Origin of the sequence: Streptomyces sp. NPDC091416 (genome assembly GCF_044756845.1) — a bacterium.
Lineage (GTDB): Bacteria > Actinomycetota > Actinomycetes > Streptomycetales > Streptomycetaceae > Streptomyces.
Window position 1 is genome coordinate 1 of the sequence record NZ_JBIVTU010000001.1, and the last position, 57671, is coordinate 57671.

General features: G+C 72.1%; 11 protein-coding genes and 1 pseudogene (1 of these 12 running past the window's edge). 4 read left to right on the forward strand and 8 right to left on the reverse strand.

Annotated features, from left to right (window positions below):
• The 4 genes from ACIQMX_RS00005 to ACIQMX_RS00020 form a co-directional block, all read right to left on the reverse strand.
• A partial coding sequence (locus ACIQMX_RS00005) for a beta-ketoacyl synthase N-terminal-like domain-containing protein (RefSeq protein WP_402473992.1) occupies window positions 1–4306 on the reverse strand: 4306 nt, incomplete at its 3' end.
• On the reverse strand, window positions 4303–15102 hold the full coding sequence (locus ACIQMX_RS00010) for an SDR family NAD(P)-dependent oxidoreductase (RefSeq protein WP_402473994.1): 10800 nt from the start codon (window positions 15100–15102) through the stop codon (window positions 4303–4305). The genes ACIQMX_RS00010 and ACIQMX_RS00005, both read right to left, overlap by 4 nt.
• Before the next feature lie 64 nt (window positions 15103–15166).
• Window positions 15167–20044, reverse strand: a complete 4878-nt coding sequence (locus ACIQMX_RS00015; protein WP_402473996.1) for a type I polyketide synthase — start codon at window positions 20042–20044, stop codon at window positions 15167–15169.
• A gap of 124 nt (window positions 20045–20168) precedes the next feature.
• On the reverse strand, window positions 20169–30734 hold the full coding sequence (locus tag ACIQMX_RS00020) for an SDR family NAD(P)-dependent oxidoreductase (RefSeq protein WP_402473998.1): 10566 nt from the start codon (window positions 30732–30734) through the stop codon (window positions 20169–20171).
• A 585-nt stretch (window positions 30735–31319) separates the two neighbouring features.
• Here ACIQMX_RS00020 and ACIQMX_RS00025 point away from each other — a divergent pair.
• The 4 genes from ACIQMX_RS00025 to ACIQMX_RS00040 all read left to right on the forward strand — a co-directional run bounded on the left by ACIQMX_RS00025 (window position 31320) and on the right by ACIQMX_RS00040 (window position 35739).
• Window positions 31320–31556: an acyl carrier protein gene (locus ACIQMX_RS00025; RefSeq protein WP_363078918.1), complete on the forward strand. Its 237-nt coding sequence runs from the start codon at window positions 31320–31322 to the stop codon at window positions 31554–31556.
• Between the two features lie 11 nt (window positions 31557–31567).
• Entirely contained in the window at window positions 31568–32470 is a 903-nt protein-coding gene (locus ACIQMX_RS00030; RefSeq protein ID WP_363078917.1) for a helix-turn-helix domain-containing protein, read from the forward strand.
• Window positions 32439–33989, forward strand: coding sequence for an AMP-binding protein (locus ACIQMX_RS00035; RefSeq protein ID WP_363078916.1), 1551 nt, complete (start codon window positions 32439–32441; stop codon window positions 33987–33989). The genes ACIQMX_RS00030 and ACIQMX_RS00035 overlap by 32 nt, the downstream gene beginning before the upstream one ends.
• Window positions 33990–34143: 154 nt before the next feature.
• Window positions 34144–35739 carry an MFS transporter gene (locus tag ACIQMX_RS00040; RefSeq protein ID WP_363078915.1) on the forward strand — a complete coding sequence of 532 codons (1596 nt, stop codon included), beginning with the start codon at window positions 34144–34146 and terminating at the stop codon, window positions 35737–35739.
• Between the two features lie 89 nt (window positions 35740–35828).
• On the opposite strand, the gene ACIQMX_RS00045 is transcribed toward ACIQMX_RS00040, so the two are convergent.
• The 4 genes and pseudogenes from ACIQMX_RS00045 to ACIQMX_RS00060 form a co-directional block, all read right to left on the reverse strand.
• Window positions 35829–36590, reverse strand: coding sequence for a TetR/AcrR family transcriptional regulator (locus tag ACIQMX_RS00045; protein ID WP_363078914.1), 762 nt, complete (start codon window positions 36588–36590; stop codon window positions 35829–35831).
• Window positions 36591–36763: 173 nt separating this feature from the next.
• Window positions 36764–37966: an FAD-dependent oxidoreductase gene (locus tag ACIQMX_RS00050; protein ID WP_363078913.1), complete on the reverse strand. Its 1203-nt coding sequence runs from the start codon at window positions 37964–37966 to the stop codon at window positions 36764–36766.
• A 75-nt stretch (window positions 37967–38041) separates the two neighbouring features.
• A pseudogene (locus ACIQMX_RS00055) lies at window positions 38042–43240 on the reverse strand (beta-ketoacyl synthase N-terminal-like domain-containing protein); the annotation flags it as partial.
• A gap of 25 nt (window positions 43241–43265) precedes the next feature.
• Window positions 43266–57671: the 3' portion of an SDR family NAD(P)-dependent oxidoreductase gene (locus tag ACIQMX_RS00060; RefSeq protein WP_402474003.1), read on the reverse strand. Its footprint extends 1935 nt past the window's final position; 14406 of the gene's 16341 nt are visible here — the last part of the coding sequence; its start codon lies off the right edge, out of view; the stop codon is at window positions 43266–43268.

The window sequence follows — 57671 nt, forward strand, 5'->3', positions numbered from 1 at the left end:
CAGCACCCACACCCGCCACCAGATCCGCCACCGCAGCACGATCCGACACATCACACGCCACCACCGACACCTCAGCACCCAAACCACGCAGTTCATCGCACAGCTCAACAGCCCCCGGAGCCTCCACACCACGACGCCCCACCAACACCAAACTCCGCACCCCACGCGCCACCACCAGATGCCGAGCCACCAAACCACCCAAACCCCCAGTACCACCCGTCACCAACACCGTCCCCTCCACCACGCCCGGGACCACGCCCGACACCGTGTCCGAAACGGACTCGCCGGCCGCAACCTCCACCAGACGCGGGACCAGCACCTCACCCCCACGCACCGCCACCTCCGGCTCACCCGAGCCAAGCACCACACCCGCAACATCAGCGAACGAACCACCCGCAGGGTCCACATCCACCAACACGAACCGACCCGGATTCTCCGCCTGCGCCGCCCGCACCAAACCCCACACCGGCGCCACACACACATCCACACCCACATCACCACCCACCGCAACCGCACCACGCGTCACCACCACCAACGGACCAGCCTTGCCCTCCTCATCCGACAGCCACTCCTGAACCGCCTCCAACACCCCACCCAACACCGACCGCACACCCACCACCGGATCCACACCCACCGACACCGGCACCTCAAACACCCCACCAACACCAGCCCCAGCCTCAACCACCCCAGCAGCCACCAACGGCCGCCACACCACCTCATGCAACCCACCACCCTCACCCGACCCAGCCAACTGCTCCACCGACACCGGACGCGAGACCAACGCGCCGACTGTGAGGACAGGTTGCCCGGAGCCATCGGCCACCAGAACCGACACGCTGTCCTGTCCCGCCGGCGCAATCCGAACGCGGAGGGCCGATGCCCCTGCCGCATGCAGAGCGACGTCGGTCCAGGCGAAGGGCAGGACGGTCGATTCGTCGGTCCGTGAACCGTCATCGATGAGGGCCACGTGCATCGCCGCGTCGAGCAGAGCGGGATGCAGGCCGAAGCGCTGGGCCTCGTCGTGCTCCGAGTCGGGAAGTGCGACCTCCGCGTACAGCTCCTCCCCGGATGTCCAGGCAGCCTTGAGCCCCTGGAACACCGGCCCGTAGCCGTAGCCACGCTCGGAAAGGAGCTCGTAGGCTCCGTCGACGCTGATCGCCTCAGCGCCCTTCGGCGGCCACGCAGTCAGGTCTGCCACTGGGACTCTGCCGCCCACGGCAAGGACGCCTTCGGCGTGACGCGTCCAAGGGCCGTGTTCGGCACCGTCACCTCGTGAATACACGCCGACCGTACGACGCCCCGCCGGATCGGCGGCGCCGATCGCCACCTGAATCGCGACTCCGCCCTGCTCGGGGATCACGAGCGGCGCCTGCAGCGTCAGCTCTTCCAGCAGGTCGCAACCGACCTCGTCGCCTGCTCTGACGGCCAGTTCCACGAAGGCCGTGCCGGGAAGGAGCACGCTCCCCAGCACGCCGTGGTCGGCGATCCAGGCGTGATCGGCCAGAGACAGCCTTCCGGTGAGGACCATCTCGTCGGCCTGCGCCAGAGTGACGGCCGCCCCCAGGAGCGGATGATCGGTGGTTCCCAGCCCGAGCGAGCCGGGGTCGTTGCCGCCGAGTTCCGCCTCCATCCAGTACCGCTCACGCTGGAAGGCGTACGTGGGCAGATCGACGCGGCGGGCACCCGTGCCCTCGTAGAAACGGGACCAGTCGACCGGCACACCGCTCACGTGGAGCTGGCCCAGCCCGGTGACCGCCGAGGCCACCTCCGGGCGACCCTTGCGCACCAACGGAACGAAGACCGCCGCCCGCTCCGCGTCGACCGACTGCTGCGCCATCCCACACAGCACACCATCAGGACCGACCTCGACGAACGACGTCACACCACGCGACACCACGAACGACACCGCGTCCGCGAACCGCACCGCCTCCCGCACATGCCGCACCCAATACCCCGACGAACCCCAGTCCGCCGCCACATCCCCCGACACACCCGACACCACCGGAACCGACGGCACGCCGAACGACAGCCCAGCCACCACCGACCCGAACTCCGCCAACATCGGCTCCATCAACGGCGAATGGAACGCATGCGACACCCGCAGCGTGCTCGTACGACGCCCCTCACCCGCAAACTTCCCCACCAGATCAGCAACCGCCGCCTCAGCACCCGACACCACCACAGAACGCGGACCGTTGACCGCGGCGATACCTACCTCGGCATTCAGCAGCGGAAGGACTTCAGCCTCCGTCGCCTCCACCGCGACCATCGACCCACCAGCAGGCAACGCCTGCATCAACCGACCCCGGGTCACCACCAGCTCAGCCGCGTCGCCCAGGGTCAAGGCACCGGACACGTGAGCGGCCGCGATCTCGCCGACCGAATGGCCCACCAGGAAGTCCGGGCGAACCCCCCACGACTCCACCAGCCTGAACAGAGCCGTCTCCACCGCGAACAGGCCCGCCTGGGCGAACATCGTCTGGTTCAGCAGACCGGCGTCCTCGCCCCACACCACCTCACGCAGCGAACGCCCCAACCGGGCATCCAACTCCCCCACGACCTCATCGAACGCCGCTGCGAACACCGGATACGCCTCATACAGCTCCCGGCCCATCCCGAGACGCTGCGCGCCCTGGCCCGTGAACAGGAACGCGACCTTGCCCGCCGGCCGCACCGACCCCCGCACCACCGACGCCGAGACACCACCCTCGGCCAACGCCGTCAGACCCCGCACCAACTCCTCGCGGTCCGACGCCGCCACCACCGCACGATGCTCCAACACCGCACGCGACACCACCGACGAAAAACCCACATCCAACAACGACGATGGCTCGGAGATCCCCAACAGCTTCGCCGCCTGCGCACACAGCCCAGCCTCACTCCGCGCCGACAACACCACCGGAACCACCGGCAGCTCAACCGTCGCCAAAACCTCCGGCTCCTCGACCACCGGAGCCTGCTCCACGATCACATGCGCATTCGTCCCACTCAGGCCGAACGACGACACACCCGCACGCCGCGGCCGATCCCGCTCCGGCCACGCCCGCGACTCCGTCAACAGCTCCACGTCGCCCGCATCCCAGTCCACCTGCGGCGTCGGCACATCCACATGCAACGTCCTCGGCAACACACCGTGCCGAATCGCCTGCACCGCCTTGATCACACCACCCACACCCGCAGCCGCCTGCGTGTGGCCAAGGTTCGACTTCAACGACCCCAGCCACAACGGATCGCCCTCCGAGCGGCCCTGCCCATACGTCGCCAACAACGCCTGCGCCTCGATCGGATCACCCAACCGGGTCCCCGTCCCATGCGCCTCCACCAGATCCACCTGATCCGACGAAATCTGCGCATCAGCCAACGCCGCACGGATCACCCGCTGTTGCGACGGACCATTCGGAGCCGTCAGCCCATTACTCGCACCATCCTGATTCACCGCACTGCCCCGCAGCACGGCCAGGACCGGATGTCCATTACTCCGAGCGTCGGAGAGCTTCTCCAGGAGCAGGATGCCGGCCCCCTCCGACCAGCTGGTGCCGTCGGTGGCGCCCGCAAACGACTTGCAGCGACCGTCCTTGGACAGGCCGCCCTGCCGACTGAACTCGACGAAGACCTCAGGCGTCGACATGACCGCCACGCCTCCGGCCAGTGCCATCGAGCACTCGCCCGAACGCAGCGCCTGAGCCGCCAGGTGCAGCGCCACCAGCGACGACGAGCAGGCGGTGTCCAGCGTCATCGACGGGCCCTCGAAGCCGAAGACGTACGAGACGCGGCCTGACGCGATGGAGCCGGTAGCACTGTTGTGGGCGTAGTCGTGGTACATCATTCCGGCGAATACACCGGTCTTACTGCCCTTCAGTGTGGCGGGGTCGATTCCGGCCCGCTCGAACACCTCCCATGAGCATTCCAGCAGCAGCCGCTGCTGCGGGTCCATGATCAGGGCCTCGTTCGGGCTGATCCCGAAGGGAACCGGGTCGAACGTGTCTGCCGAGTAAAGGAATCCGCCCTTGTTGACGTAGCTGGTGTTCGGCCGCTCACCGTCCGGATCGTAAAGAGATCCGACATTCCAGCCGCGATTTTCCGGGAAATCGGATATCGCGTCCACACCGTCGTTCACCATGTTCCACAGAGCCTCCGGTGATTCGACTCCGCCCGGAAAGCGGCAGCTCATCGCGACGATGGCGATGGGCTCGCGGGCTGCGGACGACAGTTTCCTGTTGTGGGCCCGCAGACGGTCGTTCTCCTTGAGCGACGCGCGCAGTGCGGCGACCAGCTTCTCGTCAGAATTACTCATCGGGGCGCTCACATTCCCTGGATCGCGTCGTCAAGGCCGGAACCATCGAGTGCCATGCTGATCAGGCTCTCGGCATCCATCGAGTCGATGGATTCGGTCGAGTTCTCGTCGGTGCCCTCGGCCGGGTTCACCGGCTCGTCGTGCGCACCGGCCAACTCGAAGAGGACTTCCATCAGTCCCGCGTCCCTGAGCCGGCTCAGGGGAATTCCTTGCAGAATGCGTCGGACCCGCTCTTCTCCCACAGCCTGGGCGTCCGTCGCCGAGTCGGGACGCAGTTCCTCGGCGAGGTACTGCGCGAGCACGCGGGAGTTCGGGTAGTCGAAGACCAGCGTCGCCGGTGGCCGCAGCCCCGTGGCCTGGGCCAGGCCGTTACGGAACTCCACCGCAGCCAGCGAGTCGAACCCGAGCTCCTTGAACGCCCGGTCCGGCTCGATGGCCGAGGCACCGGCGTACCCGAGAATGGCGGCCGCGTGGGCCCGTACGAGGTCGAGCACCTGGTCCGTGCGCTCTTCGTCGGTCAGCGCGTTCATCCGCCGGCGGAACGCCGCCGCGCCGGACGCCGACGTGTCGGTGGCTCGGTGGCCACTGGACCGTACGAGCCCTCGGAACAGGTCAGGAAGGTCGTCCGGCTCCGGGGCGCCCGTTCCTGTGAGATCGACCCGCATGGTGACAAGTGCTGCTCCACCAGCAGTCTCGGCCGCGTCGAAGAGGGCAGTTCCCTCTTCGGCCGTCAGGGTGGCGATGCCGGTCCGGCGCATGCGCTGGGAGTCAGCGCTGTCCAGGCTGTCCGCCATGCCCCCGTCCGCCCACGGCCCCCAGGCGAGGGACTGAGCAGGGAGACCTTCCGTTCTGCGGTACGTGGCCAGCGCGTCCAGGAACGCGTTGGCCGCCGCGTAGTTGCCCTGGCCCGGGTTACCGATCACCCCGGCGGCGGAGGAGAAGAGCACGAAGGCCGTGAGGTCCATCCCGCGCGTCAGCTCGTGCAGGTTGAGCGCCGCGTCCACCTTCGGACGCAACACCGCCCCCACCCGCTCCGCCGTCAGCGAACCGATCACCCCGTCATCCAGCACCCCCGCCAGATGCACCACACCCACCAACGGCCGATCCGCCGGAACCGCACCCAGCACCCGCTCCAGAGACCCACGATCAGCCGCATCACACGCCTCCACCACCACCTCCGCACCCCAACCCGCCAACTCCTCGACCAACTCCCCCACACCCTCAACCGCACCACCACGACGACTCGTCAACACCAACCGCCGCACCCCACGCTCCACCACCAGATGACGCGCGAACACCCGCCCCAACGTCCCCGTACCACCCGTCAGCAACACCGTCCCCGCGGAATCGAACTCCACGACCGAACTGTCTCCGCCGGACGGCACGACACGTTGCAGTCGGCCCACATGCGCACGGCCTTCGCGCACCACCACCTGCGACTCGCCCAGCGCCACCACCCGGGCCATATCGGGCAGCGTGCCCAGCTCACCGTCCAGCAGCACCAGACGTCCCGGGTTCTCCGACTGCGCCGAGCGCACCAGCCCCCACACCGCAGCACCCGTCACGTCCAGCGGGCCGGCGCCCGGCAACGCGACCGCACCCACCGTCCGCACCACCAATCGGGCCTCGGCGAAGCGCTCATCGCTCAGCCACTCCTGCACCACATCCAGCGCCTCACACACCGCAGCCCGCACACCGTCCGCAGTGCCTTCCCCCACCCCACCGGCGCGCAGCGATTCGTACACCACCACGTCCGGCACGGCGTCCGAAGTCCCCGTCACGTCGTTCCAACGCCCCACCGTCAGCCCAGCCGCCTCGTCAGGACCGGGCAGCGTCACCTCCGGCCACTCCACCCCGAACAGGGAACCCCGCGCACCGGACTCCGCCGCCGCGCGCCTTTCGCCCTCCACCGAGCGCAGCACCAGCGAGTCCACCGACGCCACCACCCCGCCACCGGCCTCCGCCAGCACCACCGACACCCGGCCCTCACCCACCACCGACACCCGGACCCGCGCCACCGAAGCCCCCACCACACCCAACGACACACCCGACCACGCGAACGGCAACGCCGCCCCCTCACCCACCGCACCCGACAACGCCACACCGTGCAACGCCGCATCGAACAGCGCAGGATGCAAGGCGTAGGAGCCGGGCTCGATTCCTTCGGGGAGACCCACCTCGGCGAAGACGTGCTCGTCGGTCCGCCAGGCCTGGCTCAGCCCACGGAAGGCAGGCCCGTACCGCAGCCCGGCCTCCGCCATGCCGTCGTAGAAGCCGTCCAGGTCCACGGGCTCGGATCCGGCCGGCGGCCACTGCTCCGAGACCCAGGCCACATCCGCGGCCACGGGTACATCAGCGACGGCGACGAGCGACCCGGTGGCGTGACGCACCCACGGCAGATCCGTCGACTCACCTCGCGAGTGCACGGTCACCGACCGCCTGCCGGAGTCGTCGGACGCACCCACGACGACCTGGAGGGCGACGCCCCCCTGCTCCGGGAGCACCAGCGGCGCTTCGAGGGTGAGCTCTTCGAGCCCGGCGTACCCGACCTCCTTCGCCGCTCTCAGTGCCAGTTCCACAAAACCCGCGCCGGGGAAGAGCGCCGCGTCACCGAGCGCGTGGTCGGCGAGCCAGAGCTGGGACCCGGTGGACAGACGACCGGTCAGGATCACACGGTCGGCGTCGGGCGAGGTCACCACCGCGCTCAGAAGCGGGTGCCCGGCCGGCTCCTGCCCGATCGATTCGGGGTCGGCGCCGTGCTGCTCGCCCACGATCCAGTAGTTCTGGTGCTGGAAGGCGTACGTGGGCAGATCGACGCGGCGGGCACCCGTGCCCTCGTAGAAACGGGACCAGTCCACCGGCACACCGCTCACGTGCAGCTGCCCCAGCGCGGTGACCGCCGAGGCCACCTCCGGACGCCCCTTGCGCACCAACGGAACAAAGACCGCCGCGTCGACCGACTGCTGCGCCATCCCACACAGCACACCATCAGGACCGACCTCGACGAACGACGTCACACCACGCGACACCACAAACGACACCGCGTCCGCGAACCGCACCGCCTCCCGCACATGCCGCACCCAATACCCCGACGAACCCCACGCCTCAGAAAGATCCCCCGACACACCCGACACCACCGGAACCGACGGCTCGCCGAACGACAGCCCGGACACCACCGCCCCGAACTCCGCCAACATCGGCTCCATCAACGGCGAATGGAACGCATGCGACACCCGCAGCGTGCTCGTACGACGCCCCTCACCGGCAAACTTCCCCACCAGATCAGCAACCGCCACCTCAGCACCCGACACCACCACAGAACGCGGACCGTTGATGGCCGCGATACCCACCTCGGCATTCAGCAACGGAAGGACTTCAGCCTCCGTCGCCTCCACCGCCACCATCGACCCACCAGCCGGCAACGCCTGCATCAACCGACCACGCGCCACCACCAGCTCAGCCGCGTCGCCCAGGGTCAAGGCACCGGACACGTGAGCAGCGGCGATCTCGCCGACCGAGTGCCCGACCAGGAAGTCCGGGCGAACCCCCCACGACTCCACCAACCGGAACAGAGCCGTCTCCACCGCAAACAGGCCCGCCTGGGCGAACATCGTCCCGTTCAGCAGACCGGCATCCTCACCCCACACCACCTCACGCAGCGAACGGCCCAACCGGGCATCCAGCTCAACGAGCACCTCGTCGAACGCCGCCGCGAAAGCCGGGTACGTCTCATACAGCTCCCGGCCCATCCCGAGACGCTGCGCACCCTGACCCGTGAACAGGAACGCGACCTTGCCCGCCGGCCGCACCGACCCCCGCACCACCGACGCCGCGACACCACCCTCGGCCAACGCCGTCAGACCCCGCACCAACTCCTCACCGTCCGCAGCCGCCACCACCGCACGATGCTCCAACACCGCACGCGACACCACCGACGAAAAACCCACATCCAACAACGACGATGGATCGGAGATCCCCAACAGCTTCGCCGCCTGCGCACACAGCCCAGCCTCACTCCGCGCCGACAACACCACCGGAACCACCGGCAGCTCAGCGGTCACTGATGCTTCCGGCTCCTCGACCACCGGAGCCTGCTCCACGATCACGTGCGCGTTCGTCCCACTCAGACCGAACGACGACACACCCGCACGCCGCGGCCGATCCCGCACCGGCCACGCCCGCGACTCCGTCAACAACTCCACCGCACCCGCCGACCAGTCCACCTGCGGCGTCGGCACATCCACATGCAACGTCCTCGGCAACACACCATGCCGAATCGCCTGCACCGCCTTGATCACACCACCCACACCAGCAGCCGCCTGCGCATGCCCCAGATTCGACTTCAACGACCCCAACCACAACGGATCGTTCTTGGCCCGTCCCTGCCCATACGTCGCCAACAACGCCTGCGCCTCGATCGGATCACCCAGCCGGGTACCCGTCCCATGCGCCTCCACCAGATCCACCTGATCCGACGAAATCTGCGCATCAGCCAACGCCGCACGAATCACCCGCTGCTGCGACGGACCATTCGGAGCCGTCAGCCCATTACTCGCACCATCCTGATTCACCGCACTGCCCCGCACCACGGCCAACACCTCATGCCCCAGCCGACGCGCATCGGACAACCGCTCGACCAACAGCACCCCCACACCCTCCGACCACGCAGCACCATCCGCAGCACCCGCGAACGACTTGCACCGCCCGTCCTTCGCCAACCCCCGCTGCCTGCTGAACTCCACGAAGACCTCGGGCTCCGACATGACGGCCACGCCACCCGCCAGCGCGAGGGAGCACTCCCCGGAGCGCAGTGCCTGGATCGCGAGGTGCAGGCTCACCAGCGACGACGAGCAGGCGGTGTCCACCGTCATCGAGGGGCCTTCGAGGCCGAGTACGTAGGAGATGCGGCCGGAGGCGATGCCGCCCGTGCTCGCGTTGTGGGCGTAGTCGTGGTACATCATTCCGGCGAAGACACCGGTCCTGCTCTCCTTGAGGGAGAGCGGGTCGATGCCTGCCCGCTCGAACGCCTCCCAGGACGTCTCCAGCAGCAGCCGCTGCTGCGGGTCCATGATCAGGGCCTCGTTCGGGCTGATTCCGAAGAACGCCGGGTCGAATCCGGGGGCGTCGTCGAGGAACCCGCCGCGGGCGACGTAGCTGGTGTCCGGTCGTACGCCTTCCGGGTCGTAGATCTTCCGCAGGTCCCAGCCCCGGTCGGTCGGGAAGTCGGAGATGAGGTCGGCGCCGTCGGTCACGGCCTGCCAGAGGTCCTCGGGGGAGCCGATGTTGCCCGGGTAGCGGCACGCCATGCCCACGATCGCGATCGGGTCGTCGGCGTGGACGGCGGGGTTCGGGCGCACCGGGGTGGGGGTCGTCGCCGCGGGGGCGTCGGTCCCGGACAGCTCCGTCAGCAGGTGGCGGGCCAGGGCCGCGGGGGTGGGGTAGTCGAAGACGACGGTCGCGGGGAGGCGGAGCGCGGTGGCTTCGGACACCGCGTTGCGGAACTCCACCGCACGCAGCGAGTCGAAGCCGAGGTCCTTGAACGCCTTCTCCGGCTCGATGGCCTGGAGCGAGCTGTAGCCGAGGACGGAGGCGACCTGTTCCAGGACGACCTCCAGCACGGCGCCTTCGCGCTCGGGCTCGGCGAGGCGGGCGAGCCGCTGCTGGAGGCCGTTCGCCTCGACGTGGCCTGTGGCCCTGCGCCGCGTGACGACGGGAACCAGGGTGCGGAAGAGTTCGCGGCCGGCTGAGCCCTGGGCCCGTACGGCGGCGAGGTCGAGCTCCACCGGGACCACCACCGGACGGTCCATCCGCAGGGCGGCGTCGAAGAGGGCCACGCCTCGGTCCGAGGAGATCGGGAAGACGCCGCCGACGGACGAGATGCGGGAGCGTTCGGCCCCGGACAGCTTGCCGGTCATCCCGCTGGCCTCGTCCCAGAAGCCCCAGGCCAGGGAGTGTGCGGGGAGACCTTCGGCTCTGCGGTGCGTGGCCAGCGCGTCCAGGAACGCGTTGGCCGCCGCGTAGTTGCCCTGGCCCGCGTTGCCGAAGGTGCCGGCCACGGAGGAGAAGAGGACGAAGGCGGCAAGGTCCAGGTCACGGGTCAGCTCGTGCAGGTTGAGCGCCGCGTCCACCTTCGGACGCAACACCGCCCCCACCCGCTCCGCCGTCAGCGAACCGATCACCCCGTCATCCAGCACACCCGCCAGATGCACCACACCCACCAACGGCCGATCCACCGGAACCGCACCCAGCACCCGCTCCAGAGACCCACGATCAGCCGCATCACACGCCTCCACCACCACCTCCGCACCCCAACCCGCCAACTCCTCGACCAACTCCCCCACACCCTCAACCGCACCACCACGACGACTCGTCAACACCAACCGCCGCACCCCACGCTCCACCACCAGATGACGCGCGAACACCCGCCCCAACGTCCCCGTACCACCCGTCAGCAACACCGTCCCCGCGGAATCGAACTCCACGTCGGCGCTCTCCTCGGCCGACGGGACCGCGCGCGTCAAGCGGCCCACGTGGGCCCGGTTCTCACGCACCACCACCTGCGACTCGCCCATGGCGGCGACCCGCGCGGCCTGGTCGGTCACGTCATCCGATTCGCTGTCCAGCAGCACCACACGTCCCGGGTTCTCCGACTGCGCCGAGCGCACCAGCCCCCACACCGCAGCACCCGTCACGTCCAGCGGGCCGGCGCCCGGCAACGCGACCGCACCCACCGTCCGCACCACCAGTCGGGCCTCGGCGAAACGCTCATCGCTCAGCCACTCCTGCACCACATCCAGCGCCTCACACACCGCAGCCCGCACACCGTCCGCAGTGCCTTCCCCCACCCCACCGGCGCGCAGCGATTCGTACACCACCACGTCCGGCACGACACCCGACGAACCCGCTACCTCACCCCAACGCCCCACCGAGACACCGTCGACGGCTTCCGCGTCCGGCAGCGTCGCCTCGGGCCACTCCACCCCGAACAGGGACCCCGCCACACCCGACTCCGCCACGGCGCGCCGCTCTCCGCCCACCGAGCGCAGCACCAGCGAGTCCACCGACGCCACCACCCCGCCACCGGCCTCCGCCAGCACCACCGACACCCGGCCCTCACCCACCACCGACACCCGGACCCGCACCGCCGAAGCCCCCACCACACCCAACGACACACCCGACCACGCGAACGGCAACGCAGCCCCCTCACCCACCGCACCCGACAACGCCACACCGTGCAACGCCGCATCGAGGAGGGCCGGGTGGAGCCGGAAGTCGGTCGCGGGTGTGCCGGTGGGCAGGGCGGCCTCGGCGTAGATGTCGCCGTCGGCGCGCCATGCGGCGTTCAGTCCCCGGAAGACGGGGCCGTACCGCAGTCCCTCCTCCGCCATGCCGTCGTAGAAGCCGTCCAGGTCCACCGGCTCGGATCCGGCCGGCGGCCACTGCTCCGAGGCCCAGGCAGCGTCCTCGGATCCGTGCGCTCCCGGAGCCGGGGTCTCCGGAGCGAGGACGCCGGTCGCGTGCCGGGTCCACGGCTGGTCGCCGTCCTCCGTGCGGGCGTGCACGGTCACCGGGCGCCTGCCGTCGGAGCCTGCCGTGCCGACCGTGACGCGTACCGCGACACCGCCCCGTTCAGGGACGGTGAGAGGGGTCTCCAGTGTCAGTTCGTCGATGACGGCGCAGCCGGCCATGTCGGCTGCGTAGCCGACGAGCTCCACGTGTCCGGTGCCGGGGAAGAAGACGGAGTCGCCCACGCGGTGGTCGCCGAGCCAGGGGTGCGTGCCGAGGGACAGGCGGCCCGTGAGACTGAGCGCGTCCGTGTCCGGTGCGGACACCCGGGCTCCGAGCAGCGGGTGGTCCGCCGGTTCGAGACCGGCGGTCAGCACGTCGCCGGCACCGGTGGGGGCGGTGACCCAGTAGCGCTCGCGCTGGAAGGCGTACGTCGGAAGCTCCACGCGGGTGGCGGGCTCGGCGTCGTGGAAGAGGCTCCAGTCGACGGGGGCGCCGTGCACGTAGGCCTCGGCGAGTGACAGCGCGAACCGGGCGGGGTCTCCGCTGTGACGGCGCAGCGATCCGACGGCGGCGGCTCCGGACGGGGTCGTGGCGATCGTCTCTCCGAGGGCGATGAAGAGGCCCGGGTGGGGGCTGGCCTCGACGAAGAGGGTGAACCCGTCGTCGAGCATGGCCCGGGTGGTGTCCTCGAATCGCACGGTGCGGCGCAGGTTCTCGTACCAGTAGCCGGCATCGAGCGCCGTCGTGTCGAGCGAGCCGCCGGTCACCGTGGAGTAGAAGGTCGTGGTGGACGGGCGGGGTGTCACGTCGGCTATCTCGGCCAGGAGGCGGTCGCGGATCTCTTCGACGAACACCGAGTGGGAGGCGTAGTCCACCGGTATCCGGCGGGCCTGCACGCCCTGGGCCTCCAGATGGGTGTGAAGCTCGTCGAGGGCTTCCTTCTCGCCGCAGACGACGGTGGAGGCGGGGCTGTTGACCACGGCGATCTGAAGCCGGTCGCCCCAGCCGCGCATCACCGATTCGGCCTCGGCGGCGGGCAGTGCGACCGACATCATGCCGCCGCGTCCGGCGAGGTCCTGGCGGATGATCCTGCTGCGGAGGGCGACGACACGTGCGCCGTCCTCCAGCGAGAGGGCCCCGGCGACGCAGGCGGCGGCGATCTCTCCCTGGGAGTGGCCGACGACGGCGGCGGGCTCCACACCGCACGCGCGCCAGAGGGCGGCGAGGGAGACCATGACGGCCCACAGGACCGGCTGGACGACGTCGACCTCCTCGAAGGTGGGTGCTCCCGGGCGCTGGTGGACCACGTCGAGGAGGTCCCAGTCGGTGAAGGGGGCCAGCGCTTCGGCGCACTCGCGCATCCGGTCGGCGAACACCGGTGAGGTGGCGAGGAGTTCGACAGCCATGCCGGCCCACTGGGAGCCCTGGCCGGGGAAGACGAACGCGACCTGGGCGGGGCCGGTGGCGGTGCCCCGCACCATGTGCGGGGCCTTGGCGTCGGCCGCGAGCGCGTCCAGGCCGCTGAGCAGGGAGGTGGACTCGTTGCCGTCCGTGCCCGTGGAGTCCCCGGTGTCGAGGACGACGGCGCGGTGCTCGAAGGCGGTGCGGGTGGCGATCAGGGCGTGGCCGATGTCCCGTTGGCGGGCGGTGGCGCCGTCTCCGTCCCGTACGAACGAGGCCAGCCGCTCCGCCTGGGCGCGCAGACCCGCGGCGCTGCGTCCGGAGAGGAGGAACGGCGTCACGGGCATGGCAGGTGTGACGAATGTGCTGGATGAGTCGGGTGTCGTGGGCGTGGCGAACGGGAGCGTCCGGCCGTCCGTGAGCGGCCCGCTCCCGGCAGGCTGCGCGCTCGCCCCGTCGGACGCCGCTGCCGGTTCCGCGCTCGTCCCGCCGGACGCCGCTGCCGGCTCCGGTTCCGGTGCCTCCTGGAGGATCACGTGGACGTTGGTGCCGCTGAGTCCGAAGGCCGAGACGCCCGCGGTACGCGGGTGGCCCTGACGGGTCCAGGGTTCGGCCTCGGTGAGCAGGCTGACGTGGCCGGAGGTCCAGTCGACGTGGGTGGAGGGCTGCTCGACGTGCAGGGTTCTGGGCAGGAGGCCGTGGCGCAGGGCCATGACCATCTTGATGACGCCGCCGACGCCCGCGGCCGCCTGGGCGTGGCCGATGTTGGCCTTGAACGAGCCGAGCCTCAGGGGCTGTTCGGCGGTGCGGTCCTGGCCGTACGTGGCGAGCAGGGCCTGCGCCTCGATCGGGTCGCCCAGGGTGGTCCCGGTGCCGTGCGCCTCGACTGCGTCGACGTGGGCGCCGGGTACGCGTGCGTTGGCGAGGGCCTGGCGGATGACGCGCTGCTGGGACGGGCCGCTGGGGGCGGTGAGGCCGTTGGAGGCCCCGTCGGAGTTGATGGCCGAGCCGCGGATGACGGCGAGGACGGGGTGTCCGTTGCGGCGGGCGTCGGAGAGGCGTTCCAGCAGGACGATCCCGGCGCCTTCGGACCAGCCCGTGCCGTCGGCGCTGTCGGAGAACGCCTTGCACCGCCCGTCGGGTGCGAGGCCGCGCTGCTTGCTGAAGGCGACGAAGGGCGCTGCCGTCGACATGACCATGACGCCCCCGGCCAGGGCGAGGCCGCATTCGTCCTGGCGCAGGGCCTGGGCGGCGAGGTGGAGCGCGACGAGTGACGACGAGCAGGCGGTGTCGACGGTGAAGGAAGGGCCTTCGAGACCGAGGGCGTACGAGATGCGGCCGGAGATGACGGACGCTGCGCGCGCCGTGGCCATGTAGGCCTCGACGGCCTCCGGTACGCCTTCGGGGAAGTCGCCGTAGTCCTGGATGCCGGATCCCATGTAGACGCCGACGCGCCCGCCGCGCAGGGTCTCCGGGTCGATCCCGGCCCGTTCGAAGGCTTCCCAGGCGACTTCGAGGCTGAGGCGCTGCTGCGGGTCGGTGGCCTCCGCCTCCATGGGGCTCATCCCGAAGAACCCGGCGTCGAAGTCGCCCGCTCCGTCGAGGAATCCGCCCTGGTGCACATAGCTGGTGCCCGGCTGCGAGGCGTCCTCGCCCATGAGCTGGTCGAGGTCCCAGCCGCGGTCGTCCGGCATGCCCGACACGGCGTCGCGGCCCTCTGCCACCAGTTGCCACAGTTCCTCGGGGGTGGTCACCCCGCCGGGGAAGCGGCAGCCCATGGCCACGATCGCGATGGGTTCCTGCGAGGCGGCCTCGGCGTCCTGGAGGCGGCGCCGGGTGCGGTGCAGGTCGGCGGTCACCTTTTTGAGGTAGTCGAGGATCTTCTCGTCGTTGGCCATGTCGGTCTCACGGTCCTTCGGGGTCAGATGACGGCAGGGGTCAGATGACGGCAGCGTGCCCGTGTCAGGCGAGGCCGAGTTCCTGGTCGATGAAGGCGAGGACGTCGTCGGCGGAGGCCTCGTCGAGTGAGTCCCGTACGGCGGCCACCCCCGTTTCGCCGCTCTGGAGGGTGGTCAGTGTGTCGAGGAGGGTCTGCAGCCGTGAGGTGATGCGGATGCTGCGGATCTCGTCGACGTCCAGCGCCCCCACCAGTTCCTCGAACCGGTCGACCTCCGCGAGGACGGGCGTGGCGGTGTCGTCGCTGTCCGGGAAGAGCCGGGTGTGCAGGTGGTCGGCGAGTGCGGTGGGTGTCGCGTAGTCGAAGATCAGCGTCGCGGGCAGTCTGGCGCCCGTGGCGGCGGTCAGGGCCTGGCGGAGTTCCACGGCGGCGACGGAGTCGAAGCCGAGGTCCTCGAAGGCGCGTTGGGGGTCGAGTTGGGAGGCCGCGTCGTATCCCAGCAGGGTCGCGACACGGGTCCGTACGAGGTCGAGCACAGCGCGGCCGCGCTCGGCCGCGGAGAGGCCGGCGAGCCGGGCCATCAGACCCTCCGCGTCCGAGCCCGCCGCTGCGGGCTCGGCGGAGAGGATCCGGCGTACGTCGTCCAGCGCGTCGAGCAGGGGCCGGGGGCGGGCGAGCGTGTACGTGGGGACGAAGCGGGACCAGTCGAACTCGGCGACGACGAGGTGGCTCTCGTCGTGCTCCAGGGCCTGCTTCAGTGCGCCGATGGCGAGGCGGGGGTCCATGGCGGGGGCGCCGATGCGTTCCATCACGGCGGCGAGTTCGGCGTCGACCATGCCGCCCTGCCAGGAGCTCCAGGCCACGGAGGTGGCGGTGAGCCCGCGGGCCCGGCGGTGGTGGGCGAGGGCGTCGAGGCGGGCGTTGGCTGCGGCGTAGGCGGCCTGTCCGGCGCTGCCCCAGACGGCGGCGCCGGAGGAGAAGAGCACGAAGGCGTCGAGGGGTCGGTCGCCGAGGAGTTCGTCGAGGTTGCGGGCCCCGGTGACCTTCGCGTGGCCGACGGCCGCGAACTCCTCCTCGGTCAGTTCGGTGAGCGGTGCCATGCGCTGCATGGCACCGGCCGCGTGCACCACGGTGGTCAGCGGCAGGTCGTCGGGGACGGTGTCGAGGACCCGGGCCAGCGCGGCGCGGTCGGTGACGTCGCAGGCGGCGAGGGTCACCCGGGTGCCGGACTCCTCCAGTTCTGCGGCCAGTTCGCGGGCTCCGGCGGCGGCGCCGCCCTGTCGGCTCAGGAGCATCAGGTGCGGGATGCCGTCGGCCGCGAGCATGCGGGCGACGTGGGCGCCGAGGCCGCCGGTGCCACCGGTGATCAGCGCGGTGCCGTGCGAGGGGCGGGTCCGGACCGGGGTGCGGTCGCCCAGCGGGGCGCGGACGAGGCGGCGGGCGAGGATGCCGTCGGCGCGCAGGGCCACCGCGTCCTCTCCGGTCGCGCCCGAGAGCACGTCGCAGAGGCGGTGCAGGGCGGCCGGGCCGGGTTCGGCGGGGAGGTCGACGGTGCCGCCCCAGATCCCGGGGTGGTCGAGGGCGAGGCCGCCGCCGAGGCCCCAGAACTGGGCCTGGTCCGGGGCGGTCAGCTCCGTGGAGCGGGAGGTGGCGACGGCGGACCGCGTGGCGCACCAGAGCCTGGGGGCCTCCGGGGTGTCCGCGAGGGCCTGCACGAGGGTGACGGTGGCCGTGAGGCCGCGGGTGAGATGGGGGTGTGCGGGTTCGGGGCGGTCGTCGAGGGCGAGCAGGGACAGGATTCCGGCGGCGGGCCGCGCGGCGAGGCGGGCGGCCAGGTCTGCTCGGCTCAGGCCGGGGGTCGCTTCGACGACGTGCGGGGAGGCGCCGCGTTCGATGAGTGCGGCCAGGATCGCGGTGACCTCGGGGGTGTCGGTCTGTCCGTCGGCGACGGCGACGAGCCAGGGGGCGTCGAGCGCGGTGGATCCGGCGGGCGGTACGGGCACGGGCTGCCAGACGACGCGGTAGCGGAGGTCGTCGAGTGCTGCCTTCTCCTGGTGGAGGCGGCGCCAGCGTGCCATCGCGGGCAGGACCTCGCCGAGTGCGCTCTCGGTGACCGAGAGCCGGTCGGCGAGGGCCGTGACGTCCTCCCGTTCGACTGCTTCCCAGAAGGCCGCTCCGGCCGGGTCCGCGGCCTTGTCGGTGGCGTCCTGGGCCTCGGGGCGCTCCAGCCAGTGGCTGCGGCGCTGGAAGGGGTAGGTGGGCAGGGCGACGCGGTGGGCGCCGCGGCCCTCGAAGAAGGCGTTCCAGTCGACCGTGGTGCCGTGTGCGTGGGCGTGGGAGACGGCCGTGATCAGGGTGCGTTCCTCGTCGCGGGCACGGCGCAGGACGGGGACGCACAGGGTGCCTTCGGTGGGCGGCAGGCAGTCGGCTGCCATGGGGGTGAGTGCCGCGTCCGGGCCGATCTCGATGAACACCCGGACTCCTTCGGCGTGCAGGGCCCGTACTCCGTCGTGGAAGCGGACGGGCTCACGGACGTGGCGTACCCAGTAGTCGGCCGAGCTCAGTTCGTCGGGTCCGGCGAGCCGGCCCGTCACGTGGGAGACGACGGGGATGCGCGGTGCGTGATACGTCATCCGGGCGGCGACCTCGCGGAAGGCGTCGAGCATGGGGTCCATGAGCGGCGAGTGGAAGGCGTGCGACACGGCCAGCCGCTTCGTCCGGCGCCCCAGCGCGGCGAAATGTTCCGCGACCGCGAGCGTCTCCTTCTCCGACCCCGACACCACCACCGCCGACGGACCGTTCACCGCCGCCAGCCCCACCCCCTCACCCAGCAACGGGACCACCTCGTCCTCCGACGCGGCCACCGCCACCATCACGCCGCCACCCGGCAACGCCTGCATCAGCCGGCCCCGCGCCACCACCAACTCGGCCGCGTCCCCCAACGACAGCACACCCGCCACATGCGCAGCCGCGATCTCACCGATCGAGTGCCCCGCCACCACATCGGCCCGCACACCCCACGACTCCACCAACCGGAACAGAGCCGTCTCCACCGCGAACAGTCCCGCCTGCGCGAACATCGTCCCGTTCAGCAGACCGGCGTCCTCACCCCACACCACCTCACGCAACGAACGTCCCAACCGGGCGTCCAGCTCACCCACCACGGCGTCGAACGCCGCCGCGAACACCGGGAACACCTCATACAGCTCCCGGCCCATCCCGAGGCGCTGCGCACCCTGGCCCGTGAACAGGAACGCCGTCAGGCCCTCCGCGGAAGAGCCCGCCGACGTCACGACGTCCGCACTCTCCCGGCCCGCCACCAGGTCCGACAGCGCACGCACCGCCGCACCACGATCCGCCGCCAGCACCACCGCACGGTGGTCCAGCACCGCGCGCGTCGCCGCCAGCGAGTAGCCCAGGTCCACCAGCGGCTCGTCCGCGTGCGTCTCGGCATGGGCGAGCAGACGCCGCGCCTGGTCCGTGAGGGCGTCGGGTGTCTTGGCGGAGATCCGCAGCGGGATCAGCGAGGACGTGGACGTCACGGTGGGCGGGGCCGGCGCTTCGGCCTCCACGGCCGCGGGCGCCTCCTCGATGATGACGTGGGCGTTGGTGCCGCTGAGCCCGAAGGCGGAGACGGCGGCCCGGCGCGGGCGTCCGAGGTCGGGCCAGGCGATGGCTTCGGTGAGCAGGGAGATGTCGCCCGTGGACCAGTCGACGTTCGGTGTGGGGCCGTCCACGTGGAGGGTGCGGGGCAGGATGCCGTGGCGCATGGCCTGCACCATCTTGATGATTCCGCCGACGCCCGCGGCGGCCTGGGCGTGCCCGATGTTCGACTTGATCGAGCCCAGGTACAGCGGCCGGCCGGCGGTGCGGCCCTGACCGTATGTGGCCAGCAGGGCCTGTGCCTCGATCGGGTCGCCCAGGGTGGTCCCGGTGCCGTGTGCCTCGACGGCGTCGACCTGGTCGGCGGTGAGCTGGGCGGCTGCGAGGGCCTGGTGGATGAGCCGTTGCTGTGCCGGGCCGTTGGGTGCGGTGAGGCCGTTGCTGGCCCCGTCGGAGTTGACGGCGCTGCCGCGGATCACGGCGAGCACCTGGTGTCCGTTGCGCCGGGCGTCGCTGAGCCGTTCGACGACGAGCATGCCGACGCCTTCGCCCCAGCCGGTGCCGTCGGCGGCCGCCGCGAAGGACTTGCAGCGGCCGTCGGGTGCGAGGCCGCGTTCCTGGCTGAAGCCCACGAAGGAGGTGGGTGTGGCCATCACCGTGACGCCGCCGGCCAGGGCCAGGTCGCACTCGCCGGTGCGCAGCGACTTGACCGCCCAGTCGAGCGCGACGAGGGAGGAGGAGCAGGCCGTGTCGACGGTGACGGCCGGGCCCTGGAGCCCGAGGGTGTAGGAGACCCGTCCCGAGGCGACGCTGGCCAGGCCGCCGGTGCCGCCGTCGGTGGCGTAGTCGTGGTAGACGACGCCGGCGAACACGCCGGTGAGGGAGCCCTTGAGGGAGAGCGGGTCCACTCCGGCGTGCTCCAGGGCCTCCCAGGACGTCTCCAGCAGCAGGCGCTGCTGGGGGTCGGTCTCGCGGGCGTCCTTGGGGCTCATTCTGAAGAAGTCGGCGTCGAACCGGTCGGCTTCGTGGAGGAAGCCGCCCTCGCGGGCGTACGTGTGTCCGGGGGTGGCGGGTTCGGGGTCGTACAGGCCGTCCACGTCCCAGCCGCGGTTGACGGGAAAGGCCGTGATGCCGTCCCGGCCCTCGGCCACGAGGTCCCACAGCTCGTCGGGGGAGGTCACGCCGCCGGGGTAGCGGCAGCTCATGCCGACGATCGCCATCGGCTCGTGTTCCCTGGCCTCGGCTTCGCGCAGACGGCGCTTCACCTGCCGCAGGTCGGCCGTGGCCCGCTGGAGGTAGTCGCGAAGCTTGTCCTGGGTTGCCATCTGTACCTCAACCAATCTCGGTGCGGGTGTCGGCCGTGCCGGGCGGGACCGGTGCCGTGACCGGCGGGGTGTGCGAACGGATGGTGCGTGTCGGGGCCGGGGCGGGGGCCGCCCGGCCCCGGCGGCCTGGTCGGTGGGGCTAGAGGAGTCCGATCTCCTGGTCCAGCACGTCGAAGAGTTCGTCGTCGGTGACCGAGTCGAGCGCGTCGTCCTCGTCGCGGGTGCGGCCGTCGGCGTCACCGTGGGTGTCCTGCCAGCGGCGCAGCAGCGCCTCCAGCCGGGAGGTGATGCGCGGGCGGGCCCCGGCGTCGGGCTGTGCGGCGGTGAGGCTCGCGTCGAGTTGGTCGAGCATGGCCCACAGCGCTTCGGAGGCGTCCTGTTCCCCGGATCCGTCGTCGATCAGTCCGGTGAGGTGCGCCGCGACGGCGCGGGAGTCCGGGTGGTCGAAGACGAGGCTGGCGGGGAGGCTGAGGCCGGTGGCGCTGCCGAGCCGGCGGCGGAGTTCGACGGCGGCCAGTGAGTCGAAGCCGATGTCCTGGAAGGCCCGGTCGGCGCCGACCGCCTCGGGGCCGGGGTGGCCGAGCAGGGTGGCGACGTGGGTGCGGACGAGTTCCAGCAGAATGCGGCCCCGCTCCTCCTCGCTCCGGCCGGCGAGGCGGCCGCGCAGTTCGGCGGCGGCGGAGAGACCCGTGCCCGGACGGGTTCCGGCGCGGCCGGGCGTGCGGACCAGTGTGCCGAGTACGGGGGGCAGGTGGCCGGCGAGGGCGCGCAGGGCGCCTTGGTCGGGGTGGAGGGCGAACAGTGCGGGGGCCGGGGTGCGCAGCGCCTCGTCGAGGAGTGCCGTGGTGCGCTCGGCGGTCAGCGGCAGCAGACCGGCGCCGACGGTGGTGTTCTGCGGGGTGAGGGCGACGGCGGTCGCGGGGAGGCCGAGGGCGTGCCGGTGCCGGGCGAGGGTGTCCAGGAAGGTGTGCGCGGCGGCGTGGTGGGCCTCTCCGGCGCTGTGGACGAGACCGTGGGCCGAGGTGAGGAGGACGAAGGCCGACAGGTCGAGGCCGGTCGTCAGCTCGTGCAGGTTCCAGGCGGCGTCGGCGTGCCGGCGCAGCGCCTCGTCGAGGAGGTGCGGGGTTCGTTCGCCGATCGGCGCGCTCTCCCCGGCGGGCCCCGTGTGGACGACGGCGGTGAGCGGGCCGGGGAGGCCGGAGAGGAGGGCGGCGAGCGCTTCGCGGTCGGCGGGGTCGCAGTCGCTGAAGGCCGGTTCGGCATCGGTGCCTGCGGTGAGCGCGTCCGTCTCCCCGGGTGCGGTACCGCCGCCGGCGACGAGGACGTGGCGGGCGCCGAGCGCGGTGACGAGGCGGCGGACCAGCGCGGCGCCCGTCGTGGAGGGTCCGCCCGTGACGAGTACGGTGCCGCCGGACGCGGGGGCGGGGGCGGCCGCGTCGGTGGCCGGTTCCGCTGGGACCAGTTTCGGTACGAGTACGGTGCCGCCCCGGACGGCGAGTTCGTCGGCGCCGGTGGCGAGGGCGTCCGGCAGCGCGGTCGCCGAGGCGTCCAGCCCGTCCACGTCGGCGAGGACGAACCGTCCGGGGTGTTCGCTCTGCGCGGCCCGGACGAGGCCCCATACGGCCGCGTGCCGGACGTCCGGCGCCTCGTCCCCCGCCGCGACGGCGTGCCGGGTGACAACGGCCAGCCTGCTCGCGCCTCCGTCCGGGGCGTGGCGGAGGAACTCCCTCATGTGTGAGAGGACTTCGGCGGCGTGCGTGCGTACGGCGTCCGGCTCGTCGCCGGTCTGATCGGCCAGGGGCAGCAGGACGAAGCCGGGGGCGTCCCCGTCCAGCGGCTCGCGCGGGTCGAAGGCCGGGAAGGGAAGGCCGGTGCGCGGGTCGTCGAGGGGCCCTGCGGCGGCGAGGACGGCGGTCCTGGCCCCGAGGTCGGCGATGTCGACGGGAGCGGGCGCCCACTCAAGCCGGTACAGCGCGCCCTGGGGGGTGCCGGTGGTCAGTTCGGCGGCGGTGACGGGCTTCCACGCGATGTCCTCGGCCGTCAGGACGGGCCGTCCCTCGCCGTCAGCGCAGTGGAACGACACGCGGTCCGGGCCGGTCGGGCGGACCCGTATCCGCAGTTCGGCGGCGCCCGCGCGGTGCACCTGTACGCCGGTCCAGGCCGCGGGGCTCAGCGGCGCGTCGCCGCCCGGCTCCTCGCCTGCGGACAGGGCCCCGAAACGGGCCAGCTGGACGGCGGCATCGAGCAGGGCCGGGTGCAGCGCGCACTGCTCCGGGGCCGTCTCCTCGCCGAGTACGGCGTCGGCGAAGAGCTCGTCCCCGCTCCGCCAGGCGGAGCCGATGGTGCGGAAGGCCGGGCCGTGTCCGTGGCCGAGGGCGAACAGCCGGTCGTAGAGGGTGTCCGGGTCCAGCGGGGTGGCGCCGGGCGGCGGCCAGGCGGCCGGGTCCGTGACCGGCTCGGCGGCCGCCGTGGCGAGGACGCCCCGGGCGTGCCGGACCCATGCCGCGTCGTCGTCCTCCGCCTGCGCGCCTTGGTTCCTGGAGTGGATGTCGACCGTACGGCGGCCGTCGTCCGCGGGCGCGCCGACGGTGACCCGGAGTTCGGGTCCGGGGCCGGCCGTCAGCGGCAGCTGGGCCGTGACCGTCAGCTCGTCCAGGCGGAGGCAGCCGGTCCCCGCTCCGGCGCTGAGGGCGAGGTCGGCGAAGGCGGCGGCGGGCAGGACGGTGGCCCCGAGAAGGTCGTGGTCGTCGAGCCAGGGCAGTTCGGCACGGTTCGGCCGGCCGGTCAGGAGGGCGCCGCCGTCGGGCAGCGCCACGACAGCGCCGAGCAGCGGGTGTTCCGTGGTGCCGAGTCCGGCGGCGGCGAGGTCGGCCCCGGCCCGTTCGGGCAGCGCCCAGAACGGTTCGCGGCGGAACGCGTACGTCGGGAGGCCGACGCGGCCCGCTCCGCTCCCCGCGAAGAACTCCGCCCAGTCGACCGGGACATGGCGTACGTGGGCGAGCGCGAGTGCTCCGACGAGCTCCGCCGCCTCGTCGCGGTCGCGGCGCGACAGCGGCAGGAACGCGGCGGTGCTCGTGTCGGGCAGGCAGGCGGGGCCGAGGGCGGACAGCGCGGCGTCGGGTCCGATCTCCAGGTAGGTGGTGACACCCGCCTCGTCCAGGGTGCGTACGGCGTCGGCGAACCGCACGGTCCCCCGCACGTGCCCGACCCAGTGCCCGGGGTCGGCGAGGTCGGCGGCCGTCACGACGCGTCCGGTCAGGGTGGACACGATCGGGACGGACGGCTCGGTCACGGTCAACCCGGCGGCGGCGCGCGCGAAGTCGGCCAGCATGGGTTCCATCAGCGGCGAGTGGAAGGCGTGCGACACCCTCAGCGGCTTGGCCGAGCGGCCCAGCGCCGCGAAGTGGTCCGTCACGGCTCGTACGGCGGTGGCGGTGCCCGAGACGACGACGGACTCGGGACCGTTGACGGCGGCGACGGCGACCTCGGCGGTGAGGAGCGGTGCCACCTCGTCCTCGCTCGCCCGCAGGGCGGCCATGGCACCGCCCTCCGGCAGCGCCTGCATCAGCAGGCCGCGGGCGGCGACCAGGCGTGCGGCGTCCGGCAGCGTCAGGGCCCCGCTGACGTGGGCGGCGACCAGTTCGCCGATCGAGTGACCGGCGAGGAAGTCGGGGCGGACGCCCCAGGACTCCAGCAGCCTGAACTGGGCCACCTCGAAGGCGAACAGCGCCGCCTGGGTGTACCCGGTGCGGTTCAGGGCGGCCTCGTCCTCGCGCACGACGTCGGCGAGCGGCCGGTCGAGGTGGGCGTCGAGCGCGGCGACGGCCTCGTCGAAGGCCCGCGCGAAGACGGGATGGGTACGGTGCAGCCGCCCGCCCATGCCGAGGCGTTGGGAGCCCTGGCCGGAGAAGAGGAACGCGGTCGGTCCGCCTCCGGCGCGTCCGGGGTCCTGCGCGGTCACGAGCGAGGCGGCGGTGCCGCCGTCCGCGAGCACGGCCAGGTCGTGCATGGCCCGGGCCCGGTCGGTGACCAGGAGCGCGGCACGCTGTTCCAGGGGGGTACGGGTGGTCGCCAGGGAGTGGGCGATGTCGAGTGCGCTCGCGGCGGGGCGGGACTCCAGGTGGGTCAGCAGCCGGGCGGCCTGGCGGGCCGTGCCCTCGGGGTCGCGGGCCGACAGGAGCCACGGCACGGGGACGGGGGTCGGGGTCGGGGTGCTCTGCTCGGTGGCTTCGGGGGCGGCCTGCGGCGCTGCCGTATCGGGCGCCGGCGCCTCGATGATCACGTGGGCGTTGGTGCCGCTGATGCCGAACGACGAGACTCCGGCGCGGCGGGGACGGTCCAGCTCGGGCCACGGACGCGCCTGCGCCAGCAGCGCGACGTCACCCGTCTCCCAGTCGACCTGGGGCGAGGGCTCGTCCAGGTGGAGGGAGGCGGGGAGGACGCCGTGCCGCATCGCCTCGACCATCTTGATCACCCCGGCGATACCGGCGGCGGCCTGGGCGTGCCCGATGTTCGACTTGATCGAGCCGAGGTACAGCGGCCTGCCCTCGGCGCGGTCCTGGCCGTAGGTCGCGAGCAGGGCCTGCGCCTCGATCGGGTCGCCCAGGGTGGTCCCGGTGCCATGGGCCTCGACGGTGTCCACGTCGGCGGCGCCGAGTCCGGCGTTCGCGAGCGCCTGGCGGATGACGCGCTGCTGGGACGGGCCGTTGGGGGCCATGAGCCCGTTGCTGGCACCGTCCTGGTTGACGGCGCTGCCGCGCAGGACGGCCAGGACCGGATGCCCGTTCCGGCGGGCGTCGGAGAGCCGCTCGATCACGAGCATGCCCGCGCCCTCGGACCAGGCGGCGCCGTCGGCGGCCGAGGAGAACGAGCGGCACCGGCCGTCGCGGGACAGCCCGCGCTGCCGGGCGAACTCGATGAACGTCTCGGGGGTCGACATGACGGTCACGCCGCCGACCAGGGCCAGCCCGCATTCGCCCGATCGCACGGCCTGGGCGGCCAGGTGCAGCGCGACCAGGGAAGAGGAGCAGGCGGTGTCGACGGCCAGCGAGGGCCCTTCGAGACCGAAGGTGTACGAGACGCGGCCGGGGCCCAGCGATCCGGCGGCGCTGTTGCCCGCGTAGTCGTGGTACATCGTGCCGGTGAAGACGCCGGTCGCGGTGCCCTTGAGCGAGAGCGGATCGATCGTCGCCCGCTCCATCGCCTCCCACGCGACCTCCAGCATCAGCCGGTGCTGCGGGTCGGTGGTCAGCGCGTCGTTCGGACTGATCCCGAAGAAGCCGGGGTCGAAGTCGGCGGCGTCGTGCAGGAATCCGCCATGGCGTACGTAGCAGGTACCGGGGCGGGTGGACTCGGGGTCGTAGAGCCGCTCCAGGTCCCAGCCACGGTTGCGGGGGAACTCGGTGATGGCGTCGACCCCGTCGTCGACGAGCTGCCACAGGTCTTCGGGCGAGCGCACCCCACCCGGGTAGCGGCAGGCCATGGACACGATGACGACGGGGTCGTCGTCGGCCGACAGCGCGGCCACGGCCGCGACGGCCGCGGTGCTGTCGCCCGCGAGGAGGGTGTCGAGGTGTCCGGCGACGGCGCGGGCGTTGGGGTGGTCGAAGACCAGGGTGGCGGGCAGTCTGAGTCCGGTGGCGGAGGCGAGCTGGTTGCGCAGCTCCATCGCGGTCAGGGAGTCGAACCCGATCTCCGTGAAGGCCCGGTCGGGCTCCACGTCGGCCGCGGACCCGTGGCCGAGCACGGAGGCCACCTGGGCCCGTACGAGATCGAGCAGGGCGCGCAGCCGCTCCTTGGGCGCCAGGGCGGTCAGGCCGGACCGGGGCTGCCCGGCCGGTACGGCGGACGTGGCGCGCGCCTTGCGGTGCACCAGGCCGGACAGGATGGGGGACGGCGGCTCCGCCGCGCGCAGTGTCCTGAGGTCGAGGCGGACCGGAAGGAGCAGCGCGTCGTCCGACTGCCCGGCCTCGTCCAGCAGTGCCAGTGCGTGGGCCGGCGCGAGGGGTTCCACGCCGGAGCGGCTCATACGTCGCAGATCGGTGCCGTCCAGCCCACTGGCCATGCCGTCGCCGTCGGCCCACAGCCCCCACGCGAGTGATTGCCCGGGCAGGCCCAGTCCCTTCCGCCGGACGGCGAGGGCGTCCAGGAAGGCGTTGCCGGCAGCGTAGTTGGCCTGGCCCGGATTGCCGAGGACGCCGGCGACGGACGAGAAGAGCACGAACGCGGAGAGGTCGAGGTGGGCCGTCAGTTCGTGCAGGTTCCACGCCGCGTCGATCTTCGGCCGCAGCACGCGGGAGAGCTGACCGGCGGTGAGCGAACCGAGGGTGGCGTCCTCCAGCACTCCCGCGCAGTGGACGACCGCCGTCGGCGCGTGCGCGGTCAGCAGGGCACGGGCCGCCTCCCGGTCGGCGAGGTCGCACGCGGCGACCGTTACTTCGGCGCCGAGGCCCGCCAGTTCGGTGCGCAGCCCGGCGGCCCCCGGTGCGTCGGGGCCGCGGCGGCCGGTGAGCACCAGTCGCCGGACGCCGTGCACGGTGACGAGATGACGGGCCACGAGCGCGCCGAGGGTGCCCGTACCGCCGGTGACCAGCACGGTCGCTTCGTCTCCGCCGAACGGTGAGCGGTGCTCCGTGTCCCGGGCCTGCGGGACACGGGTCAGCCTGGGCGCCCACACACCGCTTTCCCGGAGCGCCGATTCGGGTTCGCCGGAGGCGACGGCCGCGGCGAGGCGGGCGCTGTCTCCGTCGGTGTCCGCGAGCAGGATCCGCCCGGGATTCTCACTCTGCGCGGACCGCACCAGACCGGCGACGGCTGCGGCCGCCGGATGTGCGAGCGTCTCGCCCGGCAGAGCGACCGCTCCCCGGGTGACCACGAGCAGCCTGCCGGCCGCGAACCGTTCGTCCGTCAGCCACTCCTGTACGACACCGAGTGCGCGGGCGGTCAGCTCGTGCGCCTCCGACACCGGGTCGCCGACGGGCGACGGGCATTCCCAGACGAGCACGGCGGCCTCGGGCACGGGGCCGTCGTTCCGGTGGTCCCAGGGCACGGCGACGACCTCGGGGGCGGCGGCCGGCGTGAGCGGCGTCCATCGCACGGAGTAGAGGGAACCGCGCTGTGCCGTCCCGGCCGTGGCGTCGACGGAGACCGGGCGGGTGACGAGGGCGCCCACGGAGAACACGGGACGTCCTTCGGTGTCCGCCCCGTCCACGGTGACGCTGTCGGCACCGGACGGTGCGATCCTCACCCGGAGGCGGGATGCGCCGGTGGCGTGGAGGCGAACACCCTTCCACGCGAAGGGAAGATGTGCCGTCCCCTCGTCGCCGGGTGCCGCGTCGGCCCCGTCGAGGAGTGAGGCGTGCAGCGCCGCGTCGAACAGTGCGGGGTGCAGGCCGTAGTGCTCGGCGTCCGTGGCCGCCGCCCCGGGCAGGGCCACCTCCGCGAAGATCTCGCCATCGCGCCGCCAGACGGCGACGAGTCCCTGGAACGCCGGTCCGTACGCATAGCCCTGTGCCGCCAACTGGCCGTACACATCATCCAGTTCCACCGGCGATGCGTCCTGCGGGGGCCAGACCGCGGCGTCGAAGGCAGGTGCCGGTACCTCGGGGAGCAGCACGCCGTCGGCGTGCAGGGTCCACGGTGCGTCGCCCGCTCCGTCGTCCTCGTCCCTCGCGTGCACGGCGACGCTCCTGGCGCCGGTACGGTCGTCGGCGCCCACCACGACGCGGACCTGGACGCCGCCGCGGGGCGGCAGCACCAGGGGCGCCTGGAGGGTCAGCTCGTCGAGCACGTCGCATCCGACCTGCGCGCCGGCGCAGAGCGCCAGCTCCACCAGCCCCGTCCCCGGGAACAGGACGGACGCGCCCATCCGGTGATCGGCGAGCCATGGCTGGCTGTCGAGGGACAACCGCCCCGTGAGCACGGGCCCGTCCGTCCCGGGAAGAGTGACGGTGGCACCGAGCAGCGGATGATCGGTGGTTCCCAGCCCGAGCGAGCCGGGGTCGTTGCCGCCGAGTTCCGCCTCCATCCAGTACCGCTCACGCTGGAAGGCGTACGTGGGCAGATCCACGCGGCGGGCACCCGTGCCCTCGAAGAACCGCGCCCAGTCGACCGGCACACCGCTCACGTGCAGCTGCCCCAGCCCGGTCACCGCCGAGGCCACCTCCGGGCGACCCTTGCGCACCAACGGAACAAAGACCGCCGCCCGCTCCACATCGACCGACTGCTGCGCCATCCCACACAGCACACCATCAGGACCGACCTCGACGAACGACGTCACACCCCGCGACACCACAAACGACACCGCGTCCGCGAACCGCACCGCCTCCCGCACATGCCGCACCCAATACCCCGACGAACCCCACGCCTCAGAAAGATCCCCGGACACACCCGACACCACCGGAACCGAAGGAGCACCGAACGACAGCCCGGACACCACCGCCCCGAACTCCGCCAACATCGGCTCCATCAAAGGCGAATGGAACGCATGCGACACCCGCAACACACTCGTCCTACGCCCCTCACCCGCAAACTTCCCCACCAGATCAGCAACCGCAGCATCCCCACCGGACACCACCACCGACCGGGGCCCGTTCACCGCGGCGATCCCGACCTCGGCATTCAGCAGCGGAAGGACCTCGTCCTCCGTCGCCTCCACCGCCACCATCGACCCACCAGCAGGCAACGCCTGCATCAACCGGCCCCGGGCAACGACCAGTTCCGCCGCATCAGCCAGAGATAGAGCACCGGACACGTGAGCAGCGGCGATCTCGCCGACCGAGTGCCCAACCAGGAAGTCCGGGCGCACCCCCCACGACTCCACCAGCCTGAACAGAGCCGTCTCCACCGCGAACAGGCCCGCCTGGGCGAACATCGTCTGGTTCAGCAGACCGGCATCCTCGCCCCACACCACCTCACGCAGCGAACGCCCCAACCGGGCATCCAGCTCCCCCACGACCTCATCGAACGCCGCCGCGAACACCGGATACGCCTCATACAGCTCCCGGCCCATCCCCAACCGCTGCGCGCCCTGGCCCGTGAACAGGAACGCGACCTTGCCCGCCGGCCGCACCGACCCCCGCACCACCGAAGACGAGATACCACCCTCGGCCAACGCAGTCAGACCCCGCACCAACTCCTCACGGTCCGACGCCGCCACCACCGCACGATGCTCCAACACCGCACGCGACACCACCGACGAGAAACCCACATCCAACAACGACGATGGCTCGGAAACTCCCAACAGCTTCGCCGCCTGCGCACACAGCCCAGCCTCACTCCGCGCCGACAACACCACCGGAACCACCGGCAGCTCAACCGTCGCCAAAACCTCCGGCTCCTCGACCACCGGAGCCTGCTCCACGATCACATGCGCATTCGTCCCACTCAGGCCGAACGACGACACACCCGCACGCCGCGGCCGATCCCGCACCGGCCACGCCCGCGACTCCGTCAACAGCTCCACGTCGCCCGCTGACCAGTCCACCTGCGGCGTCGGCACATCCACATGCAACGTCCTCGGCAGCACACCATGCCGAATCGCCTGCACCGCCTTGATCACACCACCCACACCCGCAGCCGCCTGCGTGTGGCCAAGGTTCGACTTCAACGACCCCAGCCACAACGGATCGCCCTCCGGGCGGCCCTGCCCATACGTCGCCAACAACGCCTGCGCCTCGATCGGATCACCCAGCCGGGTCCCCGTCCCATGCGCCTCCACCAGATCCACATCGGCAGAGGTCAGCCCCGCACCATCCAGTGCCGCACGGATCACCCGCTGCTGCGACGGACCGTTCGGAGCCGTCATGCTGCTCGACGCGCCGTCCTGGTTGATGGCGCTGCCCCGGATCACCGCGAGGACCGGGTGCCCGTTCCGCTGGGCGTCCGAGAGGCGCTCCAGCATGAGGACTCCGACGCCCTCCGAGCAGCCCGTGCCGTCGGCGTCGGCCGCGAAGGACTTGCAGCGGCCGTCCGCCGCCATGCCCCGCTGATGGCTGAAGTAGAGGAACATGTCCGGCGTCGTCATCACCGTCACGCCGCCCACCAGCGCCATCGAGCACTCGTCGGACCGCAGCGCCTGAGCTCCCAGGTGCAGGGCGACCAGTGACGACGAGCACGCGGTGTCCACCGTGACGGACGGCCCTTCGAGGCCGAGGGTGTAGGAGACGCGCCCCGAGACGAGGCTGCCGCCGGTCGTGGCCGCCGCCTCGGTACCCAGGGCGTAGTCGTGGTACATCAGGCCGGCGAAGACGCCGGTGCGGCTGCCCTTCAGGGAGAGGGGATCGATGCCCGCACTTTCCACCGCCTCCCAGGACGCCTCCAGCAACAACCGCTGCTGCGGATCCATCCCCAACGCCTCACGCGGCGAGATCCCGAACAACCCGGCATCGAAATCAGCCGCGTCATACAGAAAACCACCCTCCCGCGTCACCGTACGATCCGGCTTACCCGGCTCCGGATCGTAGATCCCCTCCACATCCCACCCACGGTCCACCGGAAACGCCGACACACCGTCCCGGCCCTCCACCACCAGATCCCACAACTCATCCGGAGAACCCACCCCACCCGGATAACGACACGCCATCCCCACGATCGCAATCGGCTCGCCGCTGGACTTGCGCTCCGCGGCGGCGAGTCTTTTGCGCATGTCGCGCAAGTCGGCTGTCGCCCGGCGCAGATACTCGAGAAGTTTTTCCTCGTTACTCACCGAGCATGCCCTCCTGTGTCATGACGTTCAGCGGACCGCGGATCCGAGCAAATGGCGGAATGAGCGGATGAAGAGAATGAATCGTGGGGTCACTCGGAAAATTACGGTGCCGACGGACCTGTTGCCCACCCCTTAGTCGCGCCCGGGGTCCCCACAATCGGGCCCCTGCCCGGTCGCCGTCACCCCAGAGCGGGGGTGGGGTCGCCGGGCCGTCCGGCCGGGCGGCGCGTGGTGGATCGGGGGTCAGCCGACTGCCCTCACCTGCGAGGAAGGGGGCGGCCACGGAGAACTTGTCCTGCGTCCGTTGAGGGAACGCCCTTCGCGCGACGCCTTCATAGGGGCGGGTAGGGGTACTGGTTCGGGCCCGCCGGGACTAGCGTCGGGCTCCGGCAACCCCTTTCCGGCCGCGCTCGTGGGCGGTCGGTTGCTTCGCAAATCCGGCCGGGCTCGCGGGCGGCCGGCTGCTTCGCATTTCTGGCCGGACGCGCGGCGGCAGACTGCTTCCCGTCTCCGTTCCGGTCCGTCCAGCGGTCCGTCGATCCCGGAACGACCCTTCACCCCTTCGCGCCTGAAACCGGAGTCCTCATGTGGGATGAACAGTTCGACATTCTCCTTCGGAAGCAGCTGTCTTTCCTTCCTCCGGACGAGCCGATCACGGAGGACATGAGGCTGCGCGAATACGGCCTCGATTCGCTGGGCATGATCGAACTTCTCGCGGGCCTCGAAGCCGCTTACGACGTGCGTTTCCGCGACGAGGCGCTCTCGCTGGAGATATTCGAGACCCCGGACGTCCTCTGGAACTCACTGCAACGTCTGCGCTGAGGGCCGCTGCCATGCATAGCGTCCCGGCCCTGCGACTGCACGAGGGCGACCGGGCCCGGCTCGAGGCTCTGACCCGTATGTCGACGGCGCCCGCCGGGCTCGTCCGGCGGGCGCGAATCGTGCTGCTCGCCGCAGGAGGCGTCTCGAACACGGAGGTCGCCGCCCAGTTGCGGGTCTCCCGACCGACCGTCATCAAGTGGCGTTCGCGGTATGCGGATTCAGGTATCGCGGCACTGGGTGATCTGCCCCGGCCGGGGCGCCCCGCGACGGTGGACGAGGTGGCGGTGCTCGTCGCCACGCTTGCCGACGGTGCCAGGCCGCCGGCCCGGCTGCGGGCCCCGTACTGGTCCTCGCGGCTGCTCGCCGACGAGTTGGGGATCGCCCACTCCACAGTGGCGCGCGTGTGGCGCAAGTGGGGGGTACGGCCCCATCGGCCCGAAGCCTTCCAACTGCCGGCCGTGCCACCCCTGCCGCCCGGTGTCCATCAAGGGGTCGTCGGCGTCTTTCGCGCATCGTCGTGGAACGCCGTGGTCCTGCGGGCGGACGAGCGGACGGGGTGCCGGGCCGAGGAGCGGTTCCGCCCCCTGCTGGTCGACCGGGTCGGGCACGCGGCCGACAGCGCCTCCGCGCCGGCCGCCTTTCTGCACCTCCTGGACTCCGTTGCCCAGGCCCACCCCTACCCGAGGCTGCACGTACTCCTGAACGGGACAGGCGCGGTGCGGTCCAGGGGCGTACGCGAGTGGCTCGTGAGAAATCCCCGGGTCTCCCTGCACCACGCGCCGGCCACCCGTCCCTGGGCCGACCCCACCGAGGTCCTCCTGCGGCTCGCGGGAACCGGGCACCGCCCCACCTCATCCATCCATCGCCATCCGGGGAACACTCATGGACCAGACATCGGCCCTCGCTCTCTATGACCGCTTCCTGCGCGGACTGGCACGGTCCCCGGAAGGGGTGGCCGTCCGTGTCGGCGAGGCCTCCTTGACGTACCGGGAGCTGTACGACCGGGCGCTGACCTGGGCGGGCTCGCTCCTGGCCGCGCTCCCGGAGCGCCCGGCCGCGGTGGGCGTGCTCGCAGGCAAGGGGCTCGACGCCTACACGGGAATCCTGGCCTGCCTGTTCACCGGGGTGCCGATGGTTCCGCTACAGCCTTCCTTCCCCGTCCTCCGCACCCTCCAGATGCTTGAGGCGGCGGGGGTGGAGGCGCTGATCGTGGACGCCGAGGCGGTCACGGCGCTGGGGAAGCTGCGCGCGGAAGGCATCGCGCTTCCCGCCCTGCTGGACGGGGATGCCGACGGGGCGGACGGGGTGGTCTCCCCCGCCTCGTCGGCACGCCTGGCACGCCCTCACCCGGTCGCCCCCGACGACATCGCCTATGTGCTGTTCACCTCCGGTTCCACGGGACGGCCCAAGGGCGTACCGGTCACGCATGCCAACGGTGCCCATTACTTCGGCCTGCTCGACGCGCGGTACGACTTCGGACCGCACGACGTGTTCTCCCAGAACTTCGATCTGAACTTCGACTGCGCGATGTTCGACCTGTTCTGCGCGTGGGGTGCCGGCGCCACGCTGGTGGCCGTTCCCGCGGGCGCCTACCGGGACCTGCCGGGTTTCGTCGCCGACCAGGGCATCACCGTCTGGTTCTCCACCCCCAGCGTGATCGGCCTGGTCCGTCGCACCGGCCGGCTGACGGACGGCTCCCTGCCCTCACTGCGCTGGAGCTTCTTCGCGGGCGAGGCGGTGACCTGCCAGGACGTGACGGACTGGCAGCACGCGGCGCCGGGTTCGGCTGTCGAGAACCTCTACGGCCCGACCGAGCTGACGATCACCATCACGCGGCATCGCTGGTCGCCCGTGACCTCGCCCGGCATCTCGGTCGCGGGTGTCGTCCCGATCGGACCGGTTCACGCGGGCCACGCCTGGATGTTGATCGGCGAGGACGGCGAACCGGAATTGCTGGAAGGCGAGTTGTGCGTCGCCGGCCCGCAGCTGACCGCCGGATACCTGGACCCGGCCGATGACGCGGGCCGCTTCCTCGACCGCGACGGGGTCCGCTACTACCGGACGGGCGACCGGATCCGCGTGGGTGAGGACGGTCAGTTGCTCTACCTCGGCCGGCTGGATCAGCAGGTTCAGGTCCGTGGCGTACGGGTCGAACTGGCGGAGATCGACGAGGCGCTGCGCCGGTGTCCGGGGGTGGAGGACGCCGTGGCGGTGCCCGTGCCCTCCGAGCAGGGCATCACCCTGGCCGCTTTCCACACCGGAGCGCGCGTTCCGCCCGTCGCCCTGGCCCGCGAGCTGAGCAGCACGCTCCCCCGGGCCGTACTCCCCCAGCACTTCTTCCACATCGCGGAATTCCCGCTCAACCCCAATCGGAAGATCGACCGGCGGGCACTGCTGCGCCGGGCGCTGGAACTGCTCGGCCGTTCGCACTGAAGCCCCGGCGGCACAAGGCCTCCGGACCCCGGCCGGCCACAGATGAGCACGTGGATGAGCACCGGAATGAGTACGCGACACGCTCACGCGTACCTGATACGCTCAGCGTGTTACGTACCCAGGGTCATGACGCAGGAAGGCATGGACGTTTGCCATGACAGAAATCAAGCCCCGCGCGGGGCTAAAGGAATGGCTCGGCCTCGTGGTGATCGTCCTGGTCACCCTGCTGATCGCCATTGACATCTCGGTACTCGGCTTCGCGATCACACCCATCAGCGAGTCCCTGAAGCCGAGCGCCACCCAGCTGCTGTGGATCATGGACATCTACAGCTTCGTGCTGGCCGGCGCGCTGATCACGATGGGCTGGGTCGGCGACCGATTCGGCCGTCGGAAGCTCCTGATCATCGGCGCCCTGGTCTTCGGCGTCGCCTCCGCACTCGCCGCGACGGCGGACACCCCCGAGATGCTCATCGGCGCGCGCGCCCTGCTGGGGCTCGGCGCGGCGACCCTGACGCCGACCTCCCTGGCCCTGATCCGCAACATGTTCCACGACTCCAAGCAGCGCAAGTCGGCCATCGCCGCCTGGAGCGGCACCCTCGCCACCGGGGCGGCCCTCGGGCCGGTCGTCGGAGGTCTGCTGCTGAACAACTTCTGGTGGGGTTCGGTCTTCATGATCAACACCCCGGTGATGGTGCTGGTGCTGATCCTGGCCCCGATCCTGCTGCCGGAGCGGCGCGATCCCTCGCGCGGCAAGCTGGACGTGCTCGGCGCGTTTCTCTCGATCGCGGGCATCATGCCGTTCATCTACGGCCTCAAGGAGCTGGCCGTGGACGGCTGGTCCGGCGAGTCCGCGATCTGGGCCGGTGTCGGCGCCGTCCTGCTCGTCGCCTTCGTGCAGCGCCAGCGCATGACGTCGCACCCGCTCATCGACATCTCACTGTTCCGCTACGGCGGCTTCACCGGGGCGATCCTGACCAACCTGATGGTGATGTTCTCGTTCATGGGCGTCAGCATCCTCACCAACCAGTTCCTCCAGATGGTGCTGGGCATGACGCCCTTCCGGGCGGCTCTGTGGTCCATGGCGGTGATGCCGGCGATCGGGATCGCGGTCGGCCTCGTCTCGGCCCTGTCCCGCAAGGTCAAGCCGGTCTACCTGGTCGCCAGCGGCATGCTCGTGATGGCCCTCGGATTCGGTGTGCTCAGCCGGCTCACGGTGGACTCGAACGTCGCCCTCCTCCTGGTGGGCGTGGGCCTGATGGCCGCCGGCATGACGGCCTCGAAGACTCTCACCGCGGAGATCGTCGTCACCTCCGCACCGAAGGAGCACGCCGGATCGTCCACCGCCACCTCGGAGACCTTCACCGAGTTCGGCAGCGCGTTCGGCTTCGCCGTCATCGGCAGCATCGGGTCCGCCATCTATCGGCATGACATGGACGCGGCGAACCCGGCCGGTCTCGGCGGAGAGGCGCTGGACGCGGTACGCAACACGATCGGCGGCGCCGCCACCGTCGCCGCCCAGCAGCCGGCCGCGGTCGGTGCCGAACTGCTCGCCACCAGCCGCGAGGCCTTCACCCACGGCCTCCAGGTGGCAGCGCTCTCCGGGGCCGCCGCCATGGTCGTGGTGGCCGCGATCGTCGCCATGCTGCTGCGCAAGGTACCGATCGAGACGGGCGACCCGATCGACCCGTACGACATCGACGCTCCGGCGACCGTGCCCTCCCCCAAGCGCATGCAGCCCACCGCGGGCTGAACCGGCACGGGTCACGCGTGGAAGGGGGCTGGTTGCCCACCCGGCCGGGTGGGCAACCAGCCCCCTTCCACGCGCGTAGCGCCAAACTGTCAGGTGAGCGGCTTCTCGCCGTTACGGATGCGGCCCAGCACCTCGATGCCGTCCAGGACCCGCTGGAGCCCGAAGGTGAAGTCGTCCTCGGGCTCGTCGAACGCCCCGGCCTCCAGCAGCTCGACGAGAGCGGGGAAGGACGCGGAGTCGGCGTACTTGGCCAGCGCGCGGCCGTAGTTGGCCATCAGATCCGTGTCGCTGATGTCCTGGGTGACGACACCGAGCGACATCTGCACGTTGTTGCGCACGTAGCCGATCATCAGCATCATCACGGACAGCTTGTCGTCCGGCCGCAGGGTGGTACCTCCCAGCGTGCGCAGGCCGCACTCCAGCCAGCTGAGCTGACCCGGCTCCAGGGGCGGACCGCTGACCGAGATCTGCAGCATCCAGGGGTGCCGGCGGAAGACCTCCTGGAACGCGCGGGCCCACTGCTCCAGCCCGCCCCGCCAGTCACCGTCGGCCGTGTCGATGCGGGGCGGGGTGCCGTAGGCCATGTCGAGCATCAGCTGCCGCAGCTCGTCCTTGCTCGACACATGGCGGTACAGCGACATGGTGCCGAAGTCGAGGCTCTTGGCCACGCGGGACATGGACAGACCGGCCAGACCGTCGGCGTCCGCCGACTCGATCGCGGCCGTCACGATGCGCTCGACACTCAGACCGGTACGCGCCGTGCGCTGTTCCCGGTTCCGCAGTTCCCAGAGCACCTCGATGCTGTTCGGCAGGCCGACGCCCTCCGTGCTCGTTCCTTCGCCAGTCGTCATCTCGTGCCTGCCTTCATCAGAGCCCTTCCATGCGTATCACGCACGCATAGAGCATCGTATACGCCCCGGGTCCGCCGTACGCGGAGCCGGTGTGAGACCGAGGTGGAGAGACGGTACGGCACCGCGCGCGGTGCCGTACCGGGCGGCCCACGCCCGTCTCCCGGTGGAGCTGGTCAGACGCCTGCCGCGGCGGCGGCCAGCTCCGACGACGGCCGGCCGAGCAACTGCCTGCACTGCCGCAGACCGCGCGCACTGTTCCAGCCCAGACCGCCGACGAGGACCCCGTCACGGTGGTACGCGGCGACGAACTCCCGGTCCTCGGCCGAACCGCTGATGATCTCCGTCCGTGCGTCGGGCGGGCACCAGCCGATGGTCTGGATCTTCTCCCCGAACTGATGCGTCCAGCCGAAGGGCACGGGGGTGTACGGCTTCGCTCCCGCTTCGCCCGCCAGCAGGTTCGCGGCGACCGCCATGGCCTGCTGGGCGGCGTTGGTCCGCTGTTCGAGCCTGACCCGGGCCCCGGCCACCATGGGGTGGGGCCAGTTGGCGACGTCTCCCGCCGCCCACACCCCGGGGGCGGCCCGGCAGTAGGCGTCGCACAGGACCCCGTCGCCCAGGGGCAGTCCGGAGTCGGCGAGCCAGTCCACGGCGGGCACGGAGCCGATCGCGACGACGACCAGGTCCGCGTCGACGACGGTGCCGTCCGACAGCATGACGCCGCGGACACGCGTGCCGTCCCGGGCCATTCCCACGACATCGGCGCCGAGAACGAGCCGTACCCCGTTGTCACGGTGCAGGCCGGCCACGAGCCCGCCGATCTCGGCCCCGACCTGGCGCGCGAGCGGCTGGTCGTTCGTGTCGATCAGGGTCACGTCGAGTCCGGCACCGCGCGCCGTGGCGGCGACCTCCGCACCGAGGAAACCTGCCCCGATCACCGCCACCCTGGGCCCCGCCCGGAGCGCCTCGCGCAGCCGGACCGCGTCGTCCAGCGACCGCAGGACGTGGACGCCCTCCAGTCCGTCCCCGCAGGGCAGCCTGCGCGGCCGAAGACCGGTCGCGATGACCGCCGCGTCGTAGGGCAGCCTCTCGCCGGTGGAGAGGGTGATGGTGCGGGCGGCCTGGTCGAGGCCGGTGGCCCGGCAGCCGAGACGCAGATCGACATCGACGGCCGCCAGCACGTCCTCCTTGCGCAGCCAGGTGCTCGGGGGCTCCCAGCTCTCGCCCAGCAACTCCTTGGAGAGGGGCGGGCGGTCGTACGGCGGATGGCGTTCGTCGCCGACGAGCGTCAGCCCGCCCTCGTACCCCTTGGCCCGCAGCGTCTCCACCGCGGTCAGTCCTGCGGCCGCCGCGCCCACGACGACTATCCGGTTCAGCACACTCGCTCCTCGTCTCCGGTCGGTGCTCACGCGAGCGCCCGGTGCCGCTCCCGGCAGGGCCTGCCGGGAGCGTCCCTACGCCTCGCCGTCGAGAATGTCGAACAGCTCGTCCGCGGTGGCCGCGCTCAGGTCATCCGCGGGAACGTCCTCCCCGAAGAGCGTCCGGCGCAGGTGCGCGGCGAGCTCGGCGGCCGAGGGGTAGTCGAAGATCAGCGTCGGCGCCAGCCGGCAGCCGGTCACCTCGCCCAGTCGGTTCCTGAGTTCCAGAGCCGTCAGGGAGTCGAACCCGATGTCGAGGAATCCGCGCTCGGCCGGGACGGCCTCGGCGCCCGAGTGCCCCAGAACGGCGGCGGCGTGACCGCGCACCAGGTCCAGCAGAGCCCGTTCACGGTCCTCTGCGCCGAGGCCTGCGAGGCGTGCCACCAGTGCGGCGGGATCGGCGCTCTTCGTGCGGCTCCGGACCACGGGACCGGCCTCGGTGAGGACCATGTCCCGCAGAAGGGGGTGCAGCGCACCCGGCTTCGCCTTAAGGGTCGGTACGTCGACGGCGAGCGGCACCAGCGCCGGCAGCCCGGAGCGCAGACCGGCGTCGAAGAGCCGGAGCGCGTCGGCCGGGGCGAGAGCGGGCAGACCGCGTGCGGCCATGAGACGGGCGTCGTCGTCGATGGCCTCGGTCAGTCCCGTGGCGACGTCCCACAGCCCGTACGCCAGAGAAGTGGCCGGCAGCCCCTCCGCCCGACGCTGCACCGCAAGCGCGTCCAGGAACACATTCGCCGCCGCATAATTCGCCTGCCCCGCCGCCAACACCGAACCACCCGCCGACGAGAACATCACGAAAAACTCCAACCCACACCCACGCGTCAACTCATGCAAATACCACGCACCATCCGCCTTCGCCCCCAACACCCGATCCAACCGGACCCCATCCATCGAACCCACCAAACCGTTATCACCCGCACCCGCCGCATGCACCACACCCACCAAACCAGCACCCACACCCGCCACCAGATCCGCCACCGCAGACCGATCCGACACATCACACGCCACCACCGACACCTCAGCACCCAAACCACGCAGTTCACCACACAGCTCCTCCACCCCCGGAGCCTCCACACCACGACGCCCCGCCAACACCAAACTCCGCACCCCACGCGCCACCACCAGATGCCGCGCCACCAAACCACCCAAACCCCCAGTACCACCCGTCACCAACACCGTCCCCTCCACCACCACGCCCGGGACCACGCCCGACACCGTGTCCGATACGGGCTCGCCGGCCGCAACCTCCACCAGACGCGGAACCAGCACCTCACCCCCACGCACCGCCACCTCCGGCTCACCCGAACCCACCACCACACCCACAACATCAGCGAACGAACCACCCGCAGGATCCACATCCACCAACACGAACCGACCCGGATTCTCCGCCTGCGCCGCCCGCACCAACCCCCACACCGGCGCCACACACACATCCACACCCACACCACCACCCACCGCAACCGCACCACGCGTCACCACCACCAACGGACCAGCCTCCTCACCCTCCAGCCACCCCTGAACCGCCTCCAACACCCCACCCAACACCGACCGCACACCCACCACCGGATCCACACCCACCGACACCGGCACCTCAAACACCCCACCAACACCAGCACCACCCTCAACCACCCCAGCAACCACCAACGGCCGCCACACCACCTCATGCAACCCACCACCCCCACCCGACCCCACCAACTGCTCCACCGACACCGGACGGAACATGAGTCCGCCGACCGTGGCCACAGGGGCGCCGTTCTGGTCCGCCAGGTTCATCGTGAGGCTGTTGGCACCCTGGGGCGACAGACGCACCCGCAGCGAGCGGGCGCCGGCGGCGTGCAGGGACACGTTCGTCCAGGTGAAGGGAAGCTCGGTCGGCTCGTCGCCCGTGACGTCCTCACCGACCCCCAGCGCGTGCATGGTCGCGTCGAGCAGGGCGGGGTGGAGACCGAATCGTTCGGCGTCCCCGTGCGCCTGCTCGGGCAGTTCGACCTCGGCGAAGACGTCGTCCCCGCGCCGCCACACGGCCTTGAGCCCGCGGAAGACGGGGCCGTAGACGTAACCCTGCTTGTGGAGCAACTCATAGGCGTCGCTCGTCCGTACGGCTGTCGCGCCGGTCGGGGGCCATGCCATGAGGTCGAACGACGGCGCCGGCTCCCCCGCACCGCCACCCACCACACCCTCCGCATGCAACACCCAATCCGCTCCCGCACCGGCACTCTCCCGACGCGAATGCACCCGTACCGAACGAGACCCCACCTCATCCGGACCACCCACCACCACCTGCAACGCCACACCACCACGCTCCGGAACAACCAACGGCGCCCGCAACGTCAACTCCTCCACCACCCCACAACCCACCTCATCCCCAGCCCGCACCACCAACTCCACAAACGCCGCACCCGGCAACAACAACGACCCCAACACCACGTGATCCCCCAACCAACCCATCCCCTCCACCGACAACCGACCCGTCAACACCACACCACCAGAATCCGGCAACGCCACCGCAGCACCCAACACCGGATGATCCACCACCACTTGACCCAAACCACCCGCATCCCCACCACCCACACACTCCAACCAGTACCGCTCACGCTGGAAGGCATACGTCGGCAGATCGACGCGGCGCGCACCCGAACTCTCGTAGAAACGGGACCAGTCGACCGGCACACCGCTCACGTGCAGCTGCCCCAGCGCGGTCACCGTCGAAGCAACCTCCGGACGACCCTTGCGCACCATCGGAACGAAGACCGCCGCCCGCTCCGCGTCCACCGACTGCTGCGCCATCCCACACAGCACACCATCAGGACCGACCTCGACGAACGACGTCACGCCACGCGACACCACGAACGACACCGCGTCCGCGAACCGCACCGCCTCCCGCACATGCCGCACCCAATACCCCGCCGAACCCCAGTCCGCCGCCACATCCCCCGACACACCCGACACCACCGGAACCGAAGGAGCACCGAACGACAGCCCGGACACCACCGCCCCGAACTCCGCCAACATCGGCTCCATCAACGGCGAATGGAACGCATGCGACACCCGCAACACACTCGTCCTACGCCCCTCACCCGCAAACTTCCCCACCAGATCAGCAACCGCCACCTCAGCACCCGACACCACCACAGAACGCGGACCGTTGACCGCGGCGATACCCACCTCGGCATTCAGCAACGGCAGCACCTCGGCCTCCGTCGCCTCCACCGCCACCATCGACCCACCAGCAGGCAACGCCTGCATCAACCGACCACGAGCAACGACCAGCTCAGCCGCATCAGCCAGAGACAGAGCACCGGACACATGAGCAGCGGCAATCTCGCCCACCGAGTGCCCGACCAGGAAGTCCGGACGCACCCCCCACGACTCCACCAACCGGAACAACGCAGTCTCCACCGCAAACAACCCCGCCTGCGCGAACATCGTCCCGTTCAACAGACCGGCATCCTCACCCCACACCACCTCACGCAACGAACGCCCCAACCGGGCATCCAGCTCCCCCACAACCGCATCGAACGCCGCCGCGAACACCGGATACGCCCCATACAGTTCCCGGCCCATCCCGAGACGCTGCGCACCCTGACCCGTGAACAAGAAGGCCGTGGCACCGGTCTGCCGGGCCGATCCCCGCACCACCGAGGGTGACAGCTCGCCCTCGGCCAATGCCGTCAGACCCCGCACCAACTCCTCACGGTCCGCAGCCGCCACCACCGCACGATGCTCCAACACCGCACGCGACACCACCGACGAAAATCCCACATCCAACAACGACGGAGAAGGCTCCTCCGCCAGCCGTGCCAGCAACCGCGTGGCCTGGCCGGAGAGTCCGCTCTCGCTCTGCGCCGACAGCACGACGGGGACGACGGGGAGCCCGGTCACCGCCTCGGTCTCCGGCTCGTCCGTCACCGGGGCCTGCTCCACGATCACGTGCGCGTTCGTCCCGCTCAGACCGAACGACGACACACCCGCACGTCTGGGGCGATCCCGCACCGGCCACGCCCGCGACTCCGTCAGCAGCTCCACATCGCCCGCGTCCCAGTCCACGTGCGGGGAACGCGTCTGTGAATGGAGGGACTTGGGCAGCACTCCGTGCCGAATGGCCTGCACGGCCTTGATCACGCCACCGACACCGGCCGCGGCCTGGGTGTGGCCCAGGTTCGACTTCAACGAGCCCAGCCAGAGCGGATCGCCCTCCGGGCGGCCCTTGCCGTACGTCGCCAGCAGCGCCTGCGCCTCGATCGGGTCGCCCAGCCGGGTACCCGTGCCGTGCGCCTCCACCAGGTCCACGTCCGTGGTCGTGATCCCGGCGTTCTCCAGCGCGGCACGGATCACCCGCTGCTGCGACGGACCGTTCGGGGTGGTCATCCCGCTCGACGCGCCGTCCTGGTTGATGGCGCTGCCCCGGATCACCGCGAGGACCGGGTGCCCGTTCCGCTGGGCGTCCGAGAGGCGTTCGACCATGAGGACTCCGACGCCCTCCGAGCAGCCCGTGCCGTCGGCGTCGGCCGCGAAGGACTTGCAGCGGCCGTCCGCCGCCATGCCCCGCTGATGGCTGAAGTAAAGGAACATGTCCGGCGTCGTCATCACCGTCACGCCGCCCACCAGCGCCATGGAGCAGTCGCCCCGGCGCAGCGCCTGGCCCGCCCAGTGGAGGGCGACGAGGGAGGAGGAGCAGGCGGTGTCGACGGTGACCGCGGGGCCTTCGAGACCCAGGGTGAAGGCCACCCGGCCGGTGACCAGGCTGCCGTCGCTCGTGCCCGGCCCGTAGTCGTGGTACATGACGCCGGCGAAGACGCCGGTACGGCTGCCCTTCAGGGAGAGGGGATCGATGCCCGCACTCTCCACCGCCTCCCAGGACGCCTCCAGCAACAACCGCTGCTGCGGATCCATCCCCAACGCCTCACGCGGCGAGATCCCGAACAACCCGGCATCGAAATCAGCCGCGTCATACAGAAAACCACCCTCCCGCGTCACCGTACGATCCGGCTTCCCCGGCTCCGGATCGTAGATCCCCTCCACATCCCACCCACGGTCCACCGGAAACGCCGACACACCGTCCCGGCCCTCCACCACCAGATCCCACAACTCATCCGGAGAACCCACCCCACCCGGATAACGACACGCCATCCCCACGATCGCAATCGGCTCGGTGGCGTCGCCGGTGAGGCGGTCGTTGGCCGCGCGGAGGCGTTCGTTCTCGACCATCGTCGTGCGGAGGGCCGCGACCAGCTGCTCTACAGATGTTTCCATGATGTCCTCAGCCCTCGCTCGGGTTCCGGGTCGGGTCGGCGGACGCGAGCGCCGCGCGCACCAGGTCGTCGACGTCCATGGTCCTGATCGCTTCGCCGGCCTGTGCGGTCTCGTCCTGCGGGGCGCGCGTGCCGGATTCGGTGGTGGGTGCGGGTGCCGCGGGTCGGGCGGCCAGGTTCAGCAGCGCGTCCAGCAGGCCGGATTCCCTCAGTGCGTCGACCGGGATGTCCGCGAGGGCCTGCCGGATGGACGCGTCGGTCTCCGCGGCGCCCGGCCCGCTCGGCGCGGGGGCGGCGGGCTCGTCGGGGGTGTTGTCGTCGAGCCCCGGCGGGAGTTCGTCGAGGAGGAAGTCGGCCAGCACCGCGGGGCTGGGGTAGTCGAACATGAGGGTGGCCGGGAGTCGGAGGCCGGTGGCTTTCTGGAGCCGGTTGCGGAGGTCGATCGCGGCGAGCGAGTCGAGGCCGAGCTCGGTGAAGCCCTTGGAGACGTCGATGGTGGCGGGGACGCTGTGGCTGACTCCGGCGACCTGCTCGCGTACGACGTCGAGTACGGTGCGGCGGCGTTCGGCCGCCTTCATACCGGACAGCCGCTGTTCCAGGGGCAGTTCGGCAGCGGGCGCGACTGCCGCGGTGACGGCGGGTGCCCGTACCTCCTTGCGGGCGGCGGGCCGTTCCGGTGCGCCGAGCACGTCCTTGAGCAGGTACGGCGGTTCGGTCGTGGCCTGGCGGTCGCGTTCCACCCGGATCGGTACGAGTACCGGCCGGTCGATTTCCAGGGCCTCGTCGAGGAGGGCGAGGCCCTCGGCGGTCGGCAGGGCCGGCATGCCCATGGTGCGCATGCGCCGCAGGTCGGCGTGGGTGACGCCGCCCCCGAGACCGGTCCTGGTCTCCCAGAGGCCGAACGCCAGGGATGTCGCCGGGAGTCCGGCCGCCCGCCGGTGGGTGGCGAGCGCGTCCAGGAAGCGGTTGGCGGCGGCGTAGTTGCCCTGGCCGATGCCGACGACGAGTCCGGCGCAGGAGGAGAAGAGGATGAACGCCTTCAGGTCCAGTCCGCGTGTCGCCTCGTGCAGGTTCCAGGCCGCGTCCACCTTGGGCCGCATCACTGTGTCGACCTGTGCGGGGGTGAGGGCGGCCAGCAGGGCGTTGTCCATGACGGCGGCCGCGTGGACCACCGCCGTCAGCGGATGTGCGGCCGGTATCCCGGTCAGCAGGGCGTCGACCGCCGCCCGGTCGGACGTGTCGCAGGCCGCGAGGGTGACGCGGGCGCCGAGTCCGTGCAGGGCGTCACGGAGTTCGGTGGCGCCGGGTGCGTCCTGGCCGCGCCGTCCGGCGAGCAGGAGGTGGCGCACGCCGTGCCGTTCGACCAGGTGGCGGGCGACGACGGCGCCGAGGCCGCTGGTTCCTCCGGTGATCAGCACGGTTCCCTCGGCGTCCCACGGCAGGGCCGCCGCGGGTGTCTTCGCCGGGACCCTGGCCAGCCGGGGTATCCGTACCTCGGCGCCGCGCAGGATCGCCTCGGGTTCACCGGAGGCGGCCACGGCGGGCAGTGACTCGCGGGCCGTGGCACTGCCGTCGGTGTCGACGAGGACGAACCGGCCGGGGTACTCCTCCTGGGCTGCCCGCAGCAGCCCCCATACCGGTGCCTGGACGAGGTCCACGGCGGTGTCGCTCTCCTCGACGGGGAGGGCGTCACGGGTGACCACCATGAGGCGGGACCGGGCGTACCGCTCGTCCGCCAGCCAGGACTGGAGTGTGCCGAGGACCCGGCCGGTGACGGAGCGGACGGCCGCCGGGATGTCGTCGTGATCCGTGGCCCGCGGTACGGGCAGGAGGACGACGTCGGGGGCCGGGGCGCCGGCCGTCAGCGCGGCGCCGAGTGCGGAGAGGTCGCGGTAGGCGGTGCCGGGGCCGGCGGCGGGAGTGCCGCCGAGCACGGCCCAGCGGTCCGTGGCCGTGGCGACGGCCGCGCCGAGGGGCAGTTGCTGGGTGACCAGTTGGAAGACGGCCTCGTGTTCGCCGCCGCCCGCCGCGGCGGCCGCGTTGACCTTGGCCGCGGTGACGGGGCGGACCACGAGCGAGTCGATCGTGGCGACCGGGGTGCCCGTGGGGTCGGTGAGTTCGAGCCGTACCGCGTCGGACCCCTGTGACCGGTGGGATTCGACGGCGGTGATCCGCACCCGCAGCCGCGAGGAGCCGGCGGCGTGCAGGGTGACGCCGGACCAGGCGAACGGCAGCTGGGTGCCGCCGACGTCCTGGGGGCGGCGGCCGTCCATGAAGTCGGTGGCGCTCAGCGCCGCGTCGAGGATGGAGGGGTGGAGCCGGAATTCCTTGCCGACGTCCAGGGAGTCCTCCGGCAGGGACACCTCCGCGAAGGTCTCCTTGCCCCGGGACCAGATGCCGCGCAGGCCCCGGAACATGGGTCCGTAGCCGTAGCCCTGGCCGGTGAGGTAGTCGTACACACCGGAGATGTCGACCTCGGTCGCGCCCGTGGGCGGCCAGTCGGCCGGGGCGGGGGCGAAGGTGCCGGCAGGCGGCGCCTGTCCGGTCCCCGGGGCGAGCACGCCGCTGGCGTGCTTGCTCCAGGGGGCGCCGGCCGGGGCGTCGTCGGCGCGGGAGTAGACGGCGAGTGAGCAGCGCCCGCCCGCGTCCGGGGCGTCGACGACGACCTGGACGGCGAGTCCGCCGTGCGGCGGGAGCGGCATCAGTGCCTCGATGGTGAGTTCCTCCACCACCTCGCAGCCGACCTCCTCACCGGCCCGGATGGCCAGTTCGATGTAGCCGGTGCCGGGCAGCAGCACGGTGCCGAGGACGTCGTGGTCGGCGAGCCAGGGGTGGGTGCGGACGGAGAGGCGCCCGGTGAGCACGACGCCGCCGGCCTCCGGGGAGGCGACCACGGCGCTGAGCAGCGGATGCGCGGCCGCGGTCTGGCCGAGGCCGGTCACGTCGCCGCCGGCCGGACCGGGGGCGTCGAGCCAGTACGTGGTCCGGCCGAAGGCGTACGTGGGCAGTTCGACCCTGCGGGCGCCGCGCCCGTCGAGGACGCCCGCCCAGCCGACGCGGGGTCCGGCGACGTGCAGCCGGGCGAGGGCCGCGAGCAGGGTGGACACCTCGGGCCGGCCCTTGCGCAGGACGGGCACGGTGAGGGTGTCGGACGTGACGGATGCCGTGGCCTCGGTGAGTGCGGAGAGCACCGCGTCCGGGCCGAGCTCGACGAAGCGGGTGACGCCCTGGTCCGCGAGGTGGGCGATGCCGTCGGCGAACCGGACGGCCTCGCGGACGTGGCGTACCCAGTACTCGGGCGAGGTCAGCTGCTCCGCGGTCGCCTCGGTTCCGGTCACGTGGGACACGACGCGTATCGAGGGTGCGGCGTACGAGAGTGTCCCGGCGACCTTCCGGAAGGCGTCGAGCATGGGTTCCATGAGCGGCGAGTGGAAGGCGTGCGACACGGCCAGCCGCTTCGTCCGGCGCCCCAGCGCGGCGAAGTGCTCCGCGACCGCGAGCGTCTCCTTCTCCGACCCCGACACCACCACCGCCGACGGACCGTTCACCGCCGCCAGCCCCACCTCGCCGTTCAGCAGCGGACCCACCTCCGCCTCCGACGCCGCCACCGCCACCATCACGCCGCCGGCGGGAAGCTCCTGCATCAGCCGGCCGCGTGCGGCGACGAGTTCGGCGGCGTCCGTCAGCGACAGCACGCCTGCCACATGCGCGGCGGCGATCTCACCGATCGAGTGCCCCGCGACCACATCGGCCCGTACGCCCCACGACTCCACCAGGCGGAACAGAGCGGTCTCGACGGCGAACAACGCCGCCTGGGCGAACATCGTGCCGTTCAGCAGATCCGCGTCGTCGCCCCACACCACCTCGCGCAGGGAACGGCCCAGCCGGGCATCCAGCTCGGTGACCACCGCGTCGAACGCCTCGGCGAACACCGGGAACGCCTCGTAGAGCTCCCGTCCCATGCCCAGCCGCTGTGCGCCCTGTCCGGTGAACAGGAACGCGGTCAGGCCTTCGGCGGAGGAGGAGCCCGCCGACGTGACGGCATCCGCACTGTCCCGGCCCGCCGCCAGGTCGGCCAGCGCGCGCGTCGCCGCCTCGCGGTCCGCGGCCAGCACCACCGCACGGTGGTCCAGCACCGCACGCGTCGTCGCGAGCGAGAAGCCGAGATCCACCGGCGACTCGTCGGGGTGCGCCCCGGCATGGGCGAGGAGACGGCCCGCCTGGTCCCTGAGCGCCGCGGCGCTGCGCGCGGACAGCGCCAGCGGTACGACGGGCAGCGGTTCCGCGGAAGGAGCGCGGCCGTCCGGGCCGTCCTGCGCGCCGGGCGCGGTGTCGTCCCGAGGCGCCTCCTCGATGATGACGTGGGCGTTGGTACCGCTGAGCCCGAAGGAGGAGACCCCGGCGCGCCGGGGCCGGTCGCCCGCCTCCCAGGCGACCGGCTCGGTCAGCAGCCGTACGCCGCCGGCCTCCCAGTCCACCTGCGGTGACGGCTCGTCGACGTGCAGGGTCCGGGGCAGCAGTCCGTTGCGCAGCGCCATCACCATCTTGATGACTCCGCTGACACCGGCCGCGGCCTGGGCGTGCCCGATGTTCGACTTGACGGAGCCGAGCAGGAGCGGGCGGTCGGCGGGGCGGTTCTGGCCGTACGTGGCCAGCAGGGCCTGCGCCTCGATCGGGTCGCCCAGCCGGGTCCCGGTCCCGTGTCCCTCCACGGCGTCCACGTCGGCCGGGGTGAGGCCCGCCGCCGACAGGGCCTTGTGGATGACGCGCTGCTGGGAGGGGCCGTTGGGGGCGGTCAGTCCGTTGGAGGCGCCGTCCTGGTTGATGGCGCTGCCCCGGACCACGGCGAGGACGGGGTGCCCGTTGCGGCGGGCGTCGGAGAGGCGCTCCACCAGCAGGAGGCCGACGCCTTCGGCCCAGCTCGTGCCGTCCGCCGCGCCCGCGAACGCCTTGGAGCGTCCGTCGGCCGCGAGGCCGCGCTGCCGGCTGAAGTCGACGAAGATCTCCGGGGTCGGCATGACGGTGACACCACCCGCCAGGGCGAGGTCGATCTCGCCGGTACGCAGCGCCTGGCAGGCCATGTGGAGGCTGACCAGGGAGGAGGAGCACGCGGTGTCGACCGTGACGGCGGGCCCTTCGAGGCCCAGCGCGTAGGCGACGCGGCCGGAGGCGATACTGCCCGCGCTGCCGTTGCCGAGGTATCCGGCCAGGTCGTCGGGGACGTCGGTGACCCGGCTGCCGTACTCGTGGTACATCACACCGGCGTAGACGCCCGTCTGGCTGCCGCGCAGCGTCTCGGGGTCGATGCCGGCGCGCTCGAAGGTCTCCCAGGCCGACTGGAGCAGCAGCCGCTGCTGCGGGTCCATCGCGAGGGCCTCGCGGGGCATGATGCCGAAGAACTCGGGGTCGAACTCCGCCGCGTCGTAGAGGAATCCGCCTTCGCGCACATAGGTGCGGCCGGGGAGACCGGGTTCGGGGTCGTAGAGGGCGTCGGCGTCCCAGCCGCGGTCGGCGGGGAAGTCGCCGATGGCGTCGACGCCGTCCGCGACGAGGTCCCACAGGTCCTCCGGGGAGCGCACGCCTCCGGGGAAGCGGCAGCTGATGGCCACCACCGCGATCGGGTCGTCGTCGAGGGCCGCGCGCGGGGTGGCGACGGGAGCGGCCGGGGTGGTCGTGCCGGTGAGCAGGGTGTCGAGATATCCGGCCACCGCGCGGGAGTTGGGGTAGTCGAAGACCAGCGTCGCGGGCAGTCGCAGCCCGGTGGAGCCGGCCAGCAGGTTGCGCAGCTCGACGGCGGCCAGGGAGTCGAATCCCTGGTCGCGGAAGGCGGTGTCGGGTCCGACGGCCTCGGCGGTCGGCTGGCCGAGTACGGAGGCCACCTGGGTGCGGACCGTGTCCAGCAGGATGCGGGCCCGCTCGTCGGGGGTCGTCGCACCGGCCAGGCGGCGGTCCAGGGCGGAGGCCGCGGTGGCGGCCGCCCGGACGGTGCGGCGGGCGGGAGCGCGGCCGCGGCCCCGCAGCAGTGCGGGCACCTCGTCGCTGCGGGCGGCGAGCGCGGCCGCGTCGACGGTGAGGGGGACGACGACGGCGTCCTCGGTGACGAGGGCCGCGTCGAAGAGCTCCAGGCCCCGGTCGGCGGCGAGGGCCGGCAGGCCGAGGCGGCGCATCCGGTCCAGGTCCGCTTCGGTGAGGTCGCCGCCGAGACCGGTGCTGACGTCCCACATGCCGAACGCGATCGATGTCGCGGGGAGGCCGGCCGCCGTGCGGTGGGTGGCGAGCGCGTCGAGGAAGACGTTGGCCGCCGCGTAGTCGGCCTGTCCGGCGGCCAGGACGAGGCCGCCGGCCGACGAGAACATGACGAACGCGGTGAGGTCGGTGTCCCTGGTCAGTTCGTGCAGGTGCCAGGCTCCTTCCGCCTTGGGGCGGAGGACTGCGTCGAACCGTTCGGGGGTGAGGCTGCCGACCAGACCGCCGTCGGCGACCGCCGCCGCGTGCACGACGCCGCGCAGCGGGTGGCCGTCGTCGATCCCGGCGAGCAGGGCGGCCAGGGCGTCGCGGTCGGCCACGTCGCACGCGGCGATCCGGACCTGGGCGCCGAGGCCCGTCAGTTCGGTGGCGAGTGCCTCGGCACCGGGTGTGCCCGCGCCGCGCCGGCCGGCCAGGAGGAGGTGGCGCACCCCGTGCTCGGTGACGAGGTGGCGCGCGACGAGCGCGCCGAGGCCGCTGGTGCCTCCGGTGATCAGCACCGTGCCCTCGGTGTCCCACGGGGCGGGCCGTGCGGTCTCGGGGCCGGTGGCGCGTCCCAGCCGCGGTATCCACGACTCGCCGCCGCGCAGGGCGGATTCGGGTTCGCCGGCCGCGGCCACGGCGGCGAGCGCGGCCTCCGTCGCCTCGGACTCGTCCTCGATGTCGAGGAGGTGGAACCGGCCGGGGTTCTCGGCCTGCGCGGCACGCACCAGTCCCCATACGGGGGCCTGGACCGGGTCCACGTCCTCGCCGGGGTGCACGGGCACGGCGCGCCGGGTGACGACGAGGAGGGGCGCGGTGCCGGCTTCGGGGCCGGAGAGCCGGTCGCGTATCTCACCGAGTACCTGGCGGGTGAGGGTGCGCACGGCGTCCGGGACGTCCTGGCCGTCGGGCGCCGCCGGGCAGCGCAGGACGGTGTACGCGGTGGTGCGGCCGGGGTCCGCGGTGACCGGCTCCGCACGCTGCCAGACGATCCGGTGGAGGGCGGCGGACGGCGCTCCGGAGGCTGCCGCCAGCTGCTCCGGCGAGACGGGGCGGGAGACGAGCGACTCCACCGTGGCCACCGGTGCGCCGCTCTCGTCGGCGACCATGATGGCGGACACCTCGTCGCCGCGTATCCGCTGGATGTGGACGCGCAGCGCGGGGGTCCCGGCGGCGTGCAGGGTGACGCCGTTCCAGGAGAAGGGCAGCAGGGTGGCCGCGTCGTCGGCCGGGTCCGTCAGCAGGTCGGCGTGCATGGCCGCGTCGAGGAGCGCGGGGTGCAGGCCGAAGTCCGCCGCCTCGTCGCGGGCGGGGCCGTCGAGGGCGACCTCGGCGAACACGTCGTCGCCGCGCCGCCACGCCGCGCGCAGGCCCTGGAAGGCGGGGCCGTAGGCGTAGCCGCGCTCGCCCAGCCGCTCGTAGGCGGACTCGACGTCGACCGGGGTGGCGCCGGCCGGCGGCCACTGGGTGAGGTCGAAGGCGGCTTCGGGTGCTGCGCGGGTCAGGGTGCCGTGGGCATGCCGGGTCCACGGGGCGTCGGGGTCGGACGAGGCGCGCGAGTGGATGCCGACCGTGCGGGCCCCGGAGGGGTCCGGGGCGCCGACGACGACACGCAGGGCGACGCCTCCCCGGGCCGGCAGGGTCAGCGGCGCTTCGAGGAGCAGCTCCTCGATCCGGCCGCAGCCGACGTGGTCGCCCGCCCGGATCGCCAGCTCGACGAAGCCGGTGCCCGGCAGCAGCACGCTGCCCAGCACGCCGTGGTCCGCGAGCCACGGCTGGGTGCCGGTGGCGAGCCGTCCGGTGAGGACGACGCCGCCGTCGTCCGGTGTCGCCACCGCGGCGCTCAGCAGTGGGTGGGTGACGGCTTCCAGACCGGCCGCGTCGAGGTCGCCGGGGGCGGTGGCCAGGTCGAGCCAGTAGCGCTGGTGCTGGAAGGCGTAGGTGGGCAGGTCCGGGCCCCGGCCGGTGCCGGGGAGGCCGAAGAAGGCGTTCCGGTCGAGGGTGACACCGCGCGTGTGGGCTCGGCCGGCGGCGGTCAGGAGTTCGCGTGCCTCGGGCCGGTTGCGTCGCAGCGACGGGATGAACGCCATCCCGTCCGCGTCCTGGACACAGTCCTGCGCCATGCCGCTGAGCACGGCGTCCGGGCCGATCTCGATGTACGAGGTGACGCCATGGTCCTCCAGGAACCGGACCGCGTCCGCGAACCGCACCGCTTCACGCACATGCCGCACCCAGTAGTCCGCGGTACCCCATCCTTCCGCCAGGTCCCCGGACACACCCGACACCACGGGGATCGAGGGTGCGCCGAACGACAGCCCGGACACCGCGGCGCCGAACTCGGCCAGCATCGGCTCCATCAACGGCGAGTGGAAGGCGTGCGACACCCGCAGCGTGCTCGTCCTGCGGCCCTGTTCCCCGAACGTCGCCACGAGCTCGCGCACCGCCGCCTCCGTGCCCGAGACGACCACGGAACGCGGCCCGTTGACGGCCGCGACGCCCGCCTCGCCGTTCAGCAGCGCGAGCACCTCGGCCTCCGTGGCCTCCACGGCCACCATCGAACCACCGGCGGGCAACGCCTGCATCAAACGGCCCCGGGCGACCACCAGTTCGGCCGCGTCGCCCAGGGTCAGGGCGCCGGACACGTGGGCGGCCGCGATCTCGCCGACCGAATGGCCCACCAGGAAGTCCGGGCGCACGCCCCAGGACTCCAGCAGCCGGAACAGCGCGGTCTCCACCGCGAACAGTCCGGCCTGGGCGAACATCGTCCCGTTCAGCAGACCGGCGTCCTCGCCCCACAGCACCTCACGGAGCGGACGTCCCAGCCTGGCGTCCAGCTCGCCCACGACCGCGTCGAACGCCGCCGCGAAAGCCGGGTACGTCTCGTACAGCTCCCGGCCCATCCCGAGGCGCTGCGCGCCCTGCCCCGTGAACAGGAACGCGACCCTGCCCTCACTGACCGCGTCCCGCACCGGCCCGGCGCCGGAGGCCAACGCCTCCAGGGCGGCGGCGAGTTCGGTACGGTCGGCGCCGATCGCCACGGCTCGGTGGTCCAGGGCGGCGCGGGTCGTCGCGAGGGCGTGGCCCGTCGCGGCGAGGGCGTCGTCGGGTACGGACGCGAGGTGGCCGAGCAGGCGCGCCGCCTGGGCGTTCAGCGCGTCCGGGGTCCTTGCCGAGAGCGGCCAGGTGACCGGGCCGGGGGTGGGCCCGGCCGGCTCGGTCTCGTCCGGCGCGATGACGGCGGGCGGCCCGGTGACGGCGGGCGGCTCCTCGATGATCACGTGGGCGTTGGTGCCGCTGATGCCGAAGGACGACACCCCGGCGCGGCGCGGACGGCCGTGCGCCGGCCAGGCGGTGGGCCCGGTCAGCAGCGCGACGGCGCCGGATTCCCAGTCCACCTGAGGTGACGGCTCGTCGGCGTGCAGGGTCGCGGGCAGGGTGCCGTGACGCATCGCCTGCACCATCTTGATGATGCCCGCCACACCGGCCGCCGCCTGGGTGTGGCCCATGTTGGACTTGATGGAGCCGAGCAGCAGGGGGCTGCCGTCCGACGGGCGCTCCTGGCCGTAGGTCTCCAGCAGCGCCTGGGCCTCGATCGGGTCGCCGAGAACGGTGCCGGTGCCATGGCCCTCGACGGCGTCGACATCGGCCGGGGTCAGACCGGCCACGCTCAACGCACGTCGGATGACCCGCTGCTGGGCCGGGCCGTTGGGTGCCGTGAGGCCGTTGGAGGCTCCGTCGGAATTGACGGCCGACCCGCGGACGATGCCGAGGACCCGGTGACCGTTGCGCTCGGCGTCGGAGAGCCGCTCCAGCAGGAGCATGCCGACGCCCTCGCCCCAGCCGGTGCCGTCGGCGCCGCTGCCGAACGACTTGCACCGCCCGTCCGCGGCCAGGCCGCGCTGCCGGCTCATGTCGACGAAGGTGTCGGGGGTGGACATGACGGTGACACCGCCCGCGAGGGCGAGGGCGCAGTCGCCGCGGCGCAGGGCCTGGGCGGCCCAGTGCAGGGCGACCAGGGAGGACGAGCAGGCGGTGTCGACGGTGACCGCGGGGCCTTCGACGCCCAGGGTGTAGGCGACCCGGCCGGACACCACGCTGGCGAGGCTGCCGTTGCCGTGGTAGCCGGCCACGTGCTCGGGCAGCGGGCCGAGCCGCAGTCCCCAGTCGTGGTACATCACGCCGGCGAAGACACCGGTGTCGCTGCCGCGCAGGGCGTGCGGGTCGATGCCCGCGCGTTCGACGGTCTCCCAGGCGATCTCCAGCAGCAGTCGCTGCTGGGGGTCCATGGCCTGGGCCTCGCGGGGGCTGATGCCGAAGAACTCGGCGTCGAAGTCCGCCGCACCGTAGAGGAATCCGCCCTGATCGGTGAGGCTCTTGCCGGGTGTGCCGGGCACGGTGTCGTGGATGTCGGTGGCCCAGCCGCGGTCGGCGGGGAACGCCGAGACGACATCGCGTCCTTCCTCGACGAGCTGCCACAGTTCCTCGGGCGAGGTCACTCCGCCGGGGTAGCGGCAGGCCATGGAGACGATGGCGATGGGGTCGTCGTCAAGGACGGTGGCTCCGGCCGGGGCGGGCAGGCCGGCCTGCCGTTCCGCGTCGCCGCCGAGCCGGGAGGCCAGGTGGTCGGCGAGGGAGCCGGGCGAGGGGTAGTCGAAGACGAGAGTGGCCGTCAGGGGCAGGCCCGTGGCGGAGCCGAGGCGGTTGCGGAGTTCGACGGCCGCGAGGGAGTCGAAGCCCATCTCGTTGAAGGCCCGCGTGGTGACGACGCGTTCGGGTCCGTCGTGTCCGAGGACCGCGGCCACCTGGGTGCGGACCAGGTCGAGGAGTGCCTCGCCGCGCTGCGCGCGGGTCAGACCGGCCAGGCTGCGCGCCAGGGACTGCTCGACGCTGATCCCGCCGCCTCCCACGGCGCGGCGCGGCGCACGGACCAGGGCACGCAGGAGCGCCGGTACGTCACCGCCACGGGCGTTGAGCGTGCGCAGGTTCAGCCGTACGGGCAGGACGGCCGGGTGGTCCGCGGTGGCGGTCGCACGGTCGAGCAGCGCGAGGTTCTCCGCGACGGACAGGGGCTGGAGGCCGAGGCGTTCGATGCGTCGCAGCGCTGCTTCGTCGAGGCTGCCGCCCATGCCGCCGGTGCCGGTCCACAGTCCCCAGGCGAGCGAGGTCGCGGGGAGTCCGAGGGCGGCGCGGTGGGTGGCGAGGGCGTCGAGGAAGACATTGGCGGCGGCGTAGTTCCCCTGTCCGGCACCGTCCAGGACGGTGGCGGTGGAGGAGAACAGGACGAACGCCGACAGGTCGCTGTCGCGGGTGAGTTCGTGCAGGTTCCAGGCGCCGTCGGCCTTGGGCCGCAGGACGGTGTCCAGGCGGGCGTCGTCGAGGGAGTCGGCCAGGGCGTCGTCCAGCACCCCCGCCGCGTGCACCACGGCGCTCAGCGGCAGCCCTTCCGGTACGGCGGCCAGGGCGCCGGCCATCGCGTCGCGGTCGGCGGCGTCGCACGCGGCGATCACGACCTCGGCGCCCAGCGCGGTCAGCTCGGCCCGGAGCTCCTCGGCGCCGGGGGCGTCCGCGCCCCGGCGGCCGGTGAGCAGCAGTCCGCGTACACCGTGCGCGGCGACCAGGTGCCGGGCGACCGTGGCACCGACTCCGCCGGTGCCGCCGGTGATCAGGACGGTGCCGTCGGTGCGCCAGGGGGCGGCGGGGTCCGGTGCCTGTGTGGTGCGGGTCAGCCGCGGTACGTACAACAGGCCGTCGCGCAGCGCGATCTCGGGCTCGTCCACGCCGGCGGTGAGGCGCAGCAGTTCGTCCGTGCCGAGGGAGCCGTCGGTGTCGAGCAGGAGGAAGCGGCCGGGGTGTTCGGCCTGGGCCGAGCGCACCAGTCCCCAGACGGGCGCCTGGGCGAGCCCGGCCGGTTCGCCCGCGGCGGCGGCGACCGCGCCCCGGGTGAGGACGGTGAGCCGGGCGGTGGCGGACCGCTCGTCGGCGAGCCAGTCCTGTACGGCCGTCAGCGTGGTACCGAGGACGGTGCGGACGTCGGCGGCGATGTCGGGACCTGCGGGTGCGGCGCAGGTGTGGACGGAGGCGTCGGGGTCCGGCCGGGTGGCGGCGGGGGCCGGGAGCGGGGTCCAGCGGATGTGGTGGAGCGCGTCGGGGTGGGCGGTGGCGGCCAGTTGGCCCGGGACGAGGGGCCGGACGAGGAACGAGTCGACGGAGGCCACCGGGGCGCCGGTGGCATCGGCCAGTTCGATGGCGACCTCGTCGGTGCCGGTGGCGGTGACGCGCGCCCGCAGCGTGGTGGCGCCCGCCGCGTGCAGGGTGACACCGGTCCAGGCGAAGGGCAGCAGAACGCGGTCGTCCGGGGTGTCGGTGGTGGCTGCCGTGGCGAAGTCGGTGGCATGCAGGACCGCGTCGAGGAGCGCGGGGTGGAGCCCGTAGGCGGAGGCCGGGTCCCCGGCCGTGTCGGGCAGCCGGACCTCGGCGCACACCTCTCCCTGTCCGGTCCTCCAGACGGCTCGCAGCCCGTGGAAGGCGGGACCGTACCCGTAGCCCTGCGCGGCCAGGTCTCCGTAGAGGCCGGTGATGTCGAGGGGCTCGGCGCCGGGGGGCGGCCAGGTGCCCGCCGCGAAGTCCGCGGCCTGCTGCCCGGAGGGGTCCCGGGGGGCGAGGCGGCCGGTGGCGTGGCGGGTCCACGGGGCGTCGGCGGGGGCGTCCTCGTCGCGTGAGTAGAAGGTGACGGCGCGGCGGCCGTCGGGGCCCGGGGCGTCGACGACGATCTGGAGGGCCACGCCGCCCGTGGCGGGCAGGGTCAGCGGGGCCGCCATGACGAGTTCGTCGAGGCGTTCGCAGCCGGTCTGTTCACCGGCCCGGACCGCGAGGTCGACGAACGCGGTTCCGGGCAGCAGGACATGGCCGTCGATCACGTGGTCGGCGAGCCATGGGTGCGAGCGCAGCGAGACCCGTCCGGTGAGGACGGCGCCGCCGGTGTCCGCGAGGCCCACCACCGCGCCCAGCAGGGGGTGGTCGGCTGCCATCTGGCCGAGGGCGGTCGCGTCCTGGGCGGCGTCGGGGGCGCTCAGCCAGTACCGCTCGCGCTGGAAGGCGTAGGTGGGCAGGTCCACGCGGTGGGCGCCGGTGCCGGCGAAGAAGGCGTGCCAGTCGACACGGGTGCCACGCGTGTGGGCGACGGCCAGGGCGCCGAGCACCTGGTGCGGTTCGTCGTGCCCGCGTCGCAGGAGAGGGGCGAAGACGGCGGACGGGGCGGCGCTCGCACGGCCCATGGCGCAGAGCACCGGGTCGGGCCCGAGTTCGAGGAAGGTGGCGACGTCCCGTTCGGTGAGCGAGGCGACGGCGTCGTGGAAGCGTACGGGCGCGCAGATGTGCCGCACCCAGTGCTCGGGGTCGGTGAGTTCACCGGCGGTGGCGATCCGGCCGGTGAGGGCGGAGACGACGGGGAGCTTCGGCGCGCGGTAGGTGAGGATCCGGGCGACCTGCCGGAACTCTTCGAGCACGGGTGCCATCAGCGGGGAGTGGAACGCGTGGCTGACCCGGAGCCGCTTCGTGCGGTGGCCGTCGGCCTCCAGCCGGGCTGCGAGGGCGGTCACGGTGTCCTCGTCACCGGACAGGACGACCGAGCGGGGGCCGTTGACCGCGGCGATGCTGACGGTTTCGCGGCAGTCCGTGAGGAGCGGCTCCACCGTCTCCTCGGCGGCCTCCACGGCGATCATCGCGCCGCCCTCGGGCAGTGCCTGCATCAGGCGGCCGCGTGCGGCGACGAGGGTGGCGGCGTCGTCGAGCGAGAGCACTCCGGCGACATGGGCGGCGGTCAGCTCACCGATGGAGTGCCCGGCCACGTAGTCGGGCCGGACGCCCCAGGACTCCAGGAGCCTGAACAGGGCGACCTCGACGGCGAAGAGGGCGGCCTGGGCGTACATGGTGCGGTCCAGCAGGGCCGCCTCGGGGGTGTCCTCGTCGGCGAACAGGACGTCCCACAGGGAGCGGTCGAGCTGGAGGTCGAGATAGCCGATGGCGTTGTCGAGGGCCTTGGCGTAGACGGGGTAGGCGTCGTACAGGCGGCGCCCCATGGCCAGGCGCTGGCTGCCCTGGCCGGTGAAGAGGAACGCGGTGCCGCCGCTCCCGGAGACCGAGGTGAACACCTCGGGGGTGTCGCGGCCGTCCGCCACGGCGTGCAG

Bases quoted from the DNA above. Each gene is read 5' to 3' on its own strand.
- ACIQMX_RS00010 (WP_402473994.1), bottom strand. From the start codon at position 15,102: ATGGCCAACGACGAGAAGATCCTCGACTACCTCAAAAAGGTGACCGCC.
- ACIQMX_RS00025 (WP_363078918.1), top strand. From the start codon at position 31,320: ATGTGGGATGAACAGTTCGACATTCTCCTTCGGAAGCAGCTGTCTTTC.
- ACIQMX_RS00030 (WP_363078917.1), top strand. From the start codon at position 31,568: ATGCATAGCGTCCCGGCCCTGCGACTGCACGAGGGCGACCGGGCCCGG.
- ACIQMX_RS00035 (WP_363078916.1), top strand. From the start codon at position 32,439: ATGGACCAGACATCGGCCCTCGCTCTCTATGACCGCTTCCTGCGCGGA.
- ACIQMX_RS00040 (WP_363078915.1), top strand. From the start codon at position 34,144: ATGACAGAAATCAAGCCCCGCGCGGGGCTAAAGGAATGGCTCGGCCTC.
- ACIQMX_RS00045 (WP_363078914.1), bottom strand. From the start codon at position 36,590: ATGACGACTGGCGAAGGAACGAGCACGGAGGGCGTCGGCCTGCCGAAC.